This is a genomic window from Streptomyces sp. NPDC005648, from assembly GCF_040605395.1.
Lineage (GTDB): Bacteria > Actinomycetota > Actinomycetes > Streptomycetales > Streptomycetaceae > Streptomyces.
This window is the reverse complement of the sequence record NZ_JBEXCS010000052.1, coordinates 1-55888: the sequence shown is the minus strand read 5'-3', so window position 1 is coordinate 55888 and position 55888 is coordinate 1. Positions and strand designations below refer to the sequence as shown.

At 71.9% G+C, this 55888-nt stretch carries 52 protein-coding genes, 4 pseudogenes and 1 riboswitch (1 of these 57 cut by a window edge); of the genes and pseudogenes, 33 read left to right on the top strand and 23 right to left on the bottom strand.

What is annotated here, in order from left to right; translation table 11 throughout:
* From ABZT17_RS27250 to ABZT17_RS27220, 7 genes are all read left to right on the top strand, one after another.
* On the top strand, positions 1 to 919 hold the 3' portion of the coding sequence (locus ABZT17_RS27250; protein ID WP_356352286.1) for a Gfo/Idh/MocA family oxidoreductase. It extends 188 nt beyond the left edge of the window; only the last 919 of its 1107 coding nucleotides appear in the window; its start codon lies beyond the left edge, outside the window; the stop codon is at positions 917 to 919.
* Positions 920 to 1110: 191 nt separating this feature from the next.
* Positions 1111 to 3039, top strand: a complete 1929-nt coding sequence (locus ABZT17_RS27245; protein ID WP_356352284.1) for a phosphatase PAP2 family protein — start codon at positions 1111 to 1113, stop codon at positions 3037 to 3039.
* A gap of 42 nt (positions 3040 to 3081) precedes the next feature.
* Entirely contained in the window at positions 3082 to 4833 is a 1752-nt protein-coding gene (locus tag ABZT17_RS27240; protein ID WP_356352283.1) for a phospholipid carrier-dependent glycosyltransferase, read from the top strand.
* A 123-nt stretch (positions 4834 to 4956) separates the two neighbouring features.
* The gene (locus ABZT17_RS27235) at positions 4957 to 5880 is read left to right on the top strand and encodes a MurR/RpiR family transcriptional regulator (RefSeq protein ID WP_356352281.1); all 924 of its coding nucleotides are present in this window, start codon (positions 4957 to 4959) and stop codon (positions 5878 to 5880) included.
* A gap of 293 nt (positions 5881 to 6173) precedes the next feature.
* Complete coding sequence (locus tag ABZT17_RS27230) at positions 6174 to 6548, top strand: hypothetical protein (RefSeq protein WP_356352280.1); 375 nt, start codon at positions 6174 to 6176, stop codon at positions 6546 to 6548.
* A gap of 56 nt (positions 6549 to 6604) precedes the next feature.
* The gene (locus ABZT17_RS27225; protein WP_356352279.1) at positions 6605 to 7171 is read left to right on the top strand and encodes an antibiotic biosynthesis monooxygenase; all 567 of its coding nucleotides are present in this window, start codon (positions 6605 to 6607) and stop codon (positions 7169 to 7171) included.
* Positions 7172 to 7374: 203 nt separating this feature from the next.
* Positions 7375 to 9705, top strand: a complete 2331-nt coding sequence (locus ABZT17_RS27220; protein WP_356352313.1) for a SpoIIE family protein phosphatase — start codon at positions 7375 to 7377, stop codon at positions 9703 to 9705.
* Positions 9706 to 9746: 41 nt separating this feature from the next.
* Here the strand turns inward: ABZT17_RS27220 and ABZT17_RS27215 are convergent, their stop codons facing one another.
* Complete coding sequence (locus ABZT17_RS27215) at positions 9747 to 10418, bottom strand: peptidoglycan-binding domain-containing protein (protein ID WP_356352277.1); 672 nt, start codon at positions 10416 to 10418, stop codon at positions 9747 to 9749.
* A gap of 215 nt (positions 10419 to 10633) precedes the next feature.
* On the opposite strand from ABZT17_RS27215, the gene ABZT17_RS27210 reads away from it, so the two are divergent.
* The 3 genes from ABZT17_RS27210 to ABZT17_RS27200 all read left to right on the top strand — a co-directional run bounded on the left by ABZT17_RS27210 (position 10634) and on the right by ABZT17_RS27200 (position 14808).
* On the top strand, positions 10634 to 11299 hold the full coding sequence (locus tag ABZT17_RS27210) for a TetR family transcriptional regulator (RefSeq protein ID WP_356352311.1): 666 nt from the start codon (positions 10634 to 10636) through the stop codon (positions 11297 to 11299).
* 183 nt (positions 11300 to 11482) lie between these two features.
* Positions 11483 to 11896, top strand: coding sequence for a zinc ribbon domain-containing protein (locus tag ABZT17_RS27205; protein WP_356352309.1), 414 nt, complete (start codon positions 11483 to 11485; stop codon positions 11894 to 11896).
* A 131-nt stretch (positions 11897 to 12027) separates the two neighbouring features.
* Positions 12028 to 14808, top strand: coding sequence for a hypothetical protein (locus ABZT17_RS27200; RefSeq protein ID WP_356352276.1), 2781 nt, complete (start codon positions 12028 to 12030; stop codon positions 14806 to 14808).
* A gap of 63 nt (positions 14809 to 14871) precedes the next feature.
* On the opposite strand, the gene ABZT17_RS27195 is transcribed toward ABZT17_RS27200, so the two are convergent.
* Together ABZT17_RS27195 and ABZT17_RS27190 are read right to left on the bottom strand one after the other, a co-directional pair.
* Positions 14872 to 15258 carry a PPOX class F420-dependent oxidoreductase gene (locus tag ABZT17_RS27195; protein ID WP_356352274.1) on the bottom strand — a complete coding sequence of 129 codons (387 nt, stop codon included), beginning with the start codon at positions 15256 to 15258 and terminating at the stop codon, positions 14872 to 14874.
* Positions 15259 to 15374: 116 nt separating this feature from the next.
* Positions 15375 to 16553, bottom strand: a complete 1179-nt coding sequence (locus ABZT17_RS27190) for an aminotransferase class I/II-fold pyridoxal phosphate-dependent enzyme (protein WP_356352272.1) — start codon at positions 16551 to 16553, stop codon at positions 15375 to 15377.
* A 140-nt stretch (positions 16554 to 16693) separates the two neighbouring features.
* Between ABZT17_RS27190 and ABZT17_RS27185 the strand changes: the two genes are divergently transcribed.
* Positions 16694 to 17518, top strand: coding sequence for an SAM-dependent methyltransferase (locus ABZT17_RS27185; protein WP_356352270.1), 825 nt, complete (start codon positions 16694 to 16696; stop codon positions 17516 to 17518).
* Positions 17519 to 17633: 115 nt separating this feature from the next.
* The gene (locus ABZT17_RS27180) at positions 17634 to 19013 is read left to right on the top strand and encodes a S1 family peptidase (RefSeq protein ID WP_356352268.1); all 1380 of its coding nucleotides are present in this window, start codon (positions 17634 to 17636) and stop codon (positions 19011 to 19013) included.
* 54 nt (positions 19014 to 19067) lie between these two features.
* Here ABZT17_RS27180 and ABZT17_RS27175 read toward each other — a convergent pair whose 3' ends face one another.
* The 3 genes from ABZT17_RS27175 to ABZT17_RS27165 form a co-directional block, all read right to left on the bottom strand.
* The gene (locus tag ABZT17_RS27175; RefSeq protein ID WP_356352266.1) at positions 19068 to 19889 is read right to left on the bottom strand and encodes a DMT family transporter; all 822 of its coding nucleotides are present in this window, start codon (positions 19887 to 19889) and stop codon (positions 19068 to 19070) included.
* A 59-nt stretch (positions 19890 to 19948) separates the two neighbouring features.
* Entirely contained in the window at positions 19949 to 20134 is a 186-nt protein-coding gene (locus tag ABZT17_RS27170; protein WP_356352265.1) for a hypothetical protein, read from the bottom strand.
* Between the two features lie 100 nt (positions 20135 to 20234).
* A complete protein-coding gene (locus tag ABZT17_RS27165) occupies positions 20235 to 21395 on the bottom strand; it encodes an ROK family transcriptional regulator (RefSeq protein WP_356352263.1) in 1161 nt (386 codons plus the stop codon).
* Between the two features lie 246 nt (positions 21396 to 21641).
* Here ABZT17_RS27165 and ABZT17_RS27160 point away from each other — a divergent pair, with 246 nt between their 5' ends.
* Positions 21642 to 22841, top strand: a complete 1200-nt coding sequence (locus ABZT17_RS27160) for a Gfo/Idh/MocA family oxidoreductase (RefSeq protein WP_356352261.1) — start codon at positions 21642 to 21644, stop codon at positions 22839 to 22841.
* Between the two features lie 25 nt (positions 22842 to 22866).
* On the opposite strand, the gene ABZT17_RS27155 is transcribed toward ABZT17_RS27160, so the two are convergent.
* Positions 22867 to 23565, bottom strand: a complete 699-nt coding sequence (locus ABZT17_RS27155) for a L,D-transpeptidase (protein ID WP_356352258.1) — start codon at positions 23563 to 23565, stop codon at positions 22867 to 22869.
* Between the two features lie 162 nt (positions 23566 to 23727).
* A complete protein-coding gene (locus tag ABZT17_RS27150; RefSeq protein WP_356352257.1) occupies positions 23728 to 24525 on the bottom strand; it encodes an SDR family NAD(P)-dependent oxidoreductase in 798 nt (265 codons plus the stop codon).
* A gap of 49 nt (positions 24526 to 24574) precedes the next feature.
* Between ABZT17_RS27150 and ABZT17_RS27145 the strand changes: the two genes are divergently transcribed.
* The gene (locus tag ABZT17_RS27145) at positions 24575 to 25111 is read left to right on the top strand and encodes a hypothetical protein (protein ID WP_356352255.1); all 537 of its coding nucleotides are present in this window, start codon (positions 24575 to 24577) and stop codon (positions 25109 to 25111) included.
* 20 nt (positions 25112 to 25131) lie between these two features.
* On the opposite strand, the gene ABZT17_RS27140 is transcribed toward ABZT17_RS27145, so the two are convergent.
* The 5 genes from ABZT17_RS27140 to ABZT17_RS27120 all read right to left on the bottom strand — a co-directional run bounded on the left by ABZT17_RS27140 (position 25132) and on the right by ABZT17_RS27120 (position 28856).
* A complete protein-coding gene (locus ABZT17_RS27140; protein ID WP_356352253.1) occupies positions 25132 to 26046 on the bottom strand; it encodes an SDR family oxidoreductase in 915 nt (304 codons plus the stop codon).
* Positions 26047 to 26124: 78 nt separating this feature from the next.
* Entirely contained in the window at positions 26125 to 26499 is a 375-nt protein-coding gene (locus ABZT17_RS27135; RefSeq protein WP_356352251.1) for a DUF4180 domain-containing protein, read from the bottom strand.
* The gene (locus ABZT17_RS27130; protein ID WP_356352249.1) at positions 26489 to 27118 is read right to left on the bottom strand and encodes an MBL fold metallo-hydrolase; all 630 of its coding nucleotides are present in this window, start codon (positions 27116 to 27118) and stop codon (positions 26489 to 26491) included. Before ABZT17_RS27130 ends, ABZT17_RS27135 begins: the two co-directional genes overlap by 11 nt.
* A complete protein-coding gene (locus tag ABZT17_RS27125; RefSeq protein ID WP_356352248.1) occupies positions 27118 to 28203 on the bottom strand; it encodes an S-(hydroxymethyl)mycothiol dehydrogenase in 1086 nt (361 codons plus the stop codon). The genes ABZT17_RS27130 and ABZT17_RS27125 overlap by 1 nt, the downstream gene beginning before the upstream one ends.
* A gap of 86 nt (positions 28204 to 28289) precedes the next feature.
* Positions 28290 to 28856 (bottom strand): transketolase, encoded by a 567-nt coding sequence (locus ABZT17_RS27120; protein ID WP_356352246.1) that lies wholly within the window; start codon positions 28854 to 28856, stop codon positions 28290 to 28292.
* Positions 28857 to 28862: 6 nt separating this feature from the next.
* Between ABZT17_RS27120 and ABZT17_RS27115 the strand changes: the two genes are divergently transcribed.
* Both ABZT17_RS27115 and ABZT17_RS27110 read left to right on the top strand, forming a co-directional pair.
* Complete coding sequence (locus tag ABZT17_RS27115; protein WP_356352244.1) at positions 28863 to 29210, top strand: hypothetical protein; 348 nt, start codon at positions 28863 to 28865, stop codon at positions 29208 to 29210.
* A 28-nt stretch (positions 29211 to 29238) separates the two neighbouring features.
* On the top strand, positions 29239 to 30993 hold the full coding sequence (locus ABZT17_RS27110; RefSeq protein ID WP_356352242.1) for an ABC transporter ATP-binding protein: 1755 nt from the start codon (positions 29239 to 29241) through the stop codon (positions 30991 to 30993).
* A 125-nt stretch (positions 30994 to 31118) separates the two neighbouring features.
* Here the strand turns inward: ABZT17_RS27110 and ABZT17_RS27105 are convergent, their stop codons facing one another.
* Complete coding sequence (locus ABZT17_RS27105) at positions 31119 to 31412, bottom strand: hypothetical protein (protein ID WP_356352240.1); 294 nt, start codon at positions 31410 to 31412, stop codon at positions 31119 to 31121.
* Between the two features lie 134 nt (positions 31413 to 31546).
* Here ABZT17_RS27105 and ABZT17_RS27100 point away from each other — a divergent pair, with 134 nt between their 5' ends.
* On the top strand, positions 31547 to 31912 hold the full coding sequence (locus ABZT17_RS27100; protein ID WP_356352238.1) for a nuclear transport factor 2 family protein: 366 nt from the start codon (positions 31547 to 31549) through the stop codon (positions 31910 to 31912).
* Positions 31913 to 31942: 30 nt separating this feature from the next.
* Here the strand turns inward: ABZT17_RS27100 and ABZT17_RS27095 are convergent, their stop codons facing one another.
* Positions 31943 to 32464 carry a MarR family transcriptional regulator gene (locus ABZT17_RS27095; RefSeq protein ID WP_356352236.1) on the bottom strand — a complete coding sequence of 174 codons (522 nt, stop codon included), beginning with the start codon at positions 32462 to 32464 and terminating at the stop codon, positions 31943 to 31945.
* Positions 32465 to 32525: 61 nt separating this feature from the next.
* Here ABZT17_RS27095 and ABZT17_RS27090 point away from each other — a divergent pair, with 61 nt between their 5' ends.
* The gene (locus ABZT17_RS27090; RefSeq protein WP_356352234.1) at positions 32526 to 33377 is read left to right on the top strand and encodes a hypothetical protein; all 852 of its coding nucleotides are present in this window, start codon (positions 32526 to 32528) and stop codon (positions 33375 to 33377) included.
* 17 nt (positions 33378 to 33394) lie between these two features.
* A riboswitch (ZMP/ZTP riboswitch) is annotated at positions 33395 to 33478 on the top strand.
* A gap of 23 nt (positions 33479 to 33501) precedes the next feature.
* Complete coding sequence (locus tag ABZT17_RS27085; protein ID WP_356352232.1) at positions 33502 to 34350, top strand: bifunctional 5,10-methylenetetrahydrofolate dehydrogenase/5,10-methenyltetrahydrofolate cyclohydrolase; 849 nt, start codon at positions 33502 to 33504, stop codon at positions 34348 to 34350.
* An 81-nt stretch (positions 34351 to 34431) separates the two neighbouring features.
* Here the strand turns inward: ABZT17_RS27085 and ABZT17_RS27080 are convergent.
* Positions 34432 to 34899: pseudogene (locus ABZT17_RS27080) on the bottom strand (hypothetical protein); the annotation flags it as partial.
* 170 nt (positions 34900 to 35069) lie between these two features.
* Between ABZT17_RS27080 and ABZT17_RS27075 the strand changes: the two are divergent.
* On the top strand, positions 35070 to 36299 hold the full coding sequence (locus ABZT17_RS27075; protein ID WP_356352307.1) for a glycosyltransferase: 1230 nt from the start codon (positions 35070 to 35072) through the stop codon (positions 36297 to 36299).
* Between the two features lie 247 nt (positions 36300 to 36546).
* Here ABZT17_RS27075 and ABZT17_RS27070 read toward each other — a convergent pair whose 3' ends face one another.
* Entirely contained in the window at positions 36547 to 37218 is a 672-nt protein-coding gene (locus ABZT17_RS27070) for a TetR/AcrR family transcriptional regulator (RefSeq protein WP_356352230.1), read from the bottom strand.
* Positions 37219 to 37373: 155 nt separating this feature from the next.
* On the opposite strand from ABZT17_RS27070, the gene ABZT17_RS27065 reads away from it, so the two are divergent.
* Together ABZT17_RS27065 and ABZT17_RS27060 are read left to right on the top strand one after the other, a co-directional pair.
* On the top strand, positions 37374 to 38627 hold the full coding sequence (locus tag ABZT17_RS27065) for a YncE family protein (protein ID WP_356352228.1): 1254 nt from the start codon (positions 37374 to 37376) through the stop codon (positions 38625 to 38627).
* A gap of 264 nt (positions 38628 to 38891) precedes the next feature.
* A pseudogene (locus ABZT17_RS27060) lies at positions 38892 to 39092 on the top strand (MFS transporter); the annotation flags it as partial.
* Between the two features lie 56 nt (positions 39093 to 39148).
* On the opposite strand, the gene ABZT17_RS27055 reads toward ABZT17_RS27060, so the two are convergent.
* The gene (locus ABZT17_RS27055; RefSeq protein ID WP_356352226.1) at positions 39149 to 41005 is read right to left on the bottom strand and encodes a cellulase family glycosylhydrolase; all 1857 of its coding nucleotides are present in this window, start codon (positions 41003 to 41005) and stop codon (positions 39149 to 39151) included.
* A 284-nt stretch (positions 41006 to 41289) separates the two neighbouring features.
* Between ABZT17_RS27055 and ABZT17_RS27050 the strand changes: the two genes are divergently transcribed.
* From ABZT17_RS27050 to ABZT17_RS27020, 7 genes are read left to right on the top strand one after another with little or no spacing between them, the layout of a single operon-like run.
* A complete protein-coding gene (locus ABZT17_RS27050; protein ID WP_356352224.1) occupies positions 41290 to 41760 on the top strand; it encodes a (2Fe-2S)-binding protein in 471 nt (156 codons plus the stop codon).
* On the top strand, positions 41757 to 44126 hold the full coding sequence (locus tag ABZT17_RS27045; RefSeq protein WP_356352222.1) for a xanthine dehydrogenase family protein molybdopterin-binding subunit: 2370 nt from the start codon (positions 41757 to 41759) through the stop codon (positions 44124 to 44126). Before ABZT17_RS27050 ends, ABZT17_RS27045 begins: the two co-directional genes overlap by 4 nt.
* Positions 44123 to 44977: a xanthine dehydrogenase family protein subunit M gene (locus ABZT17_RS27040; RefSeq protein WP_356352221.1), complete on the top strand. Its 855-nt coding sequence runs from the start codon at positions 44123 to 44125 to the stop codon at positions 44975 to 44977. Before ABZT17_RS27045 ends, ABZT17_RS27040 begins: the two co-directional genes overlap by 4 nt.
* 24 nt (positions 44978 to 45001) lie before the next feature.
* The gene (locus ABZT17_RS27035; protein ID WP_356352219.1) at positions 45002 to 45877 is read left to right on the top strand and encodes a MoxR family ATPase; all 876 of its coding nucleotides are present in this window, start codon (positions 45002 to 45004) and stop codon (positions 45875 to 45877) included.
* A 5-nt stretch (positions 45878 to 45882) separates the two neighbouring features.
* On the top strand, positions 45883 to 47169 hold the full coding sequence (locus ABZT17_RS27030) for a VWA domain-containing protein (RefSeq protein WP_356352305.1): 1287 nt from the start codon (positions 45883 to 45885) through the stop codon (positions 47167 to 47169).
* A complete protein-coding gene (locus ABZT17_RS27025) occupies positions 47162 to 48262 on the top strand; it encodes an XdhC/CoxI family protein (protein WP_356352217.1) in 1101 nt (366 codons plus the stop codon). The genes ABZT17_RS27030 and ABZT17_RS27025 overlap by 8 nt, the downstream gene beginning before the upstream one ends.
* A gap of 17 nt (positions 48263 to 48279) precedes the next feature.
* Positions 48280 to 48888, top strand: coding sequence for an SRPBCC family protein (locus tag ABZT17_RS27020; RefSeq protein WP_356352215.1), 609 nt, complete (start codon positions 48280 to 48282; stop codon positions 48886 to 48888).
* A 250-nt stretch (positions 48889 to 49138) separates the two neighbouring features.
* On the opposite strand, the gene ABZT17_RS27015 is transcribed toward ABZT17_RS27020, so the two are convergent.
* Positions 49139 to 49639: a metallophosphoesterase gene (locus tag ABZT17_RS27015; protein WP_356352213.1), complete on the bottom strand. Its 501-nt coding sequence runs from the start codon at positions 49637 to 49639 to the stop codon at positions 49139 to 49141.
* A gap of 98 nt (positions 49640 to 49737) precedes the next feature.
* On the opposite strand from ABZT17_RS27015, the gene ABZT17_RS27010 reads away from it, so the two are divergent.
* From ABZT17_RS27010 to ABZT17_RS27000, 3 genes are all read left to right on the top strand, one after another.
* On the top strand, positions 49738 to 50199 hold the full coding sequence (locus ABZT17_RS27010; protein ID WP_356352211.1) for a MarR family transcriptional regulator: 462 nt from the start codon (positions 49738 to 49740) through the stop codon (positions 50197 to 50199).
* Positions 50200 to 50211: 12 nt separating this feature from the next.
* The gene (locus tag ABZT17_RS27005) at positions 50212 to 50796 is read left to right on the top strand and encodes a hydrolase (protein WP_356352209.1); all 585 of its coding nucleotides are present in this window, start codon (positions 50212 to 50214) and stop codon (positions 50794 to 50796) included.
* Positions 50797 to 50915: 119 nt separating this feature from the next.
* Entirely contained in the window at positions 50916 to 52871 is a 1956-nt protein-coding gene (locus ABZT17_RS27000) for a glycosyltransferase family 2 protein (RefSeq protein ID WP_356352207.1), read from the top strand.
* Positions 52872 to 52991: 120 nt separating this feature from the next.
* Here the strand turns inward: ABZT17_RS27000 and ABZT17_RS26995 are convergent, their stop codons facing one another.
* The 4 genes and pseudogenes from ABZT17_RS26995 to ABZT17_RS26980 form a co-directional block, all read right to left on the bottom strand.
* Positions 52992 to 53795 (bottom strand): class I SAM-dependent methyltransferase, encoded by an 804-nt coding sequence (locus ABZT17_RS26995; RefSeq protein ID WP_356352205.1) that lies wholly within the window; start codon positions 53793 to 53795, stop codon positions 52992 to 52994.
* A 404-nt stretch (positions 53796 to 54199) separates the two neighbouring features.
* A complete protein-coding gene (locus ABZT17_RS26990) occupies positions 54200 to 54379 on the bottom strand; it encodes a hypothetical protein (protein WP_356352203.1) in 180 nt (59 codons plus the stop codon).
* A 95-nt stretch (positions 54380 to 54474) separates the two neighbouring features.
* Positions 54475 to 54894 (bottom strand): CBS domain-containing protein, encoded by a 420-nt coding sequence (locus ABZT17_RS26985; RefSeq protein WP_356352201.1) that lies wholly within the window; start codon positions 54892 to 54894, stop codon positions 54475 to 54477.
* 76 nt (positions 54895 to 54970) lie between these two features.
* Positions 54971 to 55807 (bottom strand): annotated as a pseudogene (locus ABZT17_RS26980) (alpha/beta hydrolase); the annotation flags it as partial.
* Here ABZT17_RS26980 and ABZT17_RS26975 point away from each other — a divergent pair.
* Positions 55796 to 55888: pseudogene (locus ABZT17_RS26975) on the top strand (IclR family transcriptional regulator); the annotation flags it as partial. The pseudogenes ABZT17_RS26980 and ABZT17_RS26975 sit on opposite strands and share 12 nt — an antisense overlap.

Sequence of the window (55888 nt, the reverse complement as noted above, 5' to 3'; positions counted from 1 at the left end):
ACTGCTGGAGCGCTCCCACCCCGACCTGGTGTATCTGTGCACGCCTCCCGGGCTCCACCGCGACCAGGCCCTGGCCTGTCTGCGCTCCGGGGCCAGCGTGCTGGTGGAGAAGCCCCCCGCGCTGTCGCTCAGGGAGTTCGACGAGATCGCGGCCGCCGCGAGCGGGCCGCCGTGGTTCGCCACGGTGTTCCAGCACCGGTTCGGCCGCGGCCAGGCCGCGCTCAAGGCGCTGGCCTCCTCGGGCGTACTGGGCCGCCCGCTGCTGGCGGTCTGCCACACCACGTGGTTCCGCGACCAGTCGTACTTCGACGTGCCCTGGCGCGGCCGTTGGGACACCGAGGGCGGCGGCCCCACCATGGGGCTCGGCATCCACCAGATGGACATGATGCTGGACCTGCTCGGCGACTGGACCGAGGTGCAGGCCATCACCCGGACGCAGGCGCGCCGCACCCAGACCGAGGACGTCTCGATGGCGCATGTGTCGTTCGCCGACGGCGCCTTGGCCTCCGTGGTGAACAGCTCCCTCTCGCCGCGTCAGGAGTCGTATCTGCGCTACGACTTCGAGTACGCCACCGTCGAGGTCACCCATCTGTACGGCTACCGGGACGAGGACTGGCGGGTGACCCCGGCGCCCGGGTACGACCACGTGCTCACCGAGTGGCGGGCCGCCATGGCCGGCGCGCGGGACACCGCGTCCGCGGTGGACTCCCGCAGCGGACACCGGGAGCAGTTCGCGAAGGTGCTCACCAGCCTGCGCGACGGCACCCCGCCTCCCGTGCAGCTGGCCGAGTCCCGGCGCACCCTCTCCCTGGTGGCCGCCCTCTACGCCTCCGGCGCGGCAGGACACCCGGTCAAGCCGTCGGACGTCTCTCCCGGCACCCCGTTCTACGACAGCATGGGCGGCCAGCGCCCCGGCTGACACCGCGTTCACCCGCACGACAGGTCCTTGTCGCACGACCCACACCACCGGGACACAACCCGGCCGTAGATCTTCGCACTACGCATCGGTCGACTCGGACGGCTCCACCGGCCGTCCACGGGTCCCTCCTCAGCGCAAGCCACGTCACCCCCTACGGCCGCACGGCCGCAGAACTGAAGAGAGGCATACGCATGCCGTCATCCGCCGGGCACCGCACTCCCTCGACGGACGGCCGTCTCGCCGTCGGCAGACGGGGTTTCCTCAAGACCTCCCTGGGCGCCACGGCCGGGGTACTGGCCGCGCCCACCTTCGCCTCCTGGCTGGGCGCCGCCGACGCCAAGGCGGCCACCGGCCCCGCCGCGTTCGTCGACGACTACAGGACCAACCTCCCGACGAACCTGACGCCCGAGACCAACGCGGTGGTCCGCGTCCTCGGCGGCTTCGCGCAGATCTGGAAGACGGGCGGCGCCTGGAACACCGGCGCCCCGCTGCTGCCCGAGGTGCTGCGCGCCAACGTGCGCTACAGCATCCGCCTCACCGGCGCCCGCACCGAGGCCCAGGCGAAGGAGGCGTTCCTGTACGACCGCCAGCACCAGAGCTACGCGATGATCGGGGGCCTGGGTCCGCTGGCCGGCCTGTACAAGGCGGGCGCCAAGGCCGTCACCTCGATCACCAGCGCCCCCGACGGCACACCGCCCACGAAGATCGACGACGCCGTGCCCGCGGACGCCCCGGCCGGCTCCGCGCTCGGCGCCGGCTCGCACGACTCGGCGCTGGGCAAGGTGGCCGAGCTGGTCGACACCCTGCGCGGCAACTGGGCGTCGGGCAACCCGTCGAAGTACGCCTACCAGTACCCGCGCCCCTGGCGCATGAACGAGGACAGTGAGGTCGTCGACACCGGGAGGACCGACGCGCTCGGCTACCCCGTCTACGACTCGAAGGTCGTCGTCGCGCCCCAGCTGCTGCGCCAGCGCAGCACCTCCCCCACGGACGACGGCGGCTTCCCCAGCGGCCACACCAACGCCTTCCACCTGGCCGGTCTCGCCTACGCCTACGCCGTGCCGGAGCGCTTCCAGGAGCTGGTGACGCGCGCCCTCGAGCTGAGCCACACCAGGATCATGGCGGGCATGCACTCCACGGTCGACGTGATGGGCGGCCGCATCATGGCCACCGCCCTCGCCGCCGCCACCCTGGCCGACCCGGCCAACGCCGGCCTCAAGGCCGCCGCCCGCGCGCAGGCGCTGGCGTACTTCACCCAGCAGACGGGCACCACGGCCGACACGCTGTTCGCCTACGCGCACTCCGACGCGAGCGACGCCTACGCCGACCGCGACGCCAACGCCTGCGCGGTCGGACCCCGGCTGACCTATGTGCTCACCCGCAAGGGCCGCAGTGAGCCGCTGACGGTGCCGAAGGGCGCCGAGGTGCTGCTGGAGACCCGGCTTCCCTACCTGGACGCGGACCAGCGCCGCGAGGTGCTGCGGACCACGGCCCTGCCGTCCGGGTACGTGCTGCTGGACGGCTTCGAGCAGTGGGGGCGGCTCAACCTGTTCGCCGCGGCGGACGGCTACGGCGCCTTCGACTCCGATGTGACCGTGACGCTGGACGCGTCCGCGGGCGGCTTCGGCGCGGCCGACAGCTGGCGCAACGACATCGACGGCGACGGCGGGCTGACCAAGCAGGGCTCCGGCACGCTCACCCTGACCGGCCACAACAAGTACACGGGCGGCACCGTGGTGAAGGGCGGCACCCTGGTCGCCGCCTCGTCGCACGCGCTGGGCCACGGCGATGTCCGGGTGTCCGGCGCGACACTGCGGGTGCCGCAGTCCGTCAAGGTGCACGGTGTGTACTCCCAGGAGTCCGGCGGTCTGGAGCTGACGCTGCGCTCGGGCCACGAGCCGGTCCTGGAGGTCACCCGGCGGGTGCTGCTGGGCGCGGGCAGTGTGCTCTCCCTCCAGCTGGACGCCGACAGGCCGCCGGCGGCGGGCAGCACGGTGCGCGTCCTGTCGGCCCCGCAGCTCCGCGGCCGTTTCGACAGCGTGGAGCTGAACTCCGACCGGCTGCGGGCCGTACCCGTCTACACGGCGGAAGGTCTGTCGGTACGACTCCTGAAGCGATGACGCCCGAGGGGCGGGAGCCGGTGCGAAAGTAGGGCCCATGGGATGGGCCCGTACCGCTCCCGCCCCCTCGCGGCCGGTGTCACCGCGGGGCGGATGATGGCGCACGAACAGCACTCGGTCCTCGAGCCGGGCACACGCGACGACGAGGAACACCCGCCACCGCGGGCGTCGGCCGCCGGGCGGTCGGCGCGCCCCCGCCGCCGGTGGCTGGTGCCGCTGCTGGTGTGTGTGCTGCTCGCCCAGATGGCCGCGGCGATGATCACCACCGCGGTGCAGCAGACACCGACGATCGACGAACCGATCTACGTCGCCACGGCCGCCGACTATCTGCACGAGCACCGGGTCCGCTTCAACCCCGAGCACCCGCCGCTGGGCAAGCTGGTGATCGCGGTCGGGGTGGCGATCGCCGATCCGCACGTCGACACCTCCTACCGGGGCGACCAGAGCCGCTTCGGGGAACATCTGCTGTACACGTCGGGCAACGACCCGTGGCGGCTGATGTTCTGGGCCCGGCTGCCGATGATCGCGCTCACCCTGCTGTTCGGGCTCGTGGTGTTCGCCTTCGCCCGTGAACTCGCGGGCGTCAGAGCCGGGTTGGCGGCCCTGGCCCTGTACGCCTTCTCCCCCGACGTCATCGCGCACGGCTCACTGGCCACCCTGGACGTGCCGGCCGCGGGCTTCGTGCTGACGTCGGCCTGGCTGCTGTGGCGGGCCCGGCGGCGGCCCCGGCTGTATGTGCCGCTGGGCGGTCTGGCGCTCGGGGCGGGCCTGGCCACCAAGATGAGCGTGCTGCCGGTCGTGCCGGTGCTGATGGCGCTGGGCGCGTGGTCGGTGTGGCGGTCCGGGACCGAGCACCGACGCACGGCGCCGGCGCGGTCCGCGGCGAGCGCCGCCGTCGTGGCGGTGGTCGCGGTGGCCGTCGTGTGGCCGTCGTATCTGGTGGTCGATCCGCGGCTGCGGTGGACGCCCGAGCCCCATCAGCCGGTGCCCACCGTGCACGGGCTCAAGGGGCTGCTGGTGCGGCTGCTGCCGTTGCCGGCCTCGTACCGGGACGGGATGCGCATCCAGTTCGGCCTGGAGAACTACCCCTGGCAGGGCTTCCTGTTCGGGCATCTGTACACCGGGTCCCGCTGGTACTACCTGCCGGCCGCGCTGCTGGTGAAGACACCGCTGGGCATGCTCGCGCTGTGGATCGCCGGTGCCGTGGTGATGGTGGCGCTACGACGGCTGCGGCCGGCCGCGCCCTATGTGCTGCTGCCCACCGCCGTATTGCTGGCCGCCGCGATGACCGGGTCGCGGGACTTCGGCACCCGGTACGCCATCTTCGTGCCGATGTTCCTGGCGGTGGCCGCCGGCTGTGTGCTCGCGGCGCGGTGGCGGTGGGCGCCGCTCGTGACGGCAGCTCTGGTGCTGTTCGTCGCGGTCAGTTCGGTGCGGACGTACCCCTACTATCTGCCGTACTCCAACGAGGCGTTCGGCGGTCCGGCCAGGACGCATCTGCGGCTGCACGACTCCAACGTGGACTGGGGCCAGGACCTGGGGCGGCTCGCCGACCGGCTCCGGGAGCGGTACCGGGGGGAGCGGGTGTGGCTGGTGTACAAGGGCAGCGGGGTGCCCTCGTACTACGGCATCGAGGCGTCCGACCCGCGCGAGGTGGCGCCGCGTCAGGTGCACGGGCTGCTGGTCGTGTCGGACTCGGCGGTGGCCAAGGCGCGTGGCAGGCTGGCCGAACTGATCGACAGCAGTCACCCGATCGACGAGGTCGGTCATTCGATCACCCTCTACCGCCGCTGACACCAGCCCACGGCGAGCGGTCCCGGCACGCGTCCGCCGGGCCGCTCTTACCTCGTACAAGCCCTGGTCACGACGGCCCGTGAGCTATGTTGAAGCACTGTGGGAGACAAAGGAGGCGCACCGGTGCCATCGCCGCAACAGGCACGCGCACAGGCATCCGCGATCACCTCGGGCAGGACCGCACCGGAAGCCGAGGCCGCTCCGGCGTCCCAGCTCAGAACCCTCTTCGACCGACCCCGGCTCTCCCCCGGCCAGCGGCGCATCGCCCAGTACCTGATCGAGCACATCACCGAGGCGGCGTTCCTCTCGATCACCGATCTCGCCGAACGGGTCGGCGTCAGCCAGCCGTCGGTGACCCGCTTCGCCGCCGCCGTCGGCTTCAGCGGCTACCCCGCGCTGCGCGAGAAGCTCCAGTCGATCGCGCTGGGCACCCTCGCGAGCGGGCCGGGCGCCACCGAGGAGAACGGCAGCAACGAACTGCAGGCCGCGGTGGACGCCGAGATCGAGAACCTGGAGAACCTGCGCCGCGACTTCGCCGACCCCGACCAGCTCATCGACCTCGGGCGCAAGCTGGCCGCGTCCACTCCGCTGACGGTTCTCGGGCTGCGTATCTCGGTCTCGCTCGCCGAGTACTTCGCCTACGCCGCGCGCCGTATCCATCCCGATGTGCGGCTGGTGACCCGGGGCGGCAGCGTCGCCTACGACGCGCTGCTGCAGTCGCGGGAGGCGGGCGGCACCTGGGTGCTGGCGTTCTCGATGCCCCGGCACGCCCAGGAGACGCTGACCGCCGTACGGGTCGCGCGCAGCGCCGGTCTGCAGGTCGCGCTGGTGACGGACCTGGCGCTCGGTCCGGTGGCCGACGAGGCCGACGTCGTCTTCGCCACCGGCACCGGCTCCCGGCTGGTGTTCGACTCCTACGCCGCGCCCGGGGTGATCGCCGCCGCGCTGCTGCAGGCCATGACCGACGCCGATCCGGAGCGCACCCAGGCCCGGCTCGAGGAGTACGAGCAGATCTCCGACCAGCACCAGTTCTTCCTTCGCGACTGACGCGGACGCTCGCCGCAACACCCCCCACTCCCCTTTTCGCTCATTACAAAGGGACCTTTCACAACATTTCGCGCATGAATGTTTTCATACGCCTTGCAAAGCAGACGGCATATATAAATACTTCTCACGCGTCACCCGGACACCCGAAAGCCGCCGTCTCCTACCCGCGTCGGCGCCGGAGGTGTCCGGGGCGGGCCTCGCCCCTGCGAGGTCCGTGGCGGCCCCGGTCATCCCCTAGACCGGGGCCGCCCGCACCCGTCGGATCACCCTGACGACGCCGCACACCGGAAGCGATGCCCATGCAACTGACGACCACGCGCCTCAGCCCGGACTGGCCGTGCCAGGTCAAGCAGCCCGGTTCCTACGACTGGGAGCGCTCGGCGACCAAGTGGCTGCGCGAGCTGGTTCCGGCGCGTTACGCCAGCTACCCGGCGTTCATCCGCCACCCCGTGCTGCTCGCCCGCCATGCGCAGATCCAGGTCCAGCACGAGATCCGGGTCGCCCGCACCGCCCTGCAGACCGCTCGCGCCGACCTGCCCGGCATCGGCATGCCCGAGTCGGTGATCGAGCACACGATCAAGCTGTACGCGGCGGAGGTGCTGCAGCTCCAGCACATCGCGCGCAGTGTCCGCGCGGTCACCCGGGCGCTGGTGGAGTCGGGGCGCTGACCCCGGTCGCGGCACGGGACGCATGATCCGTGCCAGGCGTGGCACACGTGGTGAGCATGAGCACCACCCAGCTGCGCAGGGACGAACCGGTGACCACCGTGCTCACCTGGCAGGTACGGCCCGGCCGGGAGCGGGAGTTCGAGGAGTGGACGCACGGGATCACCCGATGCGCCCGCCGCTTCCCCGGCAACGAGGGCGTCTCCTGGCTGCATCCCGAGGACGGCCACCGGTTCCACGCGGTCCTTCGCTGGTCCGATCCGCACCGGTTGACCCGGTGGCTGGAGTCCGAGGAGCGGGCCCGGTGGCACGCGCGCATCGAGGACGTCGCCTCCGAGGTCGGCAGCGAACGGCAGTCGACGAGCGGCATGGAGACCTGGTTCGCACTCCCCGGCACGACCGTGAAGTCCCCGCCGCGCTGGAAGATGGTCCTGACCACGTTCCTCGGCGTCTACCCGATCACGCTGGTGATCCAGTCGCTGTTGACACCCCGCACCGCCGCCTGGCCGCTGCCGCTGCGCGCGGCGGTCTTCCCGGTGGTGCTGGTGCCGCTGCTCACCTATCTGGTCATGCCGCTGCTGAGCAGGCTGCTGCGGCTGTGGCTGTACCCGCCGCGCCAGGAGTGATCGACGTGTGTGGACCGGTGTGTACACCCCGGCCACCGGACCGCTCTCTTTCGAGTGAAGCCCGCACGGACAAGACCGCGATCGGACCGGGCCTTGTGTGCAATGCTCGTCGCGTGACGAGTGAGCCCGCCACGCCGCCGGAGTCCCGTGTCGCACCGGACACGGTCGCGCTGGCCAAGATCGTCGCCAGGCAGCGTGCCGAGATGGACCGCTTGCGGGACCTGGCGGCGATGTCGGCCGTCCTGGAGCGGGCCAGGGGCGCGGTGATGGCACTGACGGGCTGCTCCCCGGACACGGCCGAGGAAGAACTGCGCCGGCGCGCCGAGGCCGGTGGCCGCACCCTCCTGGAAGAGTGCTGGATCACCCTCGGCGCTCTCGCGCCGCCGCCCGGCGCCCCCGAGGCGCGCACGGACGCCGCCGAGTCCACCGCACCGTCCCCCCGCGGCACCGCCGCCGCGGACTCCCGCAGCGCCGCCGCACTCGCCGCCCTCGCCCGGGAACTCGTCGCCGTCACCACCCCTCAGGAGCTCGCCCGGTGCCTGCGGGAGAACCTGGCGCCGGAGGTCGAGGCCGACGCGATCATGCTCTACGCGTGGCTGCCCACCGGCGGGCTCGACCTGATCGGGCACGCGGGCATCGACGACACCCTGGCCACCCAGTGGCACCACGTACCGCCGCTGAGCGGGATCGCGGCGCTGGACGCCCTGCGCGCGGGCGAGCCGCGCTGGCTGGAGGACTCGGAGCAGGACCGCAAGCGGTACCTGCTGATCGGTGACCCGCCCGACCGCTGGCAGTCCCGCGCCTGGCTGCCCGTGCCCGTCCCCGGGACGGCACCCGGGCACAGGACCGTCCCGGGCGGCACGACCCAGGTGTGCGTCGGCGTCATGCGCGGCCGCCCCGGTCCGTTCACCCCCGGCGAGCGGGCCCATCTGCAGGAGATGGTCCGGCTCTGCGCGGGCCGGCTGCGCGCGTTCGACGCCCGCCCCGAGTCGATCACCGACTCCACCACGGAAGACGTGCAGGCCGTCTTCGACGCGCTGCCGGGTGTGGCCATGCTGCTCACCCCGCTGTCCGGAACGACGGCCGCCCACCAGGACTACCGCGTCGCCGCCGCGACCGCACAGGCCGCCGACGTCGTCGCCCGAGCCGGGCGCGAGCCGGTCGGCCGGACCTTCAGGGACTGCTGTCCTGACCTGGCGGCCGAGCCGGGGCTGCGGGCCGGACTGCTGCGGACCCTCATGATCGGGGAGCCGTACGAGAGCGAGCGCTTCGCCCACCAGGAGGTCGTGGACGGTGTCGCCGAGCTGGCCACCTACTCGGTGCGGGCGACCCGGCTGGGCGACGGCCTGGTCCTCACCTGGGTGCGGCACGGCTCCTCGGACCGGCAGGAACAACGCCTCGCCGACCTGCAGCGGCTGGGCAGCCTGGGCTGGGCCAGCTGGAACCTGCTCACCCACGAGGTGATCTGGTCCTCGCACATCTACGCCCTGTTCGGCCGGGACCCGGAGCAGGGTCCGGTCGGCCTCGCCGAACTCCCCGGCCTGGCGCTGCCCGAGGACATGGCCGCGCTCTCCCACGCCGTCTCACAACTGCTGCGCGACGGGCGGACGATCGACGTGCCCTTCCGGGTCCGCACCGCCGGCGGTCTGCGGCATCTGCGGGTCGTCGCCGAGACGGTGCCGGACTCCCACGGCACACCCGTCGAGGTGCACGGCGTCATCCAGGACCTCACCGCGCAGCGCAGCGCGGAACTCGCCCTGGTCGAGAGCGAGCGCGCCATCCTGACCCAGCACGACGTGCTGCTCGCCGAACGGACCCTGGCCGGCCGGCTGCAGCACGCGCTGCTGCCGCTGCCGACCCGGCCCGTGACCCTGGCCGGGCTGCGGGTCGAAGTCGCCTATCTGCCCGCCCAGTCGGGCATCCATGTGGGCGGCGACTGGTTCAGCGCCATCGAACTGCCCGGCGAGGAGGCCCTGTTCGTCGTCGGCGACGTCGCCGGGCACGGCATCGAGGCGGTGGCCACGATGGCCCAGCTCCGCTTCACCGCCAAGGGCATGGTCATCACCGGCTCCTCCCTGACCGGGGCGCTCGCCCGTCTCAACACGCTGTTGCTGCACACCACCCGCGACTCCCACGGCACCGCGACCATGGTCCTCGCCCGCTACCACCCCACCGAGCGCAGGCTGGCCTGGGCGCAGGCCGGTCATCCGCCGCCGCTGCTGCTGCGGGACGGACAGGTGCGCTACCTCGACCGGCCCGGCGGCATGCTGCTCGGGGCGAGCAGCACACCCGAGTTCCAGGAGGCCGAGTGCCTTCTCCGGCCGGGCGACCGTGTCCTCCTCTACACCGACGGCCTGGTCGAGCGGCCCGGAGAGGGGATCGACCGGGGCCTGAAGCGCCTCGCCGAGGCCGTCCTGGCCCACCACTCCGACGAGCCCGGCTCCCTGGGCCCGCTGCTGGTGGGGATGCTGGAGGGCGAGCGGCGGGACGACGTGTGCGTGGTGGACATCAGGGTGCCGGTGGACCCGCAGTAGCACCGGCTCTCCCGACGCGGTGCCGACGCCGGGCGGCGGTGTCAGCCCGTGCCGGACGCCGTCCGGGACTCCAGGGCCTGCCGGGTGTCGTTGCCGTAGACACCGGTCTCGTCGCCTCTGATGCCGTACCAGAGCTGGAAGCGGGCGACGGCCGCCTCGAGGGTGGCGTCGTAGGTGCCGTCGGTGGAGCCGCCGGTGTAGACGTCCGGGATACGCAGCAGGCGTTTCTGCAGGTCGGTGACTGCGGCGCCGCTGTCGCCCTCCCGGAGGGTGCCCGCCCCGTCGGGGTCGTCGGCGACCGGTGCGGAGGCCGTCGGCGTGGGCTCGGCCGAGGCCGAGGCCGAGGGGCGGGGCGTGTCAGCGGCGGCCTCGCCGTTCTTCTCCGCCAGCAGGAGTGCGCCACCGAAGCCGACGAGGGCGGCCGCGGCGACGGCGACGGTGACGGCGGCGCGACGCAGCCCGGGTCCGAAGCCGAAGCGGCCGACCTCACGGGGCTGGGCGCCGGCGCCGGTGCGCACGGGCGGGAGTTCCTGCGTCTCGCCCTCGTCCCAGGAGTACGGGTCGGGCACGGCGACCGTCTCCAGATCGGCCCTGCCCTGCTCCATCTCCTTGAAGAGCTCGGCGAGGGCGTCGGTGCGGCGCGGGCGCAGTACGACGATGGGTTCCAGCGGCGCTCGGTCCTGCGATGACCCGGATGCCGGCGGCGTGGCCACAGTGCTCTCCTTCCGTCCCATGGCGGGTCTCTCCGCCGTTCCCCGAGGAGTGATACGCGGCCGCACGCCCGGCAGTTCAGGAAGGCGGTGGTTCTCACCGGCCGAGGCGATGAAAAGCACTGAGTTCCCCACCGATGGAGCACTGAGTGCCATCGGATCTCCGTGAATGCTACTTTCCGTCCATGAAGACGGAGCCGGCGGCCGTGAAGCCGACCATGCGCGAAGCCCTGGTGGCGGCGGCGTTCCAGCTGTTCCTGGAACGCGGTTACGAGCAGACGACCGTCGACGACATCGTGGCGCTGGCCGGTGTCGGGCGGCGGTCGTTCTTCCGGTACTTCCCGTCCAAGGAGGACGTGGTCTTCCCCGACCACGAGCGGTGCCTCGCCGACATGACGGCGTTCCTGGAGGAAAGCAGCGACGACGAACCGGTGCAGCGGGTGTGCGACGCGGTGCGGATGGTGCTGCGGATGTACACGGAGAACCCGACGTTCTCGGTGCAGCGTTATCGCCTGACCAGGAAGGTGCCCGGGTTGCGGGCCTACGAGCTCTCGGTGGTGTGGCGCTACGAGCGCGCCTTCGCCGACTATCTGCGCGGCCGTCTCGCCGGCCGTGAGGACGGGACGCTGCGGTCCGACGTGATCGCGGCGGCCGTGGCGGCGGCCCACAACAACGCGCTGCGTTCCTGGCTGCGTTCCGACGGACAGGGCGACGCGAGCGCGGCGCTGGACCACGCCCTCGGGTTTGTGCAGCAGGCCTTCGCCAGGCCTCCCGCGCCGTGCGAGGCGGAGGAACCGGAGGACGTGGTGGTGATCGTCTCCCGGCGGGGCGCGCCGCTGTGGCGCGTGGTCCAGGAGATCGAGGGCGCGCTCGACGGGGAGTGAAGGCCCTGCCCGGCCCGAGGTCGAAGTCGGGGGGCGGAGACAGAACCGCGGACAGGACCGGAGATATTTGAGGGTACGCAGTACCTTTACGCATGACACTCAGTGCCATACATTGTGGTCGTGCACGGTGGCACGGCGAACCGCGCACGTGGGATTCCGGCCGAGCGCAGGGAGTTGACCAGCGTGTACCACCACTCAGGAAGCGTCGTTCGTCAGACAGGCGGCTCCGCGACGGGCGTGCTCGAGCCCGCGGCCAGGGACTCGGACGGCATCCTCTTCCAGCGCTGCACCTGGTGCGGCACCGCCATGTACCACCGGCTGCTGTGCCCGGTCTGCCAGGGCAGCGACCTGAGGACCGAGCGCAGCGAGGGCACGGGCACGGTCCGCCACTCAACCACGGTGCACCGCAACACCCCCGCCGCGCGCAATGTGTCGATGGTGGAGATGGCCGAGGGCTTCGTGGTCCGCGGCCGGGTGATGGGTCCGCCGATCGGCATTCACAGCGGCGACCGGGTACGCCTGTCCATGGTCAAGGACCCGGTCCGTGGTGAGCCGGTGTTCCAGCTGGTCGACGAGCCCTTCCGCGCCTGGACCTGACCACCCCTCAGTCCGTCGATCACCTCACCCGTCACAGGCAACCCACAACATCCCTCTCCCGTCCTCTCAGTCGTGAGGGGCCCCTGCCCGACCAACAGGGAGCCCGGAATCGGTACTTGAGGAGGGGAACCTTGTTCCTTGCCCGGCGAATATGGGTGACCGCTGCGGCGGTACTGGCGGTGGCGGGGGGATCGCCAGGACTGGCACAGGCGGCGCAGCCGCCCGGTGCCCTACCGCACACGGCGGTGGCGGACGGCGACGGAACGCTGCCACCGGGCTGGCGGATCACCGGCGAGGGCGCGGGGCGCCGGCTGGTCTGGCGCTCGACCGCTCCTGTGCCGATGGGCGACGCCCGGGTCGACTTCTACGCCGGCGACCGGCTGCTCGGCCACCCGACCCCCGCCAAGGACGGGCGCACCTTCCGCCTGGCCCTCGAACAGGGCCGGACGGCACGGGAGTTGAAGTTCCTCGAAGTGCGCGCCGGCGGGCGGAAGCTGGACCGGGCGGGCCGTACGCAGGCCCCGCTCACCCGGCGGGACACGGCGGCCGCGCGTCCGCCCGCCCAGCTTCCCGCGAACTCCGTCGACCCGGGCAGGCCGGGCCAGTACCGCACCCTCACCGGCGAGTACGACCTCGACCCGGTGAAGCTGCCCGACTTCCCGCAGCCCGTCGAGATGAAGGCCGTGGTGGTCGCGCCGAAGGGCGCCACCGGCAGCCGGCCGCTCGCCCTGTTCCTGCACGGCCGTCACTCCACCTGCTACAAGGGCGACGACGTCTCCGGCGACTGGCCCTGCCCGACCGGCACCAAGCCGATCCCCAGCTACCGCGGTTACCTCCGCGACCAGCAACTCCTCGCCTCCCAGGGCTATGTGACCGTCTCCATCTCCGCCAACGGCATCAACGGCCAGGACTGGGCGGCCGAGGACGGCGGCGCCCAGGCCCGCTCCTCCCTGATCCGGCGGCACCTGGCCCGCTGGGCCGACTGGGCCGCCCACCCGGCCTCGGCCCCCGCGGTCGTACGCGAGGCACCCAAGGCGGACCTCTCCCGTGTCCTGCTCGTGGGCCACTCGCGCGGCGGTGAGGGCGTGAACCGTGCCGCGATGGACAGCCTGTACGCACCGCCCGCCGCGCAGGACGGCTATCACGGCCCCGTGCGCTGGCACATCCGCGGCACCGTCCTGATCGGACCGACGATCTTCGGCCAGAACCCGGTCGCGGACGTCCCGTCGGCGACGATCCTGCCGGGCTGCGACGGCGATGTCTCCGACCTCCAGGGCGAGGTGTACGTCGACGGAACCCGCGCGGTCAGCCGCGGCGGCGCTCTGCACAGTGCCGTGTACGTGGTCGGCGCCGACCACAACTTCTTCAACACCGAGTGGACACCCGGCCGGTCCCAGGCACCCTCGGACGACGACTTCTACGACGACCCCGACCACCGGGACCCGGTGTGCTCGCCCGGCACCGCGACCCGTCTGACCGCCGACCAGCAGCACAGGGCGGGCAGCGTGTACATCGCCGCCGCGGCCCGGCTGTTCGTCGCCGGGGACGACAAGGTACGTCCGCTGCTCGACGGCTCCGGCCGGCGGGCGCCGTCGGCCGACCCCGCGCGCGTGCTCACCCACGCCGTCGGCGCGGGCCGCGCCGGTGGTTTCCTGCCGGACGGCACGATGTCCGTGACCGGCGGACGGCTGTGCTCGGCCGTGGACCCGGACACGCATGTGGCCTGCCTGGGGCAGGACGCCAAGGGCGTCTCGCCGCACTTCGCGCAGTGGGAGCCCGAGCGTGAGGTCGGCCGCCGCGCGGTCGCGCTGAGCTGGACGTCGGCCGGCACGGCGGTGAAGGTGCGCCCCGGCGCGCCGGTCGGGCTGTCGGGTGCGAAGGACCTCGCCCTGCGGCTGTTCGTGCCGCCGAACTCCACCGGCACCCGCCTCGACGTGTCCGTCACCGACACGCGCGGCAAGCGCGCGAAGCTCGGCGGCGTCCAGGTCGACGGGCTGCCGGGCAGCGACCGGACGGCCTCCTACTGGGCGCGCGAGGTCCGCGTCCCGCTGACCGCCGCGACCCGCGCGGGTCTCGACCTGCGGCATGTCAAGTCCCTTGAGCTGACGCCTCGTTCGACGAAGGGGAAGGCCTGGCTGATGGACGCCTGGGGCTGGCGCCCCGGGACCCCGGCGGTGCGGGAGGCCGCGCTGCCGCGGGTCGACATCGGCCGGTCGACCGTCAAGGAGGGCGACTCGGGCGTCCGTACGTACCGGGTTCCGGTCCGGGTGTCCGGGCACGGCAGCGGCCAGGTGCGGGTGTACGTCGCCGACCCGGTCACCGGGAAGACGAAGCAGCACCTGGTGACGGTGCGGGCGGGCGGGCACGACATCGATGTGTCGGTCCAGGTGAAGGGCGACACGCGGTTCGCCTACGACATCGAGAACAACGTGCTGGTCAAGGCGGTGCGGGGCGCGGTCGTCGGGTCGTACCGGGGCGGGGTCACCGTCCAGAACGACGACCCGATGCCGACGCTCACCGTGACGCCGGTCGCGGACCGGGTGACCGAGGGGCAGCCCCTGAGGTGGAAGGTGTCCCTGTCCGCGGCGGCCGATGTCGATCTCTGGTCGTACTTCGTGGTCACGCCCGTGACCAGCGGCCCCGAGCTGTCCACCAAGGACGTGGACCCGCAGTGGCTCGAAGACAACTCCGGGGAGAAGCCCGACCCGGAGCGTCCGCTGTCCTCGGTGCGGTACCTCGCCCTCGGGGCGGGCGTGCCGGCCGGGAAGCTGAGCGCGGAGGTGGAGCTGCCGACGGTGCAGGACCAGGTGACGGAGCCCGCCGAGTCGGTGCGCTTCCAGGTGGGGCAGGAGGACGGCACCCCGCTGCCGGGCGGAGCGGTCCTGAGCGGGACGGTGCTCGACGCGTCCTAGAACGGCCATGACGACGGCCGCGCGGCCCTCCCCCACCGGGAGGACCGCGCGGCCGTTCGTGTCTCAGGGCTCCAGCGTCACGCGGATGCCGACCGTCCCCTTCTCGCCCCGGCGCAGTCGGCTGCCCAGGAGCGTGAGACGGCCGACGACGCCGTACTTGCGGCCGATCAGCGTGCGGTAGCGGGCCACGGTCGATTCGTCGGTGATCTCGGCGTGGGCCGGGAGCTGGGCACCGGTCGGATTGCCCCGCATGTCACAGGGGCCGACGAGGACATCGCCGCGGGCCCTGACACGCTTCACCTTCCAGGAGTCGGCGACGGTCCACACACCGAGCGTGTCCCCGTCGCGGACCACCCACACCGGGGTCGCGACCGGGGTGCCGTTCTTGCGGAAACTGGTGAACAGCAGATACTTGCCCTCGCCCAGTCTCTCCAGCGGCGTTTCGTCCATGCCAGAAGTCTAGGCACCGGCGGGCGTCCGCAGCAGATCCGGACAACGGCGGGCGAGAAGACCCGCGTCTCCCGACCCTCGCCTCGGCGCCGAGCCGCCCGAGGAGCCCGCCGGGGTCACCGCAGCGCCGCCACCATCCGCCGTACGCCCTCCTCGATCACCTCGGGCGACGTCGCCAGATTCAGGCGTACATGGCCCGCCCCACCGGTGCCGAACGGGATGCCGGAGTTCAGGGCCACCCTCCCCCGCTCCAGGAAGACGTCCGCCGGGTCGTCGCCGAGGCCGAGCGCGCGGCAGTCGAGCCAGGCCAGGTAGGTGGCCTCGCTCGGGCGGTAGGTGATCGCGGGGAGGTGTCGGGCGAGCAGGTCGGCGAGCAGGCGCCGGTTGTCGTCGAGGCCGGTGAGCAGGGCGTCGAGCCAGGAGGTGCCGTCGCGCAGGGCGGCGGTGTGGGCGAGGGCGCCGACGTGGCTCGGCCCGTGGCTCACCTCCTCGGGCAGCCGGGCGAGGTCGGCGGCGGCCCCGGGGCCCGCGATCGCGAGGGCGGCCTTGAGTCCCGCCAGATTCCAGGCCTTCGAGGCGGACATCAGCGACAGGCCGCTCTCGGCGCCCGCGACGCTCAGGTACGGCACGAAGTCGACGCCCGGCGCCGTCAGCGGGGCGTGGATCTCGTCGGCGACCACCCGTACCCGATGGCGGGCGGCCAGCGCGGCGACGGCGGCCAGTTCGTCGGCGGTGTGCACGGTGCCGGTCGGGTTGTGCGGGCTGCACAGCAGGTACGCGGCCCGGCGGCCGCCCGCCACGGCCTGCCGGAAGGCCGTCTCCAGGGCACCGAGGTCGACGCGGTGGTCCGCGCCCAGCGGTGCCTCGACGATCCGCCGGTCCATGTGCTCGACGAACTGGAAGAACGGCGGATACACGGGCGGGTTGACGACCACGGAGTCCTCGTGACCGGTGACCAGCCTGAGCATCTCGACGATGCCGAGCATGACGTCGGGCACGATCGCCGTGCGCGCGACCGCCAGCCCGTCCCATCCCCACCGCTTCTCCGCGAAACCCGCGAGCGCCTCGGCGTAGGCGCTGCCCGCCGGGTAGCCGGTGTCGCCGAGCGCGAGGGCCTCGGTGACGGCGCGGACCACGGGCTCGGCGAGGGACACATCCATCTCGGCCACCCACAGCGGCAGCACATCGGCGGGATAGGTGCGCCATTTCATGCTCGTACGACATCGCAGCCGCTCCAGGGAGAGGGTGCGCAGGGGGTTGGGGGCACCGGGTGTGGCCTGCGGGTTCCTGTTCATGGGGCACAAGATAGGGGGCGGTGGGACGACGGGGGACGACATTCCTTGCGCCGTACCCTCGGCAGACGTCAACCGCTCCGTCTAGATTGCCTGTTGACACCGCCCCCGACGCACCCCCCGGCACCTCAGGAGCTGAGCCCGTGACGGAGAACCCGGCAGCCACCGAAGATCCCGCCGCGGCGCTGCGCAGACGCATCGAGACGCTGCGCCCGCACACGGCCCGGATCTGGAACTACTGGCTTGGCGGCGGGGACTACTACGAGGTCGACCGGGTGGCCGGCGACCGTATCCGCGAACTGCACCCGGGCATCGGCGAGTACGCCCGCGCCGACCGTCTCTTCCTCGGCCGCGCCGTGCGCCACCTGGTCACCGATACCGGGATACGGCAGTTTCTCGACATAGGCACGGGCCTGCCCACGGCCGACAACACCCACGAGGTCGCCCAGCGGCTGGCCCCGGAGTCCCGGGTCGTCTACGTCGACAACGACCCGCTCGTCCTCGCCCATGCGCGTGCCCTGCTGACCAGCACGCCCGAGGGCCGTACGGACCATCTGGACGAGGATCTGCGCAACGTCGACGCGCTGCTGGAGCGAGCCGCCGACACCCTGGACCTGAGCCGGCCGGTCGCGCTGCTGCTGCTCGGGGTGGTCATCTTCATCGGCGACGACGAGGACCCGTACGGGATCGTACGGCGGTTGATGGACGCCCTGCCGGCCGGCAGCCATCTGGTCCTGTCGCACACCATCACGAGCCCCGGGCTGCCCGAGGTGGACGCCGCGGTGCGGTTCTGGAACGAGCACGGGACCCCTCGGCTCACCCAGCGCTCCCCCGAGGACGTGGTGCGTTTCTTCGACGGGCTCGACCTGCTGGAGCCGGGGGTCGTCTCGTGCTCGCGCTGGCGGCCGGACCACCCCGAGGACGCCGACGAGGTGGCCATTCACGGCGGGGTGGGCCGCAAACGTTAGAAGATCGTCGGCGCGCTGAACACGGGCCGCTCCCGCCACGTATGGAATGAGGGCGCTCAACGACCGGAGTGCCCCGCGGTGTTGGACACCGCGCGTTCGGGTTCGGGAGCCATGCATGAGGCACGCACGACGACGGATCGTCCGGCGAGTGACGCGACTGGCGGCCGTCGGCGGACTGCTCCTTGGCGGTGCCATGGTGACGCAGGCCGCCATGGCGAGCGAGTCGTCCGGCACGGCGGCCCTTCCGTTCAGCTCCACACAGGGCGCCCCGGGCACCGGGGCCTCGCTCGTCTCCGAACTCGGCACGGCCCGTACGGCCGGCACCTGGCTCAACGCCCAGGGGCGTACGGTCGTGGCGGTGACCGACGCCGGGGCCGCGGCCCGGGTGAAGGCGGCGGGCGCCCAGCCGAAGATGGTCAGCCACAGCATGAACGAGCTCAAGGCGGCCACCAGCACACTCCGTGCCGCGCCCCGGGTGCCCGGAACCGCCTGGGTGATGGACTACACGACCAACCAGGTGGTGGTGCAGGCCGACACCACCGTCTCCGCCTCCGACTGGGCCGGCATGTCCAAGGTGGCGTCCGGTATCGGGAGTTATGTGCGCATGGAGCGCACCAAGGGCACCTTCACGACCCGCCTGAACGGCGCCCAGCCCATCCTGTCGACCGGCGGGCGCTGCTCGGCCGGGTTCAACGTGACCAACGGGACGACCGACTTCATCCTCACCGCCGGGCACTGCGGGCCCACCGGGTCCACCTGGTTCGCCGACAACCAGGGCAACCAGCAGCTGGGCCAGACCGTCCAGTCGAACTTCCCCGGCAATGACTTCTCCCTGGTCCAGTACGCGAGCGGGTCCGCGGGACAGGGCGCGGACATCGTCGCGATCGGCAACGGCAACGGGGTGCGGATCACGGGCGTGGGCGATCCGGCCGTCGGGGAGCGGGTGTTCCGCAGCGGCAGCACCAGTGGGCTGCACGACGGCCAGGTGAAGGGGCTCGACGCCACGGTCAACTACCCCGAGGGCACGGTGACCGGGCTGATCGAGACCAATGTGTGCGCCGAACCCGGCGACAGCGGTGGCCCGATGTTCTCCGAGGGCATCGCGCTGGGCGTCACCTCGGGCGGCAGCGGTGACTGCACCACGGGCGGCACGACGTTCTTCCAGCCGGTGACCAAGGCGATGCAGGCCCTCGGCGTCCAGCTGATCGTGTCGAGTCAGGCGGCCGCCCAGCAGGGCGCCTCGCCGTCGTCGGCGCCGTCCGCGTCGGCGACGCACAGCGCCATCGCCCCCGGCTCCACCTCCCCCGGTTCCACGGCTCCCTCGACGGGCGTCGCAGGTGAGACCCTGCTGGCCCGGCTGACCAACCCGCGGAACATCGGCCCCGGGATGCTGGTCATCGGTGGCAGCCTGATCGCGCTGGTGGCGACCCGCTGGTTCCGGGCGGAGAAGGACCGCAACGAGTACCGCCGGTACTACTCGGCGACCTGGGGGTGACCGGCCGCTTCGGCACGGCCGCGGGCCGGCGCCTCCTCCGCTCCTCCCGGGTGGTCAACCGAGCGTCAGCAGGACCGTGGCGGCCCCCGCGCCCAGCAGACCCGCCGTCTGCCGCGCGGTGATCCGTTCATGCAGCAGGGCCAGTCCGAGGACCACGGGAAGGGCCGGATAGAGCGAGGCCAGGACCACGGCGACCGCCAGCAACTGCCGCTGGGCGGCGAGGAGGTAGAGAATAAGGGCGAGGGCGGCGCCGGCCCCGACCAGCAGCGCCTGGGCGGTGAGCCTCCACGGCGGGCGCGGTGGCCGGTACCGCAGGACGGCCGGCAGCAGCAGGAGTACGGCGGCCACCCGGCCGGCGGCCACGGGCCACAGGCCGGCGGCGGGGTGGGCCAGGCCCAGGGCGACGTACTGCACGGCGACTCCGGCGCTGGCCGTCAGACCGTCCCCCGCTCCCCGAGTCCCGTCCGCGGAGCCGGCGGACACGAGCCAGAGCGCGGGCACCGTCACGACGATCCCCACCCAGGCCCAGATGTCCGGCCGGTCACCGAGGGCGAGCACCCCGCACAGCACGGACAGGGCGACACCGGTCACGGCGCTGACGGGCACGACCACGCTCATGGCGCCGCGGCTCAGGCCCCGGTTGAGGAAGGTCATGGCGAGGGCGCTGCCCGCCCCGGACAAGGCACCCCACAGGAGGTCGGAGGGATGGACGGCGTCGGCGGCGACGAGGAGTGCGGCACAGACGGCGAGAGCGAGTCCGCCGAGCTGGCCGAGGAAGGTGACGGCGGTGTAGGGGGCCCGGCGGGAGAGGATTCCGCCGGTGAAGTCGACGATGCCGTAGCAGACGGCCGAGGCCAGTGCGAGGAGGGGGCCCATCGGATCGGGGTGCCCCGGTCCCGCGCGACGATGCGCGGCGGGCCTCGGTCAGAGGTCGCTCAGGCCGCGCGCGCCGGCTCCGGGGCCGCGGCGGCCCACTCCAGGACGAGGCGCTGGTATTCCTCGCGCTGCTCGCCGCTCAGTGTCCCGCCCGACCGGAGCCACAGGGCCCTGATCTCCTCGTTGACCTCGGCTGCCGAGCGTTCGGAGACGGGTTCAACAGTGGTGGACATGATGTGAAGCATAAGGCTCCGCACGTGAAGGCAGCGTGAGTAATCAGGAATGAAACAGACATATCGGACCGTGTTACTGATCACGTCCATGTGTCAAGATCCGCCGGGGAGTTCAGCTCTCGGCCGCTCCCAGCACCAGCACCTGGATCGCCAGCACCGCGGCGCCCCGGGCCCAGTCGTGGAAGTCGGACACCTTGGTCTCCAGTTCGACCGGGGTGGCCATCGGATGCCGTTGCGCGGTGATCGTCCGCCGCACCGTGTCGCCCGCCACATCCATCAGCCCGACGCCCTCGCCGGCGAGCAGGATCTTCTGCGGCATGGCGAAGTTGGAGATCTGGGCGACCAGGATGCCCAGGGCACGCGCGGCCTCCTCGACGACGCGGGCGGGCATCGGTTCACCGGCCGCGGCGAGCGCGAGGATCTCCTCGTAGGTCCAGTCGCGGCCGGTGGCGGCGCGGATCTGGTAGCGGATGCTGGAGATCGTCAGCAGGGAGACGGCGCTGCCGCGCTCGCCCTCGGGGGTGAGCGGGCCATTGGGGTCGAGGATCCAGTGGCGGCCGAACCCGCGGTCCTCCTCGGCGCAGGAGATCCGTTTGCCGCCCAGCACCAGGCCGTAGCCGATGCCGGCGCCGATGGTGAGGACGACGAAGCGGTCCAGGCCCCGGCCGGCTCCGAACCAGGTCTCGGCCTCGACGAGGGCGGCGACGTCGTTCTCGACGACCACCGGCAGCCCGGTGCGCTCCTCGACGAGGTCGGCGAGGGGCACGTCCCGCCATTCCAGAAAGGGCGACTCCCCCACCACGGCCTGTTCCTCGACGAGCCCGCCGACGCCGATGCCGATGCCGGCGGGCCGCGGGTGGGCACGGGCCAGTTCGTCGGTCATCTCGGCGAGCAGGTCGGCGACCCGTGCCGGATCCCGGCCGGTGAGCGGGCGGTCGTGGCGGGCGACGATATCGCTGCGGAGGGTGGTGACGACGCCGTAGACCATCTCTTCGGTGATCTTGAATCCGATGAAGGAGCGGGACTCGGCGACGACGTCGAGCGGCTGGGAGGGGCGCCCCTGGCGCACCTCCGCCGGGGTGCCCGCCTCGGGGACCTCGATCAGCAGACCCGACTCGATGAGCGGTTTCGTCAGCCGGGTGAGGCTGCCCGCGGACAGGTCGAGGCGGCGGGCGAGTTCGGTGCGCGACAGCGGACCGTGGACGAGCACCTCGATCGCCACCGAGCGCTCACCGGGGCTCAGGGGAAGCCAGCTGGCCGCAACTGTGGTCATGGAGGTCAGACTCCCACATGATTTTTTACGTGATCTTCTTGAGATTTCTTCTGCCGTGAAAGCAACAGCTCGACTCTAGGGCGCTAGGGAAGCCGGAGGAAAGATATCCGCCGAGGTCTTGACGATTCGATTCTTTCGCAACAAAAGTAAGTGGCCGAGGACGAGCCGTCGGCACGCGCACAACAAGCGGGGGCGGATCAACCTGATCCGCTCCCAGTGATCTCTCCAGTGAAGGACACGCCTTACATGACGTTCTCTCTCGGCATCGTCGGCGCGGGCCAGTTCTCCGGCCAGTTCGCCACCCTGTTCCAGGCCCACCCCGGCGTCGGCGACGTCTACGTCACCGATCTGCTGCCCGAACGGGCCGAACAGCTCGCCGCAGCCCAGGGGTTGGCCGGCACCTTCCCCTCGTACCAGGCGATGCTGGAGTCGGAGGCGGTCGACGCGGTCGCCGTCTTCACCCAGCGCTGGACCCACGGCCCGCTGGTCCTGCAAGGCCTGAACGCGGGCAAGCACGTGTACTCCGCGGTCCCGATGGCGATCACCACGGACGAGATCGCCGCGATCATCGAAGCGGTCAGGGCGACCGGACTGACGTACATGATGGGCGAGACCAGCCAGTACAACCCGGCGACCGTGCACGCCCGCAACCAGATCGCCGAGGGGGCCTTCGGACGGATCTTCTACGCCGAGGGCGACTACGTCCACGACATGGATCTCGGGTTCTACGAGGCGTACCAGTACAGCGGCGGCGAGAACTGGAAGCAGACCGCCAGTTATCCCCCGCTGCTCTACCCCACGCACTCGGTGGGCGGGGTGCTCGGCGCCTGGCAGACGCACGCGGTGAGCGTGTCGGCGATCGGGGTCGTCGACGAGCGCGGGGACGGCGTCTTCGACAAGGACGTCAGCCAGTTCGGCAACGACTTCTCCAACGCGACCGCGCTCTTCGAGGTGGCGGGCGGCGGTTCGTTCCGTACGAACGAGTTCCGCAGGGTCGGCTATCCGTCCCACATACGGGAGTCGCGTTTCCGGTTCTTCGGGACCGACGCGAGCATGGAGCAGCTCGCGACGGTGGCGCTGTGGCAGGACAAGAAGGGGGTGCGGGACATCAGCGAACTGCTGGAGCCCAAGCCCACCATGTCTCCTGACGATCCGTCACTCCAGCACATCGCGCCGGAGCTCAGGGCCGCGTTCACCTCGGGCTCGGCGCCGGTGCACGACCGGGCGCGGCTGCCGCGGGAGTTCGACAATCTGCACAACGGACACGAGGGCAGCCACCACTTCCTCGTCGACGACTTCGTGACCGCCGTGAACACCCGGTCGCTGCCGTCGGTGAACGCGTGGGTGGCCGCCCGCTACACCCTGCCGGGCATCGTCGCGCACGAGTCGGCGCGGCAGGGTGGGGTACGGCTGGAGATCCCGGACTTCGGGGACGCTCCGCAGTAGGCGGGACGCCTGGCCGGGTACCTGCTCAGGTGCCCGGCTTGCGGCCGTAGACGAAGACGTCGTCGCCGGTCTTCAGCAGGTCCCAGTACTTCTTGGCGGTGGTGGGGGTCATGTTGACGCAGCCGTGGGAGCCCGGCGGGTTCCACATGCTGAGGTTGACGGAGTGGAAGGCCTGGCCGCCGTCGAAGAACTGGCTGTAGGGCATGGGCACGTTGTAGATGTTCGAGACGTGGTTCTTGTCCCGCCAGTAGATCTTCTTCAGCCCGGTGCGGGTGACATACCCCTTGCGGCCGGTGCGGACCGGGACAGGGCCGTAGACGAGCTTGTTGCCGTCCTGGATCCAGCTGAGCTGGAGGGTGAGGTTCACACAGGCGATACGGCCCTTGTTCGTCGGGCACTTGCCGTCCTTGTTGGGGTTGCTCCCGACGGCCTTCTGCTTGTTCATGAGATCCATCACGCCCCAGGTGACCGACCCGGCGTAGCCGATGTTCGGCGTGATGCCGTGCTTGGTCTGGAACGCCTTGATGGCCTTGCAGTCACCGGCGGACTGCTTGCCGTCGACGGTCAGGCCGAGGAACTTCTCGACCTGCTTCTGGTAGGGCCCGGTGCTCGTGGTGCAGCTCGTGGACGCCTGCGCGGACCCGGCGCCCAGTGCGAGTGTGAGCGGCGCCACCAGTCCGGTGATGCCCAGAACGACGGCTCCCCGTCTGCGTATGTCCCCCATGGCCGACCTCGCCTTTCGCGCTCGTTGCTCGTCTGTGGTGCGATCTCTGCCAGGTAGACAGGTGTCCGGCGCGATCGGTTGTAGGCCCGAGGACGCTACGACCAAACGGTGACATTCGCAGTGCGGCACGTCACAGTGCGCCGGTTGTCACGGTGCGCGCCGTCAGGTGCCGCGGTGTGGTCGGGTCACGGCGTTGAACCCGGTGTGGACCGCGGTCAGCCCGCCGTCGACGGTGAGCGCGGTGCCGGTGATCCAGGCAGCGTCGCGGGAGGCGAGGAAGGCGACGGCGGCGGCGATGTCCTCCGGCTCACCGACGCGGCCCAGCGGGTAGAGCGGGGTCAGCGCCGCGAGGTCGGCCTCTCGCCCCTCCCATGCCGAGGTGCGGACGGTTCCGGGGACGACCAGGTTGACGCGGACTCCGCGAGGCGCCGCGTGGCCGGCGAGGGTCCGGGTGAGGGAGACCAGTCCGGCCTTGGCGGCGCTGTAGGCCTGGTTGCCGAAGTCCTGGAAGCCGTTGACGGAGCCGATGCTCACGATGGCGCCTCTGCCGGAGGCGACCAGGTGCGGCAGCGCGGCCCGGCAGCAGCGGTAGGTTCCGGTGAGGGTGATGTCGAGGTCCCGGGCCCAGGCCTCGTCCGGGCCGTCCTCGAAGAGCGAGGTGTCGGGGGTGCAGCTCGCGGCGCTGTTGACCAGGACGTCGAGCGTGCCGAAGGCGTCGACCGCGTGGGCGACGGCCGCCTCCACCATGGCCCTGTCGCCCACGTCACAGGCCAACGCCTCGACGGCGAGCCCCTGTTCACGCAGCGCGGTCGCCGTCGTCGCGGCCTCGCGCGGGTCGACGTCGGTGAGCAGGACCCGGGCGCCTTCTTCGGCCAGCCGCCGGGCGGTGGCGGCACCGATGCCGCGGGCGCCGCCGGTGACGAGGACTCCGTACCCCTCGAAGCGCTGTGTGTCAGCCATGGGCCGACGCTACTCCCCCGAAGATCCATACGGCAGGTAGCGTGCGCCCATGTCCGCGTTCGTGCAGCAACTCCCCGCGCTGATAGGTGTCGTGATCGGTGCGCTCGGTTCGTATCTGGCGGTGGTCCGGGGTGACCGGGCCCGTTTCCGACGGGAGCGAGCGGTCCGGTGGGAGGAGCGTCGGTTCGCGGTGTACGCGGACTGGGCGCAGGCCCTCAAGCAGCAGGTGGCGCTCAACTACCGGTTGGCGGCGCACTTCGGCAACGATCCGCACCCGCACCCGCTGTCCCCGCAGGAGGCGGAACCGCTGCTGACCGAGGCACAGACCATGAGGGAGCCGCACGGGGAGGCGCTCATCCTGCTCGGCAGCCCGGAGGTCGTGGAGAAGGGGCGGGCGTGGATCGTCACGGTGCTGGAGATGGAGCGGTTCCTGCGGGCGGAGGCACGGGACCCCGAGGCCTGGCAGGCCCTGCTGGAGCGGCAGCGCGCCGGCCGCGACGGCTACTACACGGCCGTACGGGATGATCTGGCGCTCCCGCCGGGGCACTCGGCGAGATGGCCGCTGACGCCCGGCCCGCGCCCCTAGAGTCCTGCCGTGTCTCCGGTTCACCGGTAGCCGGTGACATCCGCCGGTTTCCCCGCGTCCTGGACCTCGACCAGGTAGCGCCAGGCGTCGGGGCGGCTGCCGTCCAGGTCGGTGAAGCCGTAGACCTGGGCGAGGCCGCCGCTGGAGAGGGACTCGCCGTTCCGGCGGGAGACGTCCGGGTCGGCGGCCAGCGCGGCGACGGCGCGGCCGACGTAGCGGGGTGTCTCGGAGATGGCGAAGTGGGGCACGCGGGTGAGGGCGTCACGCCAGTTGTCCTCGCGGACCCCGAACTGGTCGAGCATGATCTCCGAGCGCAGCCAGCCCGGTGTCAGGGCGACGGCGGTCGCACCGCGCGGGCCCAGTTCATGGGCGAGGGCGAAGGCCATGCGCAGCACGGACGCCTTGGCGAGGTCGTAGAAGAAGGAGACCCGGTAGGTGTCGCGGTTGTAGTCGGCGGTGCCGTCGGTGACCTCGACGGCCAGGCCGCCGGGGTGGCGCAGCACCAGGGGCAGGGCGTGGTGGCTGGTGATCGCGTGTGTCTCTACGGCGAGACGGAGCAGCCTGAGCCCGTCGTCGAGGTCGTGCTCCCAGACCGGGGTGTCCCAGGCGAAGAGGTGCTCGCCGCCCCAGATGTCGTTGACGAGGAGGTCGAGACGGCCCTGCTCGTCGTCGACGCGCTCGACCAGGGCGCGGACCTGGGCGGGATCGAGGTGGTCGGTCGGTACGGCGATCCCGTGGCCGCCGGCCTCGGTGACCAGGTCGGCGGTGTCCTCGACGGTCTCGGGGCGGTCGTACTCGGAGCGCCGGGCGCGGGTGCTGCGCCCGGTGACGTAGACGGTGGCGCCGGCCGCACCGAGTTCCACGGCGATCCCGCGTCCCGCCCCCCGTGTCGCCCCGGCGACCAGCGCGACCTTGCCTTCGAGCCGTTGTGGCATGTCCGACCTCCCGTTGCACTCGATGTCGCTTCGAGCATGGACGGGAAGCCGGACAACCTCTGTCGTGTTTTCTCCGGATCAGCCGATCGCGCCGAGTTTCTCGTCCAGGGCGTCGAAGTCGGCCAGGAACCAGACGTGGCCCCGCTGGTTCGTCTCGTGGACGAAGTCGCGCAGGGCCGTGCTCGCGGTGACATGCGGCGCGATGTCCCCGAACACGGCGAGCCGCACCCGGTAGTTCACGAACTTCTGCATGATCGCGCCCGCGACTCCCGAGCCGAGCCGGAAGAACTCGGAACCGACCCGTTCGGCGGGCACGGCGACGATCTGCGCGTCGCGGCCCATCGCGTCGCCGATGAGGTCGAGCGCCGCCCGCTCACCGTCCAGGGGCGGGCCGTCGGGGGCGCAGCGCAGCACCTGCACACCACGCAGTGCCACGATGTCGTCAGTGACCACGGGCGATCCATTCCTCCAGGTGCGGGGCCTCCGCGCCGATCGTGGTCGGGTCGCCGTGGCCGGTGAGCACCTTGGTCTCGGGCGGCAGGGTGAGCAGCCGGTCGCGGATGGAGCTGATGATCGTCGGGAAGTGGGAGTACGACCGTCCGGTGGCGCCGGGGCCGCCCTGGAAGAGGGTGTCTCCGGTGAAGACGGCGCCGAGGCCGGGGTCGTGGAGGCAGACGGCGCCGGGTGCGTGTCCCGGGGTGTGCAGGACGGTGAGGTCGGCTCCGGCGGCCTCGATGACCTGGCCGTCGGCCAGATGGGCGTCGGGGTCGCGATCGGGGTGGGTCTGCTTCCACAGCGGCAGGTCGTCGGGGTGGAGCCAGATGGTGGCGCCGGTGCGGTCGGCGAGTTCGGGCGCGGCATCGATGTGGTCGTTGTGGGCGTGGGTGCAGATGACGGCCGTCAGGCGCCGGTCGCCGACCGCCCGCACGATGGCGTCGGCGTCATGGGCGGCGTCGATGACGATCACCTCGTGGTCGTCGCCGACGAGCCACACGTTGTTGTCGACGTCCCAGGTGCCGCCGTCGAGGCTGAACTGCCCGGAGGTGACGAGGCGTTCGATACGGGCGCTCATCACAGCACCACCACCGAGCGCAGGACGTCGCCGTGGTGCATCCGCTCGAAGGCCTTCTCGACATCGGTGAGTTCGATGGTCTCGGTCACGAACGCGCCGAGGTCCAGACGGCCTTGCAGATGCAGGTCGATCAGCATCGGGAAGTCACGGGAGGGCAGACAGTCCCCGTACCAGGACGACTTGAGCGCTCCCCCGCGGCCGAAGACGTCCAGCAGGGGCAGTTCCAGCTTCATCTCCGGGGTCGGGACACCCACCAGCACCACCGTGCCCGCGAGGTCGCGGGCGTAGAAGGCCTGGTGGTACGTCTCCGGGCGGCCCACCGCCTCGATCACCACGTCGGCCCCGAAGCCGCCGGTCAGCTCACGGACCGCCTCGACCGGGTCGTTCTCCCGGGAGTTGACCGTGTGGGTGGCGCCCATCGAGCGGGCGGTGGCGAGCTTGCGGTCGTCGATGTCCACCGCGATGATCTTCGCCGCCCCGGCCAGCCGGGAACCGGCGATCGCCGCGTCGCCCACCCCGCCGCAGCCGATGACCGCGACCGTGTCCCCCCGGCCCACGTTCCCGGTGTTGATCGCGGCACCGATACCCGCCATCACCCCGCAGCCCAGCAGCCCGGCCACCTCCGGCGCCACCGCCGGGTCGACCTTGGTGCACTGGCCCGCCGCCACCAGGGTCTTCTCCGCGAAGGCCCCGATACCCAGCGCGGGTGACAGCTCGGTGCCGTCGGTCAGCGTCATCTTCTGTCCGGCGTTGTGGGTGTTGAAGCAGTACCAGGGCCGTCCACGCAGACACGCGCGGCATTGGCCGCACACCGCACGCCAGTTGAGGATCACGAAGTCACCGGGGGTCACGTCCGTGACGCCCGCGCCCACCGATTCGACGACTCCCGCGGCCTCGTGGCCCAGCAGGAACGGGAAGTCGTCGTTGATGCCGCCCTGCTTGTAGTGGAGATCGGTGTGGCAGACCCCGCAGGCGTGGATCCTCACCACCGCCTCCCCGGGGCCGGGGTCGGGCACGACGATCGTCTCCACCCGGACCGGCTCACCCTTGCCCGGTGCGATCACGCCGCGAACTTCCTGCGCCATGGTGTTGAACCCTTTCGTCGGCCCGTGTTCGTCCCCTCGACCCTATGGGTGACTGATCGGTAACGGCACGGTGACCTGCCCTGCGCTCATCGCAGGAAGTCGCGCACGGCCCGGGCGAGGGCCTGCTCGCCGGTCGCGTCCGGCTCCCCGAGGGCGAGCAGCCGGTGCGGCACGTGCACCAGGGTCTCGGCGACCTGGCGGGCCGAGGTGCCGGGCTCTCCCGGCTCGACCAGCACCACGTCGGCGTGGTCCGCGGCGAGGACGGGGGTGCGCAGGCCGATCTCGTCGTAGGGCCTGATGGTGGCGCCGTAGAGGATGGTCAGGTCGAGGCCTGTGGTGGCGCTCAGGACGGGGTCGGGGGTGGCGCCGACGGCGAGGACGACCCCTTCGCGGCCCTGCCGTACGAGGGTGAAGCCCTCGGTGGCGTCCCGTGGTTCGGCGTTGGAGCGGTCGGTCACATGGACATAGGTCCGGTCGCCGCGACGGACGGCGTCCAGGATCACCCGGCGGACCTCGGCGGGATGGCCGGGCACCTGGACGCGCCAGCGGGGGTCGGCGGCGAACCTGGCCAGTTCCCGCGCGGCTCCGTAACCGACGAGGAGGGCGCCGGCCGCCCGCGACTCGGGGACGGTTCCGGCGACGGCCGCCAGCATCTCGGATTGCGTGAAAGGGCCTCCTGGGGGCGGAAATTCTTTGAACCCGGGAAGAAAACGCTGGATCTGCGGCCACCGCGCCTGCCCCTGCTCTCCGACACCACCGCCGGGCCGGTCAAAGCGGAGGCCGCCTCCCCCGAGGCGTGGGTCCGGGCGATGCGCGCACCGGTCCGGTTCGCGGACGCGGTCGCGCGGATGCACCGCGACGGCGTCACCGCCTACCTCGAACTCGGTCCCGGCGAGGTCCTGACCGGCATGCTCGACGGCTGTCTGCCCGCCCGCGCCGTCCGGCCGCTCACACTGTCCATGGCCCGGGACCGGCAGGCCCCGCGGACGGCGGCCGACGTAGCCTGAATGCTCCGTACGTCTCCCGAGGAGCGCCGTGAGCATCGCAGACACCGAGACCGCGCCACCCGCCTGGCGGCTGCTCCTCGGCTACGTACGCCCGCACCGCTGGGCCCTGCTGTCCGGGGCCCTGCTGTCGCTGCTCACGGGGGCGGCGGGGCTGCTGCTGCCGCTGGTGGCGCGGGGGTTGATCGACGACCTGTCCCACGACCGCGCCATCACGGGCGCGTTGCTGGCCATGTCGGGGCTCGTGATCGCCAACGCGGCGCTGGGCGGGCTCGGTTCGTATGTGCTGCGGCGCACCGCGGAGTCGGTGGTGCTCGGCGCACGGCGGGCGCTGTCGTCGTATCTGCTGAGACTGCGCATCACGGCCGTCGACCGCAGCGAGCCCGGCGATCTGATGGCCCGGATCACCTCGGACACCACGCTTCTGCGCGAGGTCACCACGGACTCCCTGGTCGGTCTGGGGACGGGCGGGCTCACCCTGCTCGCGACCATGGTGATGATGGGACTGGTGGACCCGGTGCTGCTCGGGGTCACCCTGGCGGTGATCCTCGGGGCGGGTACGGTGCTCGGGGTGATCGTGCCGCGCATCAACCGGGCCAGCCGGCGGGCACAGGACGCGGTCGGGGTGATGGGGGCCTCGCTGGAGCGGATCCTCGGGGCGCTGCGTACGGTGAAGGCGTCCGGCGCCGAGCACCGGGAGGAGCGGACGCTGCACGAGGCCGCCGAGGAGTCGTGGCGGCAGAGCGTACGGGCGGCCAAGTGGTCTGCGGCGGCGGGCAATACGGCCGGCCTCGCGATGCAGATCGCCTTCATCACCGTGCTCGCGGTGGGCGGGGCACGGGTCGCGACCGGTGCCATCGCGGTCGGCACGCTGGTGGCGTTCCTGCTGTACGTGTTCTATCTGATGTCCCCGATCCAGCAGGTGGTCGGCGCGATCACGCAGTACCAGACGGGCTCCGCCGCGCTGGCCCGTATCCAGGAGGCGCTGAGCCTGCCCTCCGAACCCCGGGCCCTGCCCGCCCCGTTGCCGTCCCCGGGTGCCGAACCGGCCGCGCTGGACTTCGACGAGGTCCGTTTCCGGTACGCAGAGGATCTGCCGTACGTCCACCACGGGGTGACCTTCTCCGTGCCCGCGCGGGGCATGACGGCGTTCGTCGGCCCGTCCGGCGCGGGCAAGACGACCGTCTTCTCGCTCATCGAGCGGTTCTACGACCCCGAGTCGGGGACGATCGCCCTGGACGGCCGCGATCTCGACGACTGGGAACTGCCCCGGCTCCGGTCGGCGATCGGCTATGTGGAACAGGACGCGCCGGTCCTGTCGGGCTCACTGCGGGACAACCTGCTGCTGGGGAACCCGGACGCCGACGAGGGCGCGATCACCCGTGTGCTGAAGACGACCCGCCTGGACGGTCTGGTCGCCCGGCTGCCCCAGGGGCTGGAGACCCTGGTGGGCCATCGCGGCACCAAGCTCTCCGGCGGCGAACGCCAACGGGTCGCCATCGCCCGCGCGTTGCTCCGCCGCCCCCGCCTCCTGCTGCTCGACGAGGCGACCTCGCAGCTCGACGCGGTGAACGAGGCGGCGTTGCGCGACACCGTCGCGGACGTCGCGCGTACGACGACGGTGCTGGTCGTGGCGCACCGGCTGTCCACGGTGACGATGGCGGACCGGATCGTGGTCATGGACGCGGGCCGGGTACGCGCCGTGGGCACCCACCGCGAACTCGTCGCCACCGACCCGCTGTACGCGGAACTCGCGGCCACGCAGTTCCTGGCGACGGCCGGATGACGGGGAACGCGCGGAACACGCAGCTCCCGGCCCGCGTCCGGCCGGCGTGACGTCGGCCGCCTGCCCCCTCCCGGGGACAGCGCCGAGGGCCGCCCGGTCGGGGCGGCCCTCGGTGGTGACGTGGCCTACTCGAAGGCTCCGAGCAGCGGGTACAGGGGCGCGGCGACGTCGGTGACCTGGTGGAGCTGGTTCAGGTCGTTCAGCCGGTTCAGCTGCTGCAGCTGGGCGGACGGCCGCGGCATCTCGGCCTTGTGCGCCTCCGGCAGGTCACTCACCGTGAGGGAGTCGAGCGTGGTGATCGGGTTGATCCTGCCCTCGCCCGGGGCAGCCGCGGTGGCTGCGTCCGCCATCGGTGCGGCGAGGCCGGTGAGGCCCGCGGCGAGACCAACGGCGGCGACGATACGTCGTGTTGAGATCATGCCTTCAGCAACGCCACCGGGCACCCGCCGGACACGGGCACGCGGCTCCGCTCACCCGTCAGGCTCATCCCCGCGGCTGCGCTTGCCGAGCCTGCCGGGTCGGAGGAGTCTCGAAGGTGACGAAGGAGGTCACCATGGGCACTGCGGCACGCCCCGCCTTCGACACCGACACCCTGCGCCGGGGCATCGAAGGACAAACTGCGGAGACACTGCTTTCTCTCTACGCGGACGACGCCGAGGTACGACTCGTCAACCGCAACGCCACGCCCAGTCACCCCAAGGTCCTGCACGGCCGTGACGAGATCGGCGAGATGCTCACCGATGTCTACAGCCGCGACATGACGCACAAACTGGAGGGATGTGTGGTCCAGGGCGACAACGCGGCCTACAGCGAGTCCTGCCGGTACCCGGACGGGATGCGTGTCCTGTCCGAGTCGATGCTCACTCTGCGCGACGGCAAGATCTCGCAGCAGATCATCATCGAGGCATGGGACGAGTAGGAGGGAGAACCGGGAGGGTCCAGGTCACCTCTAGGCTGACCTGGACCTTCTCGGCCCGCCTCGGCCGGACTCGGCAGTCACGACCAGCTTCCGCAGCAGGTCGGCGAGTGTCCGTCGCTCTGCTTCGGTCAGTACTGAGAGCAGTGCGGTCTCGTCCGCTTCCTCCGACTCCGCCTGCTGTTCGAAGGCGGCATGTCCTGCGTCGGTGAGCCGGACCAGGACACGCCTGCGGTCGGCGTGCTCGTGCGTCCGGCTGATCAGCCCCGCCTCCTCCAGCGGACCCAGCCGCGCCGACAGCGCACCCCGGGTCAGTCCGAGGAGGTCGGCCAGGTGCGAGGGGCTCGTGCCGTACGGCGGCCCGAGGCGGCGCAGGGTCAGCAGCACCTTGTACTGCCAGTGCCGCAGCCCGTCGGCGTCCAGCGTCGCGCGGCGGGTCTGTGAGGCGTGCCGGGCCAGGATGTGCAGCCGCATGAAGATCTGCTCCTTGACCGGATCCATCCAGTCGAGCTCCTTCGACCACACCTCGACGTGCCGGTCGACCGAGTCCTCCATTGACCGTCTCCCGCGATAGTTTTCTTGTGGATAGTTTTTTGCCTGACTACTTTCCCCTGCCATGACGAACACCACGACCGCAACGGTCGAATTCGACGAACTCCTGGCCGCGGCACGTGAGTTGTCACTGGCGGGAAGGTGGGACCGGGCACTGCGCCTGCTGGACGCGACGACGGCCGCCGGGCCCGCTAGCGCCCGCGGGCGTCTCGCCCGGGCCGCCGCCGAGGTCGCCCTGGAGAGCGACTGGTTCCGCAGGACGGACCTCGCCACGGATCGCCTCGCCGCCGCCGGGAAGGTGTCCGACGACGCCGACTGGGACCTGGGCTTCACCCGTCTGAAGCACGACTACTACGGGCTGCTGCGCGGTGACGGGCGGGTGCGGTTCGGCCCCGGGGGCCGGGACCCCGAGGCCCTCAGGAGCCTGCGCGACCGAGCGCACGCGCTGCGCGACCGCGCCCCGGACCAGGCGCGCGGCGGCTGGGCCGAGATGTACACCGGGCTGATCACCGACAACCTCTTCGCGGAGCGCACCACCGCCCGCACCCACTACGAGGCGGCCCTGCGGGCCGGCGAGTCGGCCGGTGACGATCCGCTGGTCCGTGAGGCGCTGCGGCATCTCGGCGACCAGGACCACGACGGGGGTGACCACCAGGCCGCCCTGGACCGCTGGCGCCGCGCCACGGAGGTGGGCGCCCGGGCGGGCGCCGTCCCCGGCACGCTCGCGCAGCAGATGCTCCTCGCGGTGCTGACCCGGGACGCCGGTGACGAGGCCGGGGCGAGGGCACGGGCCGAGGAGGTCGCCCGCTGGGCCGGGGCCCTCGGCGCCGAGCACATCCGGGCACAGGCCACCGGGTTCCTCGCGGGGGTCGATCCGACGGCGCCCGCGCGGGAGAGCGGGTCCAGGTCCTCGTAGCGCCCCGGGTTAGGCTGAGGGCGGGCCGTGACTGGCGCTGAGGTGGAGTACCACCGGGGAGCGGCCCCGCAGAGTCGATGCCGTGCGCCTGGGCGATCCGGTCACACCAGCCCAGGAGTGGATCATGACTCAGGCCCGGCTCATGGACGGCACCGCGCTTGCGAGGCGCATCGTGGAGGACACCGCCAAGCGCGCCACCGATCTCACCGGGCGCACCGGCAGCGCGCCCTGTCTCGCGACCGTGCTGGTCGGCGAGGACCCCGCCTCCGTCACCTACGTGCGGATGAAGCAGAACCGCTGCCGCAAGGCCGGCATCGAGTCCCGGCACGTGGCGCTGCCCGCCGCCACGACCACCGGGGAACTCGTGCGAGAACTCCGGCAGTTGTCGGAGGACCCCGGTGTGCACGGCATCCTCCTCCAGCACCCGATGGGCGAACACATCGACGAGCGGGCCGCGTTCGAGGCGATCGCCCCCGAGAAGGACGTCGACGGCGTCACCTTCGCCTCGTTCGCGACGATGAGCTTCGGGCTGCCGGGCTTCGTGTCGTGCACGCCCGGCGGAATCCTGCGGCTGCTCGACGAGTACGACGTCGACCCGTCCGGCAGGCGGGCCGTGGTCGTGGGCCGCAGCGCCATCCTCGGCAAGCCGGTCGGCATGCTCCTGCTCGCCCGGGACGCGACGGTGACGTACTGCCACTCCCGCACCCGGGACCTGTCCTCGGTGGTGCGCGAGGCGGACATCGTGGTCGCCGCGGTGGGGCGGCCCCGTCTGATCCGGGGCGAGGACATCAAGCCCGGCGCCGTGGTGGTCGACGCCGGGTACAACCCGGGCAACGTCGGCGACGTCGACTTCGACTCCGCCGTCGAGCGCGCCTCGCTCATCACTCCGGTGCCGGGCGGCGTCGGTCCGATGACGATCGCCACACTCCTGGAGCAGACCGTCGCCGCCGCCGCCCGGCAGCTCGGGGTGTGATCAGCGCATCCACCAGCGGGCGGGTGCGGCGCCGCCTGCCGGCCTGCTGGCTGTCGGCGGGCGCCGCGGTCGGGTCGTACTGCTGATCGGGTGGGTCTGGTCGAAGTGGGAGAGCAGGTTCGTCATCGACGGCGAGTTGCCGTAACGGATGATGTCGGTGCTGGTCCGCCGCATCGGGGCCTGGCCCGGCGCCCAGTTCCAGGGGTTCTGCTTGCCCCAGTTGCAGAGGGAGAGGGTCAGCGGACGGCCCGTGGTGGCCGCGGCCTTCGCGACGGCGTCGCTGATCGACCGGTAGGTCGTGGCCGCGTCGAGGCCCTCGGCGTCACCGCCGCACCAGTCGACCTTGACGAAGTCGAAGCCCGGTGTTGTCGACGGTGATGTTGCCGGCGCTGTCGCGGGTGCCCTGGCCGCCGGCAGGCCCGCGGCCACGAAGGCGTCGACCTGTTGCTTGATGACGCTGTAGTCGATCTTGGCGGCGAAGCTGTTCCAGGACGCCCAGCCCATGGGCGCGGTGGGGACGGGTATCTGACGGGTCGCCGCCACCTGGGCCGGGGTCGGCGCCGCGAGGACGAGGGCGGCGACCGCCGTGAGGGCGAGGGCGAGGCCCCCGACGGAACGAAGTCAACGGATGTGACAGGCGTGAAGTCGCCTTCCCCCACGGGTCGTTCTCGCCCGCGGAGCGACCCGGCGCCATACTGGCCGTCGTGCGCGTAGCGATCATGACGGCGGGTTCCCGGGGTGACGTGGCCCCCTACACCGGACTCGGACACGGGCTCGCCCGTGCCGGGCACGAGGTCACCCTGGTCACGCACGCCCGGTTCGAGCCCCTGGTGGCGGGGTCGGGGGTGCGGTTCCGTCCGCTGCCGGTGGACCCCCGGGCCGAGCTGGAGTCCTCGCGGGGGCGCGGCCTGCACCGCAGCACGACCGGCGTGGGCAAACTGATGCGGGTGTCCGCGATGGCGCGGGCGCTGGTGGGGCGGATGACGGACGACCTCGTGGCGGCCGCCCGGTCGAGCGACATACTGCTGCTGTCCGGGTCGGTGGGACCGCTCGGCCACACCATCGCCGAGGGCCTGTCCCTGCCGTATCTGGACGTCCCCCTCCAACCACTCGCCCCCACGCGGGAGTTCGGCCCTCCCTTGCTGGGCGTGCGTTCACTGGGGGCGCTGGCCAACCGGGTCGCCGGGCACGGAGTGGGACTGGCGGTGGAGCAGGTCTTCGCCGGAGCGATGCCCGGGGTACGGGAGCAGCTGGGCATGCCGCCCGTGCGGACCGCCGCCGCCTGGCGCGCCCGGGAGCGGCAGCGGCGGCCGGTACTGTACGGCTTCAGCTCGCTGGTGGTGCCACGGCCCGCCGACTGGCGGCCCGGCCTGGAGGTGACCGGCTACTGGTGGCCGTACGACACCGACATCCAACTCCCGTCGCGGCTACGGGACTTCCTCGACGCGGGACCGCCCCCCGTCTACGTCGGCCTGGGCAGCGCGACCGTGCCCGACCCCGCGCGCCTCAGCGCCGTGGTCGTCCGGGCTCTGCGCCGGGCGGGCCTGCGCGGGGTGATCCAGCGCGGCTGGGCGGATCTGGAGGTGTCCGGTGACGACATGCTGACCATCGACGAGGTGCCGCACTCCGTCCTCTTCCCCCGCACGGCCGCGGTCGTCCACCACGCCGGCGCGGGCACCACCGCGGCGGGCGTACGCGCCGGCGTTCCCTCCGTGCCGGTCCCGATCCAGTTCGACGAGGGCTTCTGGGCCGCACGCCTGGTGCGCCTGGGCGTGGCGCCCCGGGCACTTCCCCTGCGCCGCCTCACGACCGACACCCTGGCCTCGGCCCTCATGCGGGCCACCCGCGATCCGGCCTTCGGGCGCCGCGCGACGGAGCTGGGGGCGCGGGTACGGGCGGAGGACGGAGTGGCCCGGGTGCTGGCCGCGGTGGATCGACTGGGCGGGTAGAAGGGCCTCGGGGCGAGACCAGCTGCGGGTGGCGGTTGGCGGCTGGCGGGTGGCGGCTGGCGGCTGGCGGCTGGCGGCTGGCGGCTGGCGGGTGTATCCGGGCAGACCTCTACAGACGCGACAGCCCTCCCCTGTTCCGGCGCCCAGCTCCCCGGCGCCCGGCTTCCCCCTCCCCGGCGCCCGGCCTCCCCGTCACCGGCGGCCCGCGCAGCGTCAGCCGATGGGCCTCACCGTCGGCCGCCGGGCCTCAGCCACCCCCGGCGCCCCGCCGCACCCACCCCGGCGGCCGCAGAATCCCCAGCAGCTGCTGGACCAGCTCTTCCACCACCTCGTCCAGAGTGGCGTCCACCCACCCGGCGCTCCAGTCGTGCAGGAGCCCGTTCACGCTGCCGATGAAGGCCGCCGCGGCGAGGCGGTAGTCGCGCGGGGCCGCCTCTCCTCGGGCCGCCGCCTCCGCGGCCTCCGCGCAGATGAGGTCCACCCAGCGGGCGCGACGGGCCAGCCGCTGTTCCTCCAGACGGGGGCTGACGCCGATGATCTCGACGAAGGTGATCCGGATCCGGCGTGGATCGCTGGTGACATTGGCGGCGTAGGCGCGGAAGATCGCGGTCACCCGCTCGTCCAGCGGAAGGCCCCGCGACTCGGCGAAGACGGCCAGCACCGCTTCCTCGGCCCAGTCGTTGACCTGGAGGTGGAGGGCCGCCAGCACATCCTCGAGGGTGCGGAACTCCTCGTAGAACTGCCTGGTCGACAGGCCCGCGGCCTCACTCAGCGCCGCGACGGTCGTGGCCCGGTAGCCGGGCTCGCCGCCGAACAGCTCCAGCGCGGCGTCCAGGAATCTCCTGCGCCGCTCGGCCTGCCGCTCGGCGGCGGTCTTGCCGCCGTACCGCCCGGTCGGCGCCTTGAGCCTGCCCGTCACTGAACCTCCCTCGTCGCCCCCTCACCAATTTTGTCGTGTACGCAGTCTTGTGGAGAAGGGCGCCCCTTCCTTACTTTCCAGTAAGTAACAGTCTGAACGCGTCTGTTTTCAGATTCCTTGCCCGCTTCCCCATCCCCACAGAGGAGAGAGCACTCATGCCTGCCTCCAGAACCAGGCACCTTTGCTCGGTAGCCGCCGCCCTCGTCCTGACCGTCTCCGCGACCGCCACTGCCGCGAGCGCCGCCGCGGACTCCTCCGCCGCCCTGCGCGAGGTGCTGTTCGTCGGCAACAACTGGGACGGCACCGCCACCGTCCTGAAGTCCTCCGGGGACTTCGCCAAGGTCGGTGAGATCAATGTCGTCCCCGACAAGGCGGCACGGATCGCCGAGATCAACGCCGACCCGATCAAGTGGATCTACTACACGGCGATCCGCAACGAGGTCGGACAGGGCCACGACCAGTACGTCGACGACATGTACTCCACCCCGGACGGCAAGTCCGTGGTCGTCTCCCGCCCGAGCTTCGCCGACGTCGTCTCCATCGACCTGGCCACCGACAAGATCAACTGGCGTTTCCCGGTGGCCGGTTACCGCGCCGACCACATGGCCGTCTCCCCCGACGGCACCAGGGTCGCGGTGTCCGCCTCCACCGCCAACAAGGTGCAGGTCCTGGACATCAACACCGGCAAGGAACTGGGCGAGTTCGACACCGGTGACAAGCCCCACGAGAACGTCTTCACCAACGGCGGCAAGTACATCTGGAACATGGCGATCGGCGAGGTCACCACCTCCCTGGACGACCCGTCGTGGGACTGGACCAAGGGCGACCGGCACATCACCGTCGTCGACGCCACGACGTACAAGACCGTCAAGACGATCGACATGCGCGACCGGCTCGACGCGATCGGCCTGAAGGACTTCTCCGACGCCGTGCGGCCCGCCGCCTTCACTCCGGACTGGTCGAAGATGTACTTCCAGGTGTCGTTCTTCAACGGCTTCCTGGAGTACGACATCGCCTCCGACAAGATCACCCGGGTGAAGACCCTGCCGGCGAACCCGGCGACCAGCACCGACCGCACCACCTGGCTGCTGGACTCGCGCCACCACGGCATCTCGATGAGCCCCGACGGCACCAAGCTGTGCGTCGCCGGGACGATGGACAACTACGCCACGGTCGTCGACCGCGCCACCCTCCAGGAAGGGCCGCTCGTCACCGCGTCGACCCCGTACTGGGCGACCGTGAGCGGCGACGGCAAGGACTGCATCATCTCCGAGAGCGGCGCCGACCAGGTCACCGCGATCGACTTCGCGACCGGACAGAAGGTCACGTCCGTGCCCGTGGGCGACCACCCGCAGCGGGTACGGCTCGGACATGTGCCGGCCGACTGGACCGGTTCGTCGGCGAGTTGACGTACCGTCAGTAAACGGTGGGGGCGGGCTGTCGTCCGTCCCCACCGACCCATGCCCGTCGATGCGGTAGAGGCTCGGCCGCATGATCCCGCCGCTCCCCAGATGCCGTCGGCCCTCCGGCCCCCCGCACGGCGAAGCTGGGAGCGTGCCCATGACCGGCCCCCCTTCAGCGACCATCCGCCCGCCGGGAACCAGCCGCCTGCCGGCGGCTCGGTGTTCGCCCAGGTGGCCCGGGTCGCCCGGATCGGCCGCGTCGCCCGGGTCGTCGCCCCGCAGCCGCAGGTCGGCAGGGTGACCGGGATCGCCGGTGCGACGGGCGGGCTAGGCGGGTTCGTGCCGCCGCTGGTGCTGGGCGCGGTGAACAGCGCCGGGAACTCCTACCCCATCGGCTTCATGCTGCTGTCCGACCTCGCCCTCACCCAGTGCGGGTACGCCGACGGCCGGATGTACGACGCGGGCCGCGACTCCGGCGCGCGGGCCCGGACGGACGTGGCCCGCGCCGTCCGTCCGGGCCCGCCCCGTCAGAAGTGCGCCGCCGCCCAGGCCGCCAGCTCGGACCTGGCCGCGCCGAGCAGGCTCGCCGAGGGTGACGTCGCCCCGTTGGTCACCAGCGCGTAGTGCAGCACGCCGGAGTCCGCGTCGGTGAGCAGCAGACGGCGGCTGCCCGTGCCGCCCGGTTCGAGGGCCGCGCCGATCGGGGTGGAGGACGTGTAGGCGGGCGGCCCGTAGACCGTGCCCAGGTCGGAGACGACGGTGGTCGTGGCCGTCGGGAAGGAGGCGGGCAGATGCAGTTCGGTGGGTGCCGAACCGCTGCCCGACTTCCATACGAGCAGCCCGTACTGGCCGGAGCCGACCAGCGACGACACGTTCGGCAGCGAACTGGGGACCGGGTTCCAGGTCAGGGTCGTCGAGCCGTCACGGGAGCGGTCCTCGTAGGTGAAGGCGAGGGTCGTGCCGGCGGTCGCGCTCGGGTACACGCGGTCGAGCAGCCGGGCGTCCTGACGGAGCGTCACCGTACCGGAGTCGTTCATGTTCACGGCCGACAGGTCCTCGCCGTTCCAGGCGTCGCCCGAGGTCTGGACCTTGTCCGGGTTGTCGTTCATCAGCTCGTGGTGGCGTCCGTTGTAGATGTCCCACTGCCACTGGTTGCCGGAGAGCACCGGACCGGAGGCCGAGGGGTTGGACCACCAACTCGATCCCGGCAGGCGGGAGTCGAGGGCCTGGTACATCGCCTTGTCGACCGTCGGGGCCTTGCCCGACACCGACCCGGACAGCGGATGGCCGAACTCACTGACCACGGCGGCCGTTCCGGCGGCCGAGGCCCGGTCGCGGACCGTCCCGAAGTCGGTCGAGTACTGCCCGTCCGAGGCGTTGCCCCACATCAGGATCCCGGAGATCGCCTTCTGGTCGTAGAAGTGCGTGTTGAACACGTACCGGGGGCCGAGGGTGCCCGCGTCCAGCAGGCCGCCCTCCTGCTTCTGGGAGTCGATGTTGGCGTTCCAGAAGAGGTTGGGCTCGACGAGAGCGGGCTTGGCCTGCCAGCCGGCCGCGTCCATCCGGGCCCGGAACCGCTGGTAGAAGGGCCACAGCAGGTTCTGCTCCCAGGTACGGCTCGTCTGGCCCGAGTCGTAGCTGCCGGCGAACGGCTCGTTGTACGGGTCGAAGCCGACGACAGCCGCGAACTCCGTTTCGCTCAGGTGCTGTTGGAGGTAGGCCATGGTCTTCTGGGCGGTGTCGAGGAAGGAGTCCTGCAGGCCGTAGTTGTTGTGCCAGAAGTCGTACTGCGCCTTGGTCACCGCCTGGTTCCCGGTGATGTTCTGACCCCAGAAGAGACAGATGCCGCACGATTCCTGCGGATAACTCCCCAGCGACACTGCCCACTTGGGCGCTCCGTCACCGGTGTACCAGCTGCCGGAGTTGAACAGGTAGCGCGAGTAGAGATCCTGGTGGAAGTCGGGGTAGACACGGATGCCGGCGTCGAGGAACGCCTGCAACTGTGCGGTGACCGCGGCCAGATAGGTGGTGTCGACCGTTCCGCGGGTGGGCTCGGCGTGGGCCCAGGACAGCAGGAAGCGGACCGAGTTGCCGCCGCCCAGGGCCCGCAGTGCGGTCGCCGACTTCTTGGCGTCGGCGACCGAGGCGAAGGGCAGACCGCTGTTCTCCTCCAGCTTGGTCTCGCCGGAGACGTTGTAGCCGCGCAGCACGACCTCGCGGCCGTTGCCGTCGACGAATCTGCCGTTCTGCACGGTCAGCGGTGAGCCGTCGAACCAGAGGGAGTCGGAGAGGGTCGCGGCGGTGGCGGACGGAGCGCCCGCCACCGTCAGGGATCCAAAGAGGACAACCAGGACAAGGAGCAGACGCGCCCGGATGTTCGGCATGTCCACTACAGTCCGGCCGTTTCCGGACACCGTCAATACTTCTGACTCTTGAGTAAGTTTCAGTTTTTCTGCGCATGTTCTCCCTCGGGCGGCTCATGCTCCCCATGCGGCGAGTCACGCTCACCACTCGACGCGTCTCGCTCACCAGATTTCGGTTAACGCTCAACGAACCCCACCGCGGCTCTCGCCGCGTCATCTGCGCGGTCCTAGAGTGACGCCCATCACGATCGGACGTTGTTTCCCCTCGCTCCCCTCACTCCGCCCGCTCAGTCTCTGGAGGGCACATGACCCACATCTCGGTGAAGGTGGACGGCACGACGTACGAGGACGACGTGGAACCCCGCCTCCTCCTGGTCCACTACCTGCGTGACCGCCTCGGCCTGACCGGCACCCCCATCGGCTGCGACACCTCGAACTGCGGGGCGTGCACGGTCGAATGGGACGGCGTCAGCGTCAAGAGCTGCTCCGTGCTCGCCGTCCAGGCGGACGGAGGTGAGGTGACGACGGTCGAAGGACTGGCCCGCGACGGACAACTCACCCCCCTCCAGCAGGCCTTCCACGAGAAGCACGCCCTCCAGTGCGGCTACTGCACCCCGGGGATGCTGATGGCCGCCCGCGATCTGCTGCGCGAACACCCGCACCCCACCGCGGAGGAGATCCGGCACGCCCTGGAGGGCAACCTCTGCCGCTGCACCGGCTACCAGAACATCGTGCGGGCCGTGCAGGCCGCCTCCGAACAGGAGGTCGTGGCATGAGCGAGACGGTGGAACACGAGGTCGGGCGGGCCCGTCCCCGCAAGGAGGACGCCCGGCTGATCACCGGACAGACCAACTGGACGGACAACATCGTCGTCAACGGCCTGCTGCACCTGGCGATCCTGCGCAGTCCGATGGCCCATGCCCGCATCCAGCGGGTCGATGTCTCCCCCGCGCTCGAACGCCCGGGTGTCATCGCCGCGTTCAGCGGCGCCGATCTCGCCGACGGCCTCGGCTCCCTGCCCTGCGCCTGGCCGGTGACCGAGGACATCGTGCTGCCCGACCATCCGCCGATCGCCGTCGACGAGGTGCGCCACGCGGGCGACCCGGTGGCCGTGGTCGTGGCCCGCGACCGGTACGCGGCCGCGGACGCCCTGGAGGCGATCGAGGTCGACTACGAACCCCTGCCCCCCGTGCTGGACCTGGAGGCCGCGCTCGCCGACGACTCCCCCCTCGTCCACTCCGACAAGGGCACCAACCGCTGCTATGTCTGGCCCCTGAGGACGGGCGAGGACTTCGACTCGGTACGGCGGCGCGCCGAGGTCACCCTCAGGCGCCGCTACCACCACCAGCGGCTCATCCCGAACGCGATGGAACCGCGCGCCGTCGTCGTCACCCCGCTCGCCGCGTCCGGCGAGTACACCCTCTACTCCTCCACGCAGATCCCGCACATCGTCCGGCTCATGATGGCGGTCGTCACCGGCATCCCCGAGCACAAGATCCGGGTCATCGCCCCCGACGTGGGCGGCGGTTTCGGCTCCAAGCTCCAGGTGTACGGCGAGGAGGCCCTCGCGCTCGCGGTCGCGCGCCGCATCGGCCGGCCCGTGAAGTGGACGGAGTCCCGCTCCGAGGGGTATCTGGCCACCCATCACGGCCGGGGCATGATCCAGGACATCGAGATCGCCGCGAACCGCGACGGCAGACTGCTCGGCCTCAAGGTCGACCTGCTCACCGACATGGGCGCGTATCTGATGCTGGTGACACCCGGCATCCCGATCCTGGGCGCCTTCATGTACCCGGCGATCTACAAGATGGACTCCTACGAGTTCACCTGCACCGGCGTCTTCACGACCCGCACGCCCACCGACGCCTACCGGGGCGCCGGGCGCCCGGAGGCGACGTACGCCATCGAACGCATCATGGACGAGCTCGCCGTCGAACTGGGCCTGGATCCGGTGGAGTTGCGGCGCCGGAACTGGATCAGGCACGAGGAGTTCCCGTACACGTCGATCGCGGGTCTGACCTACGACAGCGGCAACTACGAGGCCGCGACGGACAAGGCGCTCGCCCTCTTCGACTACGACAAGCTGCGCGCCGAGCAGGCGGACCGCAATCACCGGGGCGACAGCGTGCGGCTGGGCATCGGTGTGTCGACGTACACCGAGATGTGCGGGCTCGCGCCGAGCCGGGTCCTGCGCGATCTGCGGTACGCGGCCGGCGGCTGGGAGGCGGCGAGCATCCGGATGCTGCCGACCGGCAAGGTCGAGGTGGTCACCGGCACCAGCCCGCACGGCCAGGGCCATGTGACCAGCTGGAGCCAGATCGCCGCCGATGTGCTGGGCGTACCGTTCGAGGACGTCGAGGTCGTCCACGGCGACACCAAGGCGGCCCCGCAGGGCATGGACACCTACGGCTCGCGGTCGCTGGTCGTCGGTGGGACGGCCGTGCACCACGCGGCGGAGAAGGTCGTCGAGAAGGCGCGGAAGATCGCCGCGCATCTGCTCGAAGCCGACGAGCGGGACCTGGAGTTCACCGACGGCGTGTCCTCCGTGAAGGGCTCGCCGGACGCCCACAGGACGATCCAGGAGATCGCCTTCGAGACCTTCACCTCACACGACCTGCCCGACGGCATGGAGCCGTCGATCAACGCCGAACACCTGGTCGACCCGGACAACTTCTCCTATCCGCACGGCACCCACCTGTGCGCGGTCGAGGTCGACACCGAGACCGGGCGGACGCGGATCCGCTCGTATGTGAGCGTCGACGACGTCGGCAAGGTCATCAACCCGATGATCGTCGAGGGCCAGGTGCACGGCGGCATCGCCCAGGGCATCGCACAGGCGCTGTACGAGGAGGCGGTGTACGACGACGAGGGCAACCTGGTCACCGGCACGATGGCCGACTATCTCGTGCCGTCCGCGGCGGACCTGCCCGACTTCGTGACGGGGCGTACGGAGACCCCGGCCACGTCGAATCCCCTGGGGGCCAAGGGAGTCGGCGAGGCCGGCACCATCGCGTCGACGCCCGCCGTGGTCAACGCCGTCGTGGACGCGCTGCGGCCCTTCGGCGTCCACGACGTCCGGATGCCCTGCACACCCGAGCGGGTCTGGCGAGCGGTCCGGTCCGGGAAGGAGGACCTGTCATGATCCCTCCGGCATTCGAGTACGCCCGTCCGGCGAGCGTCGATGAGGCGGTGCGCGCGCTCGCGGACGGCGGCGAGGACGCGAAGGTGCTGGCCGGCGGCCAGAGCCTGCTGCCGCTGCTGAGGCTGCGGCTGGCCTTCCCCGAGCTGGTCGTCGACGTCGGCCGGGTCCCCGGGCTGCGTGGGGTGCGCGAGGACGGCCCCACGCTGGTCATCGGCGCGATGACCACCCACCACGACGTCATCCGCGACCCCCTGGTCCGCCGCCACGCGGGCCTGCTGGCGGCCGCCACGGCGACCGTCGCGGATCCCGCCGTACAGCACCGGGGCACTCTCGGCGGGTCGCTCGCGCACGCCGATCCGGCCGGGGACCTGCCCGCGGTGGTGCTGGCGCTGAACGCCGAGCTGGTGGCCCAGGGGCCGCGCGGGCGGCGCACGATCGCGGCCGGCGACTTCTTCGTCGACTACCTGCAGTCGGCGCTGGCACCCGATGAACTCCTGGTCGAGGTGCGGGTGCCGAAGGCGGACGGCTGGGGCTTCCACTACGAGAAGTTCCACCGGGTGGCCCAGGCCTGGGCGACGGTCGGGGTGGCCGCGCTGGTGCGGCGCGACGACGGGCACATCGCCGAGGCGCGGATCGGCCTCACCAACATGGGCTCGACCCCGCTGCGGGCCTCGGCCGCCGAACGGGCACTGACCGGCGCGGGGGACGCGGACGCCGTCGCCCGGGCCTCGGAGTCCGCGGCGGAGGGCACCCGGCCCTCCCAGGACACGGCGGCCTCGCCCGAGTACCGGGAGCATCTGGCACGGGTGCTGACCCGGCGGGCGGTGCTGGCGGCCTCCGGATTGGGGTGAGGACCCATCACCGACACGTACGACGTGGACGGCCCGGAACAGGTGCGGGCCCGTCTGGAGGCGACGGGGTATCTCGTCGACGACGGACTGGCCATCGCCTGTTTCCTGGCGCTGCGGCTGCACCGGCCGATCTTCTGCGAGGGCGACGCGGGCGTCGGCAAGACCGCGCTCGCGTCCGCCCTCGCCCAGGCGCTCGGCGCACCGCTGATCCGCCTCCAGTGCCACGAGGGCATCGACGCCTCGCAGGCTCTGTACGACTGGGACTTCCCTCGTCAGCTCCTGCATCTGCGGGCCGCCGAGGCGGCGGGGGTCAAGGACGCCGACCGGCTGGAGGGCGAGCTGTACGACCGGCGGTTCCTGATCGCCCGGCCGCTGCTCAAGGCGCTGGAGACCCAGCCGTCCGTGCTGCTGGTGGACGAGATCGACCGGGCCGACGACGAGTTCGAGGCGTTTCTGCTGGAGCTGCTGTCGGAGTTCTCGGTCACCGTCCCGGAGCTGGGCACGCTGCGGGCCGAGGTGCCGCCGGTCGTGGTCCTCACCTCGAACCGCACGCGCGAGGTGCACGACGCGCTGAAGCGGCGGTGCCTCTACCACTGGTTCGACCACCCGGGCTTCGCCCGCGAACTGGCCATCGTACGGCGGCGGTTGCCGGGTGTCTCGGCGCGGCTCGCGGAGCAGGTGACCGCGCTGGCGCAGGCGCTGCGGGCCGAGGATCTGCTCAAGCCGCCGGGTGTCGCCGAGACGATCGACTGGGCCGAGGCCCTGGACGCGCTCGGCGCGACCGAGGTCGACGCGGAGCTGGCGGTGGCGACGCTGGGATCGGTCCTGAAGTACCGCGAGGACGCGGACCGGGCACGGGGTCTGGATCTCGCGGCGGTTCTCGCGCCCCGGGGTGCGTGAGCGACATGGCCGGCGGCGCGGAACAGGGAACGGGCGGACGGAGGGACGGCGACGGCCCGCGACGAGGGAGGCCAAGCACACGAAGCCGCACGAACGGACCGGAACAGCGGACGACGACCACGCCCAACCACACGGGTGACGTCGGCGCTGTTCTCGTCGGCTTCGCGCGTGCCCTGCGGGTGGCTGGGGTCGACGCCGGTGCCGAGCGCCTGCACATGTTCGTGCGGGCGGTGGACCGACTGCGGCCCGGGATGCGGGCGGACGTGTACTGGGCGGGACGGCTCACCCTCTGCGGCGGGCCCGACGACCTGGAGCGCTACGAGCGGGTGTTCGCCGCCTACTTCGGCGACGGTACGCCCACCGGGCGGACGGTGGCCGCCGCTCCCCCGCCCCGGCTGCGGATGGTCGCGGCGGACGGCCCCGTGCCGCGCGGGACCGGGCGGGACACGGAGGCCGAGGCTCCGCCCCTGGCCGCCCTCGCCGGCTCCACCGAGGTACTGCGCCATCGCGACGTCGCCGACCTCGGTGGAGCCGAACGGGAGCAACTGCGCCGTCTGCTGGCCGCGTTCACCCTCCGTGGCGAGACGCGCCGCAGCGCGCGGCGGCGGCCCGCCCGGCGCGGTGCGGTCGATCCGCACGCGACGGTGCGGGAGCTGCTGCGCGGCGGGGAGCCGGCGCGGCTGCGTCACCGTGCCCGGACCGCCCGGCCGCGTCGGGTGGTGCTGCTGGTCGATGTCAGCGGATCGATGGCGCCGTACGCCGAGGTGCTGCTGCGCTTCGCCCACGCCGCCGCCCTGCTCCGGTTCAGCCGCGCCTCCGGCTGTGGGCCCCGTACCGAGGTCTTCACGATCGGCACCCGGCTGACCCGGGTGACCCGCGAGCTCACGCACCGCGACCCGGACCTGGCGATGGCCGCGCTCGCGGCGGCGGTGCCCGACTGGCGCGGCGGCACCCGGCTCGGTGAGCTGCTGCGGGAGTTCCTGGACCGGTGGGGGCAGCGGGGCATGGCACGCGGGGCCGTCGTGGTGGTGCTGTCGGACGGATGGGAGCGTGGCGCTCCGGAGCTGCTCGGTGCCCAGATGCGACGCTTGCACCGGCTGGCGTACCGGGTGATCTGGGCCAATCCGCGCAAGGCCCGACCCGGTTACGCGCCCCTGGCGGCCGGGATGGCAGCGGCGCTGCCGAGTGTGGACGCCTTCGTCGAGGGGCACAGCCTGGCGGCGCTGGAGCGGCTGGCGGCCGTGGTGCGCGGGGCCGAACCGGCCCCGGTGGAAGGAGCGGAACGTGCGTGACATTCTCCCGGCGCTGAGCGACTGGTACGCGGCAGGGCAGCCGTTCGGGCTGGCCACGGTCGTGGCCGTCAGCCGCAGCGCGCCGCGTGATCCGGGTGCGGCGATGGCGGTGGGGCCCGGCGACGAGGCCGTGGGGAGCGTGTCCGGGGGCTGTGTGGAGGGCGCGGTGTTCGAGCTCGCCAAAGAGGTGGTCCAGAGTGGTGAGGCCCGCCTAGAGACCTTCGGGTACAGCGACGAGGACGCGTTCGCGGTCGGGCTGACCTGCGGCGGCGAGATCACCCTGCTGGTCCGGCCCGTCACCCGGGAGACCGACCCCGGCTTCGCGGCGGTGGCGGAGTCCGTCGCCGGCGGCCGCCCGGTGACGGTGGCGACCGTGACGGACGGCCCCGCCCGTGTCGGTGCCACCCTCGCCGTCTGGCCGGACGAGGTGTCCGGCACGCTCGGGCCGACCGGTCTCGACGTGGCCGTCACCGCCGATGCCCGCGGTGAACTCGCCCTCGGCGCCACGGGGTTGCGGCACTACGGTCCGCGCGGCGAGCGCCGCGAGGACGCCGTCTCCGTCTTCCTCCACTCCTTCGCGCCGCCCCCGCGCATGCTGGTCTTCGGCGCCATCGACTACGCCGCCGCCGTGGCCCGGATCGGCAGCTTCCTCGGCTACCGGGTCACGGTCTGCGACGCCCGCCCGGTCTTCGCCACGCCGAAGCGCTTCCCGGACGCCGTCGAGGTGATCGTCGACTGGCCGCACCGCTATCTCCGCGGCACCGAGACCGACGAGCGCACCGTCGTCTGCGTCCTCACCCACGACCCCAAGTTCGACGTACCGCTGCTGGAGGAGGCGCTGCGCCGCCCGGCCGCCTACATCGGCGCGATGGGCAGTCGCCGCACCCACGACGACCGTCTCAAGCGCCTGGTCGACGCCGGGCTCAACGAGGCCGAGCTGTCCCGGCTGCGCTCCCCGGTCGGCCTCGACCTCGGCGCCCGTACCCCCGAGGAGGTCGCCGTGTCCGTCGCCGCCGAGATCGTGGCGCTGCGCTGGGGCGGCAGCGGCGCCCCACTGACGGCCACCGCCGGGACGATCCACCCGTCGCCGTAACCCCACTGGAGGAAGTCATGGAGCTGCACCACGAGTTCGCCGTGCCGGTCCCGGTCGACGACGCCTGGCGGACCCTCCTCGACATCGAGCGGGTCGCGCCCTGTATGCCCGGGGCGACCGTCGAGGAGTACGACGGCAAGACGGTCACCGGCTCGGTGAAGGTCAAGGTGGGCCCGATCACCGTGACGTACAGGGGCAGCGCCGTCTTCGAGGAGCAGGACGAGACGGCGCACCGCATGGTGCTGATCGCCAGTGGCCGGGAGACGCGCGGCCAGGGCACCGCGCGGGCCACGGTGACCGGCACCCTGGCCGAGCGCGACGGCGGTACGTCCGTGTCGGTGCGCACCGACCTCACGGTGACCGGGCGTCCGGCGCAGTTCGGGCGCGGGGTGATGGCGGAGGTGGGCGACCGGCTCGTCGGCCAGTTCGCCGAGTGCCTGTCACAGCGGCTCGGCGAGCCCGCGCGGCCCCCCGCCGAGTCCGAGGAGGAGACGACGGAGGCAGAACCGCTCGATCTGCTGCGCACAGCCGGGATACCGGTGGCCAAGCGCGCGGCGGTGGGCGTCGCGGGGGTAGTGGTGGTGGCACTGCTGGTCGGGCGGGTACGGCGGTGGCGACGCGGCTGATCCCGTCGGCGGACGCGGTCCGCCCTCCGGCGCGGGTCGGGGGACAGCCCTTGAAGATCACCGGATTCGCTACGAAATCACCGGATTCAGAGGTGTGAGGCGACCCGGAAGGGGTAGCCACCGCACAACGAGGCAGCACGCCTCGGCACCTCTGCGGGAAGGAGGTCCGTGAAAGCGCACACTCGCAGCGCCCGGGCCGCTCGCCCCACTGGGCGGCGGCCCGGCCTGTACGGGTCGCGCCGATCGGCTCCTACCTCGGCGGCAGACGGTGCAGCCGTACCTCGGTGAGTCGCCCCTGGTCGGCCATGGCGGTCATGTAGGTGCAGTGCGGCTGACGCCGGCGGTCGGTCGGTGACCCGGGGTTGAGCAGGCGCAAGCCGCCGGGAGCGGTGGTGTCCCACGGGATGTGGCTGTGCCCGAACACCAGCACGTCCAGGTCCGGATAGCGGGCCGCGCAGCGCGCCTCACGCCCCTGTGCCGCTCCCGTCTCGTGCACGACACCGAAACGCAGGCCGCCGATCTCGGCGTACGCCACCTCGGGCAGCCGGGCCCGCAGATCCGGCCCGTCGTTGTTGCCGTACACCCCGACGAGCCTGCGGCTGCGGCTCTCCAGCAGGTCGAGGGTGGCCGTGTCCACCCAGTCCCCGGCGTGGAACACGACGTCGGCGTGCGGGAGTTCGGCGAGAAGTCGCGCGGGCAGTTGCCTGGCGCGCTTCGGGAGGTGGGTGTCGGACATGAGCAGCAGACGCACGCGGCCAGCCTACCCCCGCGATCTACAGGTGAAACTGCTCAGTTCATACTGAACAGTCAGAACTGGACAGTTTCATCTGATGGATCTACGGTGAGGACATGGACTCACCGGCCGCCGGCCCTCCCGAGGACATCACCGGCTCCGCCGCGCGTGCCGCACGCGACCTGCGGGTCGTGTTCAGTCGGCTCCGCCGCCGGATCAGGGAGGTCGCGGAAGACGACGAACTCACCCCCTCGCAGGTCTCCGCGCTGACCCTGGTGGCCAAGCACGGCGCGGCCACGGCAAGCGCCCTCGCCACGGCGGAAGGCGTACGGCCGCAGTCGATGGCCACCACACTGGCCGCCCTGGAGCGCCAGGGGCTGATCCGGCGCAGCCCCGACCCGGACGACGGCCGTCGCCAGCTCGTGACGCTGACCGACTCCGGCCGGCAGCGGGTCGAGGGCGACCGGCAGGCGCGCGAGGAGTGGCTGGCCCGGGCCGTGCAGGACCGGTTCACCGAGGAAGAGCGGCACACGCTCCTGGCGGGGCTGGCACTGCTGGAACGACTCACCACACCCTGAAAGGCCCGCCCCATGACCGTCACCGCGCTCGATCCTCGTACCGCCCTCGTGGTGATCGACCTCCAGGCCGGTATCGCGGCCGCGCCCGTCCAGCCGTACACCGGCGCAGAGGTCGTCGCCCGTGCGGCGGAGCTCGCCGACGCCTTCCGTGCCCGGGGGCTGCCCGTGGTGCTGGTCCGGGTGTCGTTCGCCGACGACGGCGCCGACCTCGTCCCCGGCCGCACCGAGGCGCCCCGAGCCGGCGGGGCCCGTCCGGAGGGCTGGGACGTGATCGTCGCCGAACTGGCCGGGCATCCCGGCGACATCACCGTCACCAAGCGCAACTGGGGTGCCTTCCACGGCACCGGTCTCGACGTCCAGCTGCGCCGCCGGGGCGTCACACAGATCGTGCTCACGGGCATCGCCACCAGCATCGGTGTGGAGTCCACCGCGCGCGCCGCGCACGAGCACGGCTATCACGTCACCCTGGCCACCGACGCGATGAGCGACATGAGCCCCGAGGCCCATCTCCACAGCGTGGAGCGGATCTTCCCCCGGCTCGGCGAGACCGGCACGACCGCCGAGATCCTGGAGCTCCTCGCCAAGACGCACGGCTGACCCACCGGCGGCCGGGCTCAGCGGGGCGAGGCGCGGTGGGCCGCGACACCCGGCCGGGTTAGCATCTGGCCACTGCACCATCACCCGCGGCAAGCCAACCGAGGGGGCTCGGAAGCCCGATGCCGGTCAAGGTCAGCGTCATCGTCCCGGTGTACAACCCCGGGCCCTACATCGAGGACTGCATCACCTCGTTGCTGGAGCAGTCCCTCCCTCCCGACGAGTACGAGGCGATCTTCGTCGACGACGGCTCCACGGACGCCACACCGGCCCGGCTCGACGAACTCGCCGCCAAGGAACCACGGGTGAGGGTGATCCACCAGGAGCCCTCCGGCTGGTCCGGCAAGCCGCGCAACGTCGGCATCGAGGCCGCCCGGGGCGAGTACGTGATGTTCGTCGACAACGACGACAGCCTCGGCACCGAGGCCCTGGAGCGGATGTACGGCTACGGGGTGGCCCACGGCGCCGATGTGGTCGTGGGCAAGATGGCCGGCAAGGGCCGCGGGGTGCCGGTGGAGTTGTTCCGGAAGAACCGCCCGCGCGCCTCGGTCGAGAACGCCCCGCTGATCGACAGCCTCACCCCGCACAAGATGTTCCGCAAGGCGTTCCTCGACGAGACCGGTCTGCGCTTCCCGGAGGGCCGCAGGCGGCTGGAGGACCATGTCTTCGTGGTGGAGGCATATCTGCGCGCCGCCAATGTCTCCGTGATCGGCGACTACGTCTGCTACTACCACATCCGGCGCGACGACGCCTCCAACGCGGGCTTCCAACAGCTCGATCCCGTGGGCTACTTCAAGAATCTGCGCGAGGCGCTGGACGTCGTCGAGGAGTACACCGAGCCCGGGCCGGTGCGCGACTCCCTGCACCGGCGCTGGCTGCGGGTGGAGATGGTGGAGCGGCTGCGCGGCACACGCTTCCTCAAGATGCCGGAGGAGTACCGGCGCAAGCTGTTCGAGGAGATCCACCTCATCACCGCCGAGCGCTTCGGCCCCTCGGTCGCGGCCGGTATGCAGCCGACCCAGCAGGTCGTGGCCGCCCTGATCGCCGCCGACCGGTACGACGACACCGTGGCCTTCGCCGAGTGGGAGGCCAGGCTCGCGCTGAAGGCCAGGCCCGGGAAGGTGGAGTGGCGCTCGGGCCGGCTGCGGATCGAGCTGGCCGCCGAATTCACCGCGGGCGGCACGCCGTTGACGTTTCCCGGCGGCGGGGTCCGCGCTCCGCTGGACGAACCGCCGCCGGACGTCACCGAGGCGGTGGCCCGGGTGGGCGCCGACACCGTCGCCCGGTTCGGCCGGGCCGGCCTGGACCTGCTGGTGCGTGAACGGTCCACCGGCGCCCAGTACTTCCAGCCCGTGGAGGTGACGCGGGAGATCGTGCCGGTCGAGGACAGCGGGAAGGTCCGGCTGGTGCTGCGGGCCACGGGGACCGTCGACCCGGCCGCCGTGGTGGACGGCGGACCGCTGCGCGCCGGGCTGTGGGACCTGTACGCGCGGGTCAGGCTGGGCGGCTGGAGCAAGGAGACGCGGATCGGGCCGGGCCCTCGCGGGGAGCGGGCCGCCACGTCCGCCGCCGTGGTGGGCGGGCAGGTGGTGCTGCCGTACTGGACGGACCAGCACGACAACCTCTCCCTGGACGTGGACCGCGCGAACAAGCGCCTCGGCCTGGACCGGCTGGACCCCGCCACCGTCACCGTCGCCGGGGCCAAGCTGCGCGCTCCCCTGCCGCTGCGGGTCTTCGCGGAGACCGCCGTACTGCTGCGGCTGACCTCGTCGGGCCGCCGCGTGGACACACCCGGCACACTGTCCCCGTCCGGGGAGGGTGCGCTCCTCGAAGTGCCCCTGCCCGTCGGCGAGTTGAGCCGAGCGACCTGGCGGACGGCGTTCTCGACGGCGCCCGGGGCCGCTGAGCCGCGCTTTCTCCCGCTGCCGCTCGCCCTGCGCGCGGACACCGACGCGGTCGCGGTCGTACGGCCCTCCGGACCGCCGGCCCTGAGCCGGCTGGCCCGCAGGGCACGGCGAGCACTCGCCGCGGTCCTCGGACGACGTACGGCATCCGGTTCCGGCGCCCGGAAGACATGACGACCGCCGAACAGGTCACCTTCCCGGGGACCGCGAGGCGTCGTCACGGACGGGGCGCGGAGGGCGGGCCGCCGGCGTCGTGGACGGCCGGCACGGCCCGCTGCGAGCCGCGGGGGGGGGTCAGCGGCTGACCGCGTACGGCTCCAGGGCCGAGCGCAGCGCCTCCCAGCCGCGGCCACGCTTGAGGCCCCGGTTGCGGGCGCGCACCAGTGGCCCCCAGAAGTCGGCCTCCAGCAGCGTCTCCGGCTTGACCGCCTTCACCCGCTCCAGGACCGCCTCGGGCACCTTCTGCGGGTCGGGCACCTCGTACTCGGCGATGATCTCGTCGTACTTGTCCTTGAGGACGGTGTTGGTGTGATCGGCGCCGAAGGCGATGAGCTGGCCGGTGGGCTGGGTGTCGACCAGGACCAGCGAGAGGTCGGGGCGGTAGCGGCCCAGAATCTCGATGATCTTGTAGACGTCACCGGTCCAGGCGTCGGTGTGCCGGTCGCGGGCCGCCTCGTCGATGCTGCGCGGCAGCATGTCGTCGAAGACGATCACGCTGGCCCAGTCGGAGTGCTTCTCGACGTTGATGAAGTCCCGCAGCACGTACTCGAACAGGTGCATGCCGTCGATGAACGACAGGTCGAGGGTGGTGCGCCTCCAGTAGCCGAACGGGCTGCGTCCGCGGCGCAGGTTGCGCACGGGGTGCCGGCCGCCCTTGAGGTGCTGGAGGGGGTTCTCACGGGCGAAGAAATCGTCGCTGGTGGCCTTCACCAGATGGACGTCGCACTTGATCTCCGTGACCACCTTGAAGGCCGGGTCGATCGCGATGCTGGGCACGCGCGACAGCTTGAGGCTGCGGCCGTCGTTGACTCCGATCTCCAGGTAGTTGCGGTTGGCGGTGGCCTTGTGCAGGCCCCGCAGGAACTCGTGACGTTTCACGAAGGAAACTCCTCCTTGCGGATCAGCGGAAGTGCCTCGTGCGGAGCGGCGGGCCGGTCGCGCGGCGGGAAGGCCCCGTCGGCGACCGGCCGCACCCGGTCGGAATCGGCGCCCGGGCCCCGGAAGACCTAGCGGGCCCGTTCGCACCATACGGCCGCACCGGAGCCGGCGGCATGCAGGACTCCAGGTCGATCATCGTGCGGAAGAACCTACGCCCGTGCACCCTGTGGAGCCAAGCCGTTCGCACGATTGCGCGCCATATGGGAGGTTCCTCTTACCTTGGCGCGCGCTGTGGCCCGCCTGAGCGGCCGCTGATCGCCGTGAACGGCCCTTCGTCGCGAGGGCGGCCGCAGCCGAGGAGGCCCCCGCCGCGGGCGGGAGCCTCTCCGGGGGGGCGGAAGCGGTCAGTCCTCGCCCCGCACGATGTTCCCGTCCGTGCCCCAGGGGGCCGTTCGGGTGGCGGCCTCGTCGACGACGGCCGGCAGACAGGTCCGCGGGACGCCCTTGCCCCGCAGGCGCCGGGCCTTCGACCATCCGGTCTCCGGACGACGGACGACGGGCTTCTCACTGACATGCGCGGTCACGGTGGTTCATCTTCCTTCTGCGTCAGAGTCCGCCGACCGGGTCCCCGGCGGCGGCGCCGCCAAACGCCCCGGGCCCGTGGCCGCCGTTCGGGTGCTCAGGTGTTGGGCCGGGCGACGCTGATGTCGCCGAGCGCGGACTCCGGATCGCGCTCCATCGCCAGGTCGCCCAGGGAGACCATGCCGACGGGCCGGCCGTGGTCCACGACCGGTACCCGGCGTACGGCGTGCTCGCGCATCAGGCGGATCGCGTTGTCCAGGTCGTCCTCGGGGCCCACGGTGACGAGGTCACCGCTCAGCGCTCCGGCCACGGTGGTCCGTTCCGGGTCGCCGCCGTCGGCGAGCAGCCGCACCACGAGGTCCCGGTCGGTGACCAGGCCGCGCAGGTCGTCCCCGTCGGTCACCAGGACGGCGCCGAGGTCCTGGTCCCGCATGATGCGGGCCACGTCGGTGATGGAGGTCTGCGGTCCCACCGTGACCGGGGCGGCGGTCATGATGTCGTTGACGTGCTGGGTCATGGCGTACCTCTCCTGGGGTCCGGACGGCGGCGCGGGTCGTCGCCGTCCGGCCTCCGGGTACCCGGCGCACCGGTGCTCAGGCGGTGGCGAAGGCGGTGCGCAGGGTGCCGATCGCCTGGGTGATCGCGGCCTCGGCGGCGTGGGTTCCGCGCAGGGCGTTCAGCATCACGAAGTCGTGGATGATGCCCTGGTAGCGCACGGCGGTGACGGGGACGCCGGCCTCGCGCAGCCGGCCCGCGTAGGCCTCGCCCTCGTCGCGCAGGACGTCCGCCTCGGCCGTGATCACCAGCGCCGGGGGCAGACCGGTGAGCTGCTCGGTGGAGGCGCGCAGCGGGGACGCGGTGATCTGGGCGCGTTCGGCCTCGTCGGTCGTGTACTGGTCCCAGAACCACTGCATGGCGTCCCGGCGCAGGAAGTAGCCCTCGGCGAACTGGTGGTAGGAGCCGGTGTCGAAGCTCGCGTCGGTGACCGGGTAGAAGAGCACCTGCGCCACCAGCGGGACGTCTCCGCGCTGCTTGGCCATCAGGGTGAGGGCGGCGGTCATGTTGCCGCCGACGGAGTCCCCGGCCACGGCGACACGGGTGGCGTCGAGGTAGTGGCTCGCGCCCTCGGCGACGATCCAGCGGGCGACGGCGTAGTTCTGCTCGACGGCGACGGGATAGCGGGCCTCGGGCGAGAGGTCGTACTCGGGGAAGACGACCGCGGCGCCGGTGCCGACGGCGAGCTCGCGGACCAGACGGTCGTGGGTGTGGGCGTTGCCGAAGACCCAGCCGGCGCCGTGGATGTAGAGGATCACCGGGAGGGTGCCGCTCACGCCGGCCGGGCGGACGACACGGGCGCGGACCGGGCCGGTGGGGCCGCCGGGGACGCTGACCCACTCCTCGTCGACGGAGGGCTTGCCGATCTCGCCCGCTCCAGCGGCGAGAGCGTCTATCTCGGCGTCCTGCACCAGCAGGGCGTACTGATCGTGCATCACGTCTTCAGGCCCGACGAC

Bases quoted from the DNA above. Each gene is read 5' to 3' on its own strand.
- ABZT17_RS27220 (WP_356352313.1), top strand. From the start codon at position 7,375: ATGGACCGCTTGCGGGACCTGGCGGCGATGTCGGCCGTCCTGGAGCGG.
- ABZT17_RS27230 (WP_356352280.1), top strand. From the start codon at position 6,174: ATGCCCATGCAACTGACGACCACGCGCCTCAGCCCGGACTGGCCGTGC.
- ABZT17_RS27140 (WP_356352253.1), bottom strand. From the start codon at position 26,046: ATGCCACAACGGCTCGAAGGCAAGGTCGCGCTGGTCGCCGGGGCGACA.
- ABZT17_RS27165 (WP_356352263.1), bottom strand. From the start codon at position 21,395: ATGACCACAGTTGCGGCCAGCTGGCTTCCCCTGAGCCCCGGTGAGCGC.
- ABZT17_RS27190 (WP_356352272.1), bottom strand. From the start codon at position 16,553: ATGAACAGGAACCCGCAGGCCACACCCGGTGCCCCCAACCCCCTGCGC.
- ABZT17_RS27195 (WP_356352274.1), bottom strand. From the start codon at position 15,258: ATGGACGAAACGCCGCTGGAGAGACTGGGCGAGGGCAAGTATCTGCTG.
- ABZT17_RS27095 (WP_356352236.1), bottom strand. From the start codon at position 32,464: ATGGAGGACTCGGTCGACCGGCACGTCGAGGTGTGGTCGAAGGAGCTC.
- ABZT17_RS27030 (WP_356352305.1), top strand. From the start codon at position 45,883: ATGGCCGGCGGCGCGGAACAGGGAACGGGCGGACGGAGGGACGGCGAC.
- ABZT17_RS27150 (WP_356352257.1), bottom strand. From the start codon at position 24,525: ATGGCTGACACACAGCGCTTCGAGGGGTACGGAGTCCTCGTCACCGGC.
- ABZT17_RS27010 (WP_356352211.1), top strand. From the start codon at position 49,738: ATGGACTCACCGGCCGCCGGCCCTCCCGAGGACATCACCGGCTCCGCC.
- ABZT17_RS27020 (WP_356352215.1), top strand. From the start codon at position 48,280: ATGGAGCTGCACCACGAGTTCGCCGTGCCGGTCCCGGTCGACGACGCC.
- ABZT17_RS27240 (WP_356352283.1), top strand. From the start codon at position 3,082: ATGGGCCCGTACCGCTCCCGCCCCCTCGCGGCCGGTGTCACCGCGGGG.
- ABZT17_RS27145 (WP_356352255.1), top strand. From the start codon at position 24,575: ATGTCCGCGTTCGTGCAGCAACTCCCCGCGCTGATAGGTGTCGTGATC.
- ABZT17_RS27160 (WP_356352261.1), top strand. From the start codon at position 21,642: ATGACGTTCTCTCTCGGCATCGTCGGCGCGGGCCAGTTCTCCGGCCAG.
- ABZT17_RS27105 (WP_356352240.1), bottom strand. From the start codon at position 31,412: ATGATCTCAACACGACGTATCGTCGCCGCCGTTGGTCTCGCCGCGGGC.
- ABZT17_RS27000 (WP_356352207.1), top strand. From the start codon at position 50,916: ATGCCGGTCAAGGTCAGCGTCATCGTCCCGGTGTACAACCCCGGGCCC.
- ABZT17_RS27055 (WP_356352226.1), bottom strand. From the start codon at position 41,005: ATGCCGAACATCCGGGCGCGTCTGCTCCTTGTCCTGGTTGTCCTCTTT.
- ABZT17_RS27075 (WP_356352307.1), top strand. From the start codon at position 35,070: ATGACGGCGGGTTCCCGGGGTGACGTGGCCCCCTACACCGGACTCGGA.
- ABZT17_RS27050 (WP_356352224.1), top strand. From the start codon at position 41,290: ATGACCCACATCTCGGTGAAGGTGGACGGCACGACGTACGAGGACGAC.
- ABZT17_RS27125 (WP_356352248.1), bottom strand. From the start codon at position 28,203: ATGGCGCAGGAAGTTCGCGGCGTGATCGCACCGGGCAAGGGTGAGCCG.
- ABZT17_RS27170 (WP_356352265.1), bottom strand. From the start codon at position 20,134: ATGCTTCACATCATGTCCACCACTGTTGAACCCGTCTCCGAACGCTCG.
- ABZT17_RS27210 (WP_356352311.1), top strand. From the start codon at position 10,634: ATGCGCGAAGCCCTGGTGGCGGCGGCGTTCCAGCTGTTCCTGGAACGC.
- ABZT17_RS27085 (WP_356352232.1), top strand. From the start codon at position 33,502: ATGACTCAGGCCCGGCTCATGGACGGCACCGCGCTTGCGAGGCGCATC.
- ABZT17_RS27175 (WP_356352266.1), bottom strand. From the start codon at position 19,889: ATGGGCCCCCTCCTCGCACTGGCCTCGGCCGTCTGCTACGGCATCGTC.
- ABZT17_RS27245 (WP_356352284.1), top strand. From the start codon at position 1,111: ATGCCGTCATCCGCCGGGCACCGCACTCCCTCGACGGACGGCCGTCTC.
- ABZT17_RS27005 (WP_356352209.1), top strand. From the start codon at position 50,212: ATGACCGTCACCGCGCTCGATCCTCGTACCGCCCTCGTGGTGATCGAC.
- ABZT17_RS27090 (WP_356352234.1), top strand. From the start codon at position 32,526: ATGACGAACACCACGACCGCAACGGTCGAATTCGACGAACTCCTGGCC.
- ABZT17_RS26985 (WP_356352201.1), bottom strand. From the start codon at position 54,894: ATGACCCAGCACGTCAACGACATCATGACCGCCGCCCCGGTCACGGTG.
- ABZT17_RS27040 (WP_356352221.1), top strand. From the start codon at position 44,123: ATGATCCCTCCGGCATTCGAGTACGCCCGTCCGGCGAGCGTCGATGAG.
- ABZT17_RS27065 (WP_356352228.1), top strand. From the start codon at position 37,374: ATGCCTGCCTCCAGAACCAGGCACCTTTGCTCGGTAGCCGCCGCCCTC.
- ABZT17_RS27155 (WP_356352258.1), bottom strand. From the start codon at position 23,565: ATGGGGGACATACGCAGACGGGGAGCCGTCGTTCTGGGCATCACCGGA.
- ABZT17_RS27130 (WP_356352249.1), bottom strand. From the start codon at position 27,118: ATGAGCGCCCGTATCGAACGCCTCGTCACCTCCGGGCAGTTCAGCCTC.
- ABZT17_RS27045 (WP_356352222.1), top strand. From the start codon at position 41,757: ATGAGCGAGACGGTGGAACACGAGGTCGGGCGGGCCCGTCCCCGCAAG.
- ABZT17_RS27180 (WP_356352268.1), top strand. From the start codon at position 17,634: ATGAGGCACGCACGACGACGGATCGTCCGGCGAGTGACGCGACTGGCG.
- ABZT17_RS27225 (WP_356352279.1), top strand. From the start codon at position 6,605: ATGAGCACCACCCAGCTGCGCAGGGACGAACCGGTGACCACCGTGCTC.
- ABZT17_RS27120 (WP_356352246.1), bottom strand. From the start codon at position 28,856: ATGCTGGCGGCCGTCGCCGGAACCGTCCCCGAGTCGCGGGCGGCCGGC.
- ABZT17_RS27100 (WP_356352238.1), top strand. From the start codon at position 31,547: ATGGGCACTGCGGCACGCCCCGCCTTCGACACCGACACCCTGCGCCGG.